At 32.1% G+C, this 57,671-nt stretch carries 44 protein-coding genes and 5 tRNA genes (2 of these 49 cut by a window edge); 17 read left to right on the forward strand and 32 right to left on the reverse strand.

Features of this window, described 5'->3' with window-relative positions; translation table 11 throughout:
* Both aroC and Q0998_RS01175 read left to right on the forward strand, forming a co-directional pair.
* On the forward strand, positions 1-762 hold the 3' portion of the coding sequence (gene aroC / locus Q0998_RS01170) for a chorismate synthase (RefSeq protein WP_299665040.1). The gene continues 303 nt to the left of window position 1, outside the view; 762 of the gene's 1,065 nt are visible here — the last part of the coding sequence; the start codon falls outside the window, past its left edge; it ends in the stop codon at positions 760-762.
* A 160-nt stretch (positions 763-922) separates the two neighbouring features.
* Entirely contained in the window at positions 923-3,349 is a 2,427-nt protein-coding gene (locus Q0998_RS01175; protein ID WP_299665043.1) for an ATP-binding protein, read from the forward strand.
* Here Q0998_RS01175 and Q0998_RS01180 read toward each other — a convergent pair.
* The 29 genes from Q0998_RS01180 to Q0998_RS01320 all read right to left on the reverse strand — a co-directional run bounded on the left by Q0998_RS01180 (position 3,342) and on the right by Q0998_RS01320 (position 32,900).
* Positions 3,342-4,685 carry a sigma-54 dependent transcriptional regulator gene (locus Q0998_RS01180; RefSeq protein WP_299665045.1) on the reverse strand — a complete coding sequence of 448 codons (1,344 nt, stop codon included), beginning with the start codon at positions 4,683-4,685 and terminating at the stop codon, positions 3,342-3,344. The genes Q0998_RS01175 and Q0998_RS01180 overlap by 8 nt on opposite strands.
* A 137-nt stretch (positions 4,686-4,822) precedes the next feature.
* A complete protein-coding gene (locus Q0998_RS01185) occupies positions 4,823-5,146 on the reverse strand; it encodes a hypothetical protein (RefSeq protein ID WP_299665048.1) in 324 nt (107 codons plus the stop codon).
* Positions 5,147-5,437: 291 nt separating this feature from the next.
* Positions 5,438-6,949, reverse strand: a complete 1,512-nt coding sequence (locus tag Q0998_RS01190; RefSeq protein WP_299665051.1) for an NADP-dependent isocitrate dehydrogenase — start codon at positions 6,947-6,949, stop codon at positions 5,438-5,440.
* 158 nt (positions 6,950-7,107) lie between these two features.
* The gene (locus tag Q0998_RS01195) at positions 7,108-8,160 is read right to left on the reverse strand and encodes a phytase (RefSeq protein WP_299665054.1); all 1,053 of its coding nucleotides are present in this window, start codon (positions 8,158-8,160) and stop codon (positions 7,108-7,110) included.
* A complete protein-coding gene (locus tag Q0998_RS01200; protein WP_299665057.1) occupies positions 8,147-10,987 on the reverse strand; it encodes a TonB-dependent receptor in 2,841 nt (946 codons plus the stop codon). Before Q0998_RS01200 ends, Q0998_RS01195 begins: the two co-directional genes overlap by 14 nt.
* A gap of 253 nt (positions 10,988-11,240) precedes the next feature.
* Positions 11,241-11,552 carry a DUF3467 domain-containing protein gene (locus Q0998_RS01205; RefSeq protein WP_299665060.1) on the reverse strand — a complete coding sequence of 104 codons (312 nt, stop codon included), beginning with the start codon at positions 11,550-11,552 and terminating at the stop codon, positions 11,241-11,243.
* 113 nt (positions 11,553-11,665) lie between these two features.
* Positions 11,666-15,940, reverse strand: coding sequence for a DNA-directed RNA polymerase subunit beta' (gene rpoC, locus Q0998_RS01210; RefSeq protein WP_299665063.1), 4,275 nt, complete (start codon positions 15,938-15,940; stop codon positions 11,666-11,668).
* Between the two features lie 63 nt (positions 15,941-16,003).
* Positions 16,004-19,813: a DNA-directed RNA polymerase subunit beta gene (rpoB, locus tag Q0998_RS01215; RefSeq protein WP_299665066.1), complete on the reverse strand. Its 3,810-nt coding sequence runs from the start codon at positions 19,811-19,813 to the stop codon at positions 16,004-16,006.
* A gap of 146 nt (positions 19,814-19,959) precedes the next feature.
* Positions 19,960-20,334 carry a 50S ribosomal protein L7/L12 gene (gene rplL, locus Q0998_RS01220; RefSeq protein ID WP_299665069.1) on the reverse strand — a complete coding sequence of 125 codons (375 nt, stop codon included), beginning with the start codon at positions 20,332-20,334 and terminating at the stop codon, positions 19,960-19,962.
* 50 nt (positions 20,335-20,384) lie between these two features.
* Positions 20,385-20,903, reverse strand: a complete 519-nt coding sequence (gene rplJ / locus Q0998_RS01225) for a 50S ribosomal protein L10 (protein ID WP_299665072.1) — start codon at positions 20,901-20,903, stop codon at positions 20,385-20,387.
* A 19-nt stretch (positions 20,904-20,922) separates the two neighbouring features.
* A complete protein-coding gene (rplA, locus tag Q0998_RS01230; protein WP_299665075.1) occupies positions 20,923-21,612 on the reverse strand; it encodes a 50S ribosomal protein L1 in 690 nt (229 codons plus the stop codon).
* Positions 21,613-21,632: 20 nt separating this feature from the next.
* Entirely contained in the window at positions 21,633-22,070 is a 438-nt protein-coding gene (gene rplK / locus Q0998_RS01235) for a 50S ribosomal protein L11 (protein ID WP_065318950.1), read from the reverse strand.
* Positions 22,071-22,141: 71 nt separating this feature from the next.
* Positions 22,142-22,693 (reverse strand): transcription termination/antitermination protein NusG, encoded by a 552-nt coding sequence (gene nusG / locus Q0998_RS01240; RefSeq protein WP_299665086.1) that lies wholly within the window; start codon positions 22,691-22,693, stop codon positions 22,142-22,144.
* 2 nt (positions 22,694-22,695) lie between these two features.
* On the reverse strand, positions 22,696-22,893 hold the full coding sequence (gene secE, locus Q0998_RS01245) for a preprotein translocase subunit SecE (protein WP_299665089.1): 198 nt from the start codon (positions 22,891-22,893) through the stop codon (positions 22,696-22,698).
* Positions 22,894-22,970: 77 nt separating this feature from the next.
* Positions 22,971-23,042 (reverse strand) — tRNA-Trp (locus tag Q0998_RS01250).
* 77 nt (positions 23,043-23,119) lie between these two features.
* Positions 23,120-24,307, reverse strand: a complete 1,188-nt coding sequence (gene tuf / locus Q0998_RS01255) for an elongation factor Tu (RefSeq protein ID WP_299665091.1) — start codon at positions 24,305-24,307, stop codon at positions 23,120-23,122.
* Between the two features lie 61 nt (positions 24,308-24,368).
* Positions 24,369-24,441, reverse strand: a tRNA-Thr gene (locus Q0998_RS01260).
* A gap of 20 nt (positions 24,442-24,461) precedes the next feature.
* Positions 24,462-24,534: transfer RNA gene (locus Q0998_RS01265), tRNA-Gly, on the reverse strand.
* Positions 24,535-24,547: 13 nt separating this feature from the next.
* Positions 24,548-24,629: transfer RNA gene (locus Q0998_RS01270), tRNA-Tyr, on the reverse strand.
* A gap of 162 nt (positions 24,630-24,791) precedes the next feature.
* A tRNA-Thr gene (locus Q0998_RS01275) sits at positions 24,792-24,865 on the reverse strand.
* 106 nt (positions 24,866-24,971) lie between these two features.
* Positions 24,972-25,280 (reverse strand): ribosome-associated translation inhibitor RaiA, encoded by a 309-nt coding sequence (gene raiA / locus Q0998_RS01280; protein WP_299665093.1) that lies wholly within the window; start codon positions 25,278-25,280, stop codon positions 24,972-24,974.
* A gap of 3 nt (positions 25,281-25,283) precedes the next feature.
* Positions 25,284-26,174 (reverse strand): tyrosine-type recombinase/integrase, encoded by an 891-nt coding sequence (locus Q0998_RS01285; protein WP_299665095.1) that lies wholly within the window; start codon positions 26,172-26,174, stop codon positions 25,284-25,286.
* A 179-nt stretch (positions 26,175-26,353) separates the two neighbouring features.
* A complete protein-coding gene (rpsU, locus tag Q0998_RS01290) occupies positions 26,354-26,551 on the reverse strand; it encodes a 30S ribosomal protein S21 (protein WP_026777225.1) in 198 nt (65 codons plus the stop codon).
* 371 nt (positions 26,552-26,922) lie between these two features.
* Positions 26,923-28,089 carry an acyl-CoA dehydrogenase family protein gene (locus Q0998_RS01295; protein ID WP_299665099.1) on the reverse strand — a complete coding sequence of 389 codons (1,167 nt, stop codon included), beginning with the start codon at positions 28,087-28,089 and terminating at the stop codon, positions 26,923-26,925.
* Positions 28,090-28,112: 23 nt separating this feature from the next.
* Positions 28,113-29,006, reverse strand: a complete 894-nt coding sequence (locus Q0998_RS01300) for a helix-hairpin-helix domain-containing protein (RefSeq protein ID WP_299665102.1) — start codon at positions 29,004-29,006, stop codon at positions 28,113-28,115.
* A gap of 9 nt (positions 29,007-29,015) precedes the next feature.
* On the reverse strand, positions 29,016-30,617 hold the full coding sequence (locus tag Q0998_RS01305; protein ID WP_299665105.1) for a sodium:alanine symporter family protein: 1,602 nt from the start codon (positions 30,615-30,617) through the stop codon (positions 29,016-29,018).
* 87 nt (positions 30,618-30,704) lie between these two features.
* Entirely contained in the window at positions 30,705-31,604 is a 900-nt protein-coding gene (locus Q0998_RS01310; protein WP_299665107.1) for an SDR family oxidoreductase, read from the reverse strand.
* Between the two features lie 72 nt (positions 31,605-31,676).
* Complete coding sequence (locus Q0998_RS01315) at positions 31,677-32,675, reverse strand: TrkA family potassium uptake protein (RefSeq protein WP_299665110.1); 999 nt, start codon at positions 32,673-32,675, stop codon at positions 31,677-31,679.
* 3 nt (positions 32,676-32,678) lie between these two features.
* On the reverse strand, positions 32,679-32,900 hold the full coding sequence (locus tag Q0998_RS01320) for a PspC domain-containing protein (RefSeq protein ID WP_299665113.1): 222 nt from the start codon (positions 32,898-32,900) through the stop codon (positions 32,679-32,681).
* A 170-nt stretch (positions 32,901-33,070) separates the two neighbouring features.
* Between Q0998_RS01320 and uvrA the strand changes: the two genes are divergently transcribed.
* The 5 genes from uvrA to Q0998_RS01345 all read left to right on the forward strand — a co-directional run bounded on the left by uvrA (position 33,071) and on the right by Q0998_RS01345 (position 45,065).
* Entirely contained in the window at positions 33,071-35,893 is a 2,823-nt protein-coding gene (gene uvrA, locus Q0998_RS01325; RefSeq protein WP_299665116.1) for an excinuclease ABC subunit UvrA, read from the forward strand.
* A gap of 46 nt (positions 35,894-35,939) precedes the next feature.
* Positions 35,940-36,647, forward strand: a complete 708-nt coding sequence (locus tag Q0998_RS01330) for a TIGR00730 family Rossman fold protein (protein ID WP_299665119.1) — start codon at positions 35,940-35,942, stop codon at positions 36,645-36,647.
* 69 nt (positions 36,648-36,716) lie between these two features.
* Positions 36,717-39,527: an aminopeptidase gene (locus tag Q0998_RS01335; RefSeq protein ID WP_299665121.1), complete on the forward strand. Its 2,811-nt coding sequence runs from the start codon at positions 36,717-36,719 to the stop codon at positions 39,525-39,527.
* Between the two features lie 513 nt (positions 39,528-40,040).
* Entirely contained in the window at positions 40,041-42,497 is a 2,457-nt protein-coding gene (locus Q0998_RS01340) for a thiamine pyrophosphate-dependent enzyme (protein ID WP_299665124.1), read from the forward strand.
* A gap of 132 nt (positions 42,498-42,629) precedes the next feature.
* Positions 42,630-45,065 carry a zinc-dependent metalloprotease gene (locus Q0998_RS01345; RefSeq protein WP_299665127.1) on the forward strand — a complete coding sequence of 812 codons (2,436 nt, stop codon included), beginning with the start codon at positions 42,630-42,632 and terminating at the stop codon, positions 45,063-45,065.
* 412 nt (positions 45,066-45,477) lie between these two features.
* Here Q0998_RS01345 and Q0998_RS01350 read toward each other — a convergent pair whose 3' ends face one another.
* Complete coding sequence (locus Q0998_RS01350; protein WP_299665129.1) at positions 45,478-46,752, reverse strand: DUF2851 family protein; 1,275 nt, start codon at positions 46,750-46,752, stop codon at positions 45,478-45,480.
* 110 nt (positions 46,753-46,862) lie between these two features.
* Here Q0998_RS01350 and Q0998_RS01355 point away from each other — a divergent pair, with 110 nt between their 5' ends.
* The 10 genes from Q0998_RS01355 to Q0998_RS01400 all read left to right on the forward strand — a co-directional run bounded on the left by Q0998_RS01355 (position 46,863) and on the right by Q0998_RS01400 (position 55,896).
* Complete coding sequence (locus Q0998_RS01355) at positions 46,863-47,495, forward strand: NAD(P)H-dependent oxidoreductase (protein ID WP_299665132.1); 633 nt, start codon at positions 46,863-46,865, stop codon at positions 47,493-47,495.
* Positions 47,496-47,823: 328 nt separating this feature from the next.
* A complete protein-coding gene (locus Q0998_RS01360; protein WP_299665135.1) occupies positions 47,824-49,284 on the forward strand; it encodes an aminoacyl-histidine dipeptidase in 1,461 nt (486 codons plus the stop codon).
* Positions 49,285-49,478: 194 nt separating this feature from the next.
* Entirely contained in the window at positions 49,479-50,243 is a 765-nt protein-coding gene (locus tag Q0998_RS01365; RefSeq protein ID WP_299665138.1) for an AAA family ATPase, read from the forward strand.
* Between the two features lies 1 nt (position 50,244).
* Entirely contained in the window at positions 50,245-51,129 is an 885-nt protein-coding gene (locus tag Q0998_RS01370) for a ParB/RepB/Spo0J family partition protein (RefSeq protein WP_299665141.1), read from the forward strand.
* A gap of 36 nt (positions 51,130-51,165) precedes the next feature.
* Positions 51,166-51,720, forward strand: a complete 555-nt coding sequence (locus tag Q0998_RS01375) for a DUF5683 domain-containing protein (protein WP_299665144.1) — start codon at positions 51,166-51,168, stop codon at positions 51,718-51,720.
* 1 nt (position 51,721) lies between these two features.
* Complete coding sequence (gene dapB / locus Q0998_RS01380; RefSeq protein ID WP_299665147.1) at positions 51,722-52,423, forward strand: 4-hydroxy-tetrahydrodipicolinate reductase; 702 nt, start codon at positions 51,722-51,724, stop codon at positions 52,421-52,423.
* 134 nt (positions 52,424-52,557) lie between these two features.
* Positions 52,558-54,261 carry a signal peptidase I gene (gene lepB, locus Q0998_RS01385; protein WP_299665150.1) on the forward strand — a complete coding sequence of 568 codons (1,704 nt, stop codon included), beginning with the start codon at positions 52,558-52,560 and terminating at the stop codon, positions 54,259-54,261.
* A gap of 3 nt (positions 54,262-54,264) precedes the next feature.
* Complete coding sequence (locus Q0998_RS01390; RefSeq protein ID WP_299665153.1) at positions 54,265-54,861, forward strand: WbqC family protein; 597 nt, start codon at positions 54,265-54,267, stop codon at positions 54,859-54,861.
* 140 nt (positions 54,862-55,001) lie between these two features.
* Positions 55,002-55,583, forward strand: a complete 582-nt coding sequence (locus tag Q0998_RS01395) for a Crp/Fnr family transcriptional regulator (protein WP_299665155.1) — start codon at positions 55,002-55,004, stop codon at positions 55,581-55,583.
* Between the two features lies 1 nt (position 55,584).
* Positions 55,585-55,896, forward strand: a complete 312-nt coding sequence (locus tag Q0998_RS01400) for a DUF6122 family protein (RefSeq protein WP_299665158.1) — start codon at positions 55,585-55,587, stop codon at positions 55,894-55,896.
* Here Q0998_RS01400 and Q0998_RS01405 read toward each other — a convergent pair.
* Positions 55,887-57,377: an oligosaccharide flippase family protein gene (locus Q0998_RS01405; protein ID WP_299665160.1), complete on the reverse strand. Its 1,491-nt coding sequence runs from the start codon at positions 57,375-57,377 to the stop codon at positions 55,887-55,889. The two genes, Q0998_RS01400 and Q0998_RS01405, sit on opposite strands and share 10 nt — an antisense overlap.
* A gap of 6 nt (positions 57,378-57,383) precedes the next feature.
* Positions 57,384-57,671 carry the 3' end of a glycosyltransferase family 4 protein gene (locus Q0998_RS01410; RefSeq protein ID WP_299665162.1) on the reverse strand. It continues 969 nt past the right edge of the window, so 288 of the gene's 1,257 nt are visible here — the last part of the coding sequence; the start codon falls outside the window, past its right edge — the gene reads right to left on this strand; its stop codon occupies positions 57,384-57,386.

Raw genomic sequence — 57,671 nt, forward strand, 5'->3', positions numbered from 1 at the left:
TACAGGCCTTCTCATGCAGATTACACCTATGATCAAAAATATGGCTTAAGAGATTATAGAGGTGGTGGTAGAAGTTCTGCTAGAGAAACTGCAAATTGGGTAGTTGCTGGTGCATTGGCGAAGCAATTAATTGCCAAAATTAGTATCCATGCTTTTACGTCTTCTGTGGGTAATATTTTTATAGACAAACCCTATCAAGATTTAGATTTTTCTAAAACTGAAAATAATATTGTCCGGTGTCCAGATGAAGCTTCCGCAGAAAAAATGATTGATAAGATTAAAGAAATCAGAAAAGCTGGAGATACCATTGGTGGCACAATTACCTGTGTTGCGCAGAATGTTCCTGTTGGTTTAGGTGAACCTATTTTTAATAAATTACATGCCGAATTAGGAAAAGCAATGCTTTCTATTAATGCTGTAAAAGGTTTTGAATTTGGAAGTGGTTTTTGCGGATCTAAAATGAAAGGCTCTGAACACAATGATGTTTTTAATCAAGATGGTTCCACGCAATCAAACCTTTCTGGAGGGATTCAAGGTGGAATTAGCAACGGAATGGATATCTATTTTAGAGTGGCCTTTAAACCTGTTGCAACCATTATGAGCGCTCAACAAACCATAAACTCTGAAAATGAAATTACAGAAATTACAGGAAAAGGAAGGCACGACCCTTGTGTTGTACCAAGAGCTGTTCCTATTATAGAGGCAATGACTGCTTTGGTTTTAGCCGATTTTTATCTCCTAAACAAAACTAGGAAAATCTAAAAATCAAATAGAAAAACTTAAATTACTACTGTACTTAGAGGATGTATAAATAATTACACTTCTTATGCTATCCATTTTAAACAACAAAACAGAAACTAAAACGTTTTCATAGGTATACAAAAGTATAAATATTTACTTATTATAAGTTCATTTATCTTTTATGAAATTCTTTAAACATAGAGTTACTTTTAAAATTTTAATCGGTTATATCATACTTGGTATTTCGGCTAGTATTTTTGGTGCTTTAGTGCTGTCTGAAATCAAAACTTTTACACAATTACAAAGCCAAGAAATTACAGATCAAAACAAAATCTTACAAATTGGAAGTTTAATTGCTGATATTTATGAAAATGAAAGTTTGGCTAGAGCTGCTATTCAATTAAATTCTTCAAAAAAATTTAATACGTACGTTCAAGAAAACAAACAACTATTAGTAAAAATTGATTCGTTGAAATTTTTCACAAACAACGGATCTCAAGAATTCATTTTCGATAGTATAAAAGTTGTCATTACCAAAAAACTCAAGAATATAACCGATCTAAAAAAAGTAAAACGCAGCTATAATTCAGATGAATCTATAAGTACAGTAATTCATAAATTAAGTGCTATCGATTCTCTTTTAAGCAAAGCTTCTATTGATGATTTGATGAAAAGCACTGAATTTTTAGACTTTCAAACACGCATAAAATTTGAGAAATACACCAAAATACTTAACGATTATAATCCTCAAGACTCTATAAATACTATTAATCAAAAACAAATTGATTCGCTAATATCTGTCTCTAAAGAACTATTACAAGAAGCTCAAAAGGAAACTATCAAACAGCGAATATCTTTATTGAGAAAAGAACGAGAACTGATCGCAAATGATTTGATAATCTCTAGGAAATTGCAAGAGCTATTAAGTACTTTAGAAAAAGGAGTAATTGTATATACCAATAATATTAATAAACAAAGAGAGAAAACACTTCATCGAAGTAAAAATATTATTCTGTTTGCAGCAGGAATTAGCCTGCTTATCATTATTATTTTTTCGATTATCTTTTTAAATGACTTCTGGAAAAGTCAACGTTACCGTAAACAATTAGAAAAAGCAAACAAAACTACCTCTTCTCTTCTAAAAAGTAGAGAACAAATAATTTCTATGGTAAGTCATGATTTAAGAACCCCTTTAAGTACAATTACTGGTTACAGTGAGTTACTCCAAAAATCAACATCTAATATCAAAGAAGAAAACTATGTAGAACATATTCGGAATGCTTCAACATATATGAGCCAATTAGTAGACGATCTTTTGGAATTTTCAAAACTTGAAAGCGGTGAAATATCTTGTCAATCGATACCTTTTGACTTAGAAAAACATATCGATGCAATTGTATTAAATGTTAAAAATACTTTTCAGAACAAGTCTATAAACTTTATCGTTCATCATGACAAAAGAATTCGGTATTCTATTATAAGCGACCCATTTAGAATGCAACAAATTCTATCTAATTTAATAACAAATGCCTATAAATTTACTAATGAAGGAACTATAACCGTTACATCTATTTTAAAACTTGATACGAACAAACATATTTTAGAAATTGCAATAAAAGATACAGGAATAGGCATCCGTAAAAAACAACAAAAAGCTATTTTTAAGGCTTTTGCTCAAGGAGATAATCATAAGGCAAACAAAAAAGATGGTTTCGGTTTAGGATTGGCGATTACAAAAAAAGTAGTTGAGCTGCTAAAGGGTACTTTAACTTTAAAAAGCGAAGTCGATATAGGTAGTACATTTATTGTAAAAATTCCAGTAAACCTCTCTGATATTCCCTTAAACAGGTCAAAACCTACTGAAATTATTCCGATATTAAAACTAAAAGCAATCGTTGTTGAAGACGACGCTGCAATGAGAGAACTTCTAAACGACCTTCTGAAACAATACAATATTCAAAGTTATAGCTTTTACAATGCGCAAGCAGCCTTAAAAGCGATCGATAAAATCTCTTACGATTTAGTTTTAACTGACATTCAACTTCCAAAAATGAATGGTATTCATTTTATGAAAATCCTTAAAAATCACAAGTCGTATAAAAACCAACCCATATTGGCCATGACGGGAAGATTAAATTTATCTGAAAAAGATTATATGAATAGTGGTTTTTCAGGCGTATTGATCAAACCTTTTTTGGTTCAAGAACTAGAAAATCTTCTACAAAAGTTTTTTGGTGCTACTCTAAACGAAATTAGCAGCAAATCTGTTGATCAAGAAAATAAAAAAATAAAAGAATTTAGTGTAACTTCATTAAACAAAATTTTAAATAATGATGCTGCCGCGATAGAAAAAACATTACATATTTTTTTAGAAAACACAAAAAAAAATAGCTTACTATTAAAACAAGCAAAAGAAATTAACGATATACCTGCTTTTAATAGCGTTAGTCATACAATGCTTAGTATGTTTAGACAGTTAAACGTAAAAACGATTGTTCCTTTTTTAGAAAAATTTGAAACAACGAAAGTTATTGATCCTACTTTTTTTATTCTTTTTGAAAATACTCTTAGAAAATTTGTAGCATCACTAGAAAAGTACCTTAGTTAAGATTGTATTCTTTCATTTTGTTATAAAGTGTTTTTCTAGTAATATTAAGTAATTTGGCTGCATGTGTTTTATTGTTGCCAACTTCTTTTAAAGCACTTATAATAAGTTCTTTTTCGTTTTCTTTGGTAGAAAATTTATGAAATATGCTATTAGTTCTTTGTGAGTGTACCAATTCTTCGGGTAAAACACTTTTGTCTATAATCTCAGTTTGCGATAGTAAAGTTGCTCTTTTAATAAAATTTGATAATTCCCTTAAATTACCAGGCCAATGATAACTTTGAAAAAAAGCTATTACCTCTTTTGAAAAACCAACGATTGATTTATTTAGTTCTTTGTTGGCTTTATGCAAAAAGAAATCGGCATAAAGAATCAAATCATCATTCCTATCTTTTAAACTAGGAACTTTAATAGAAAACTCATTTAAACGGTGGTATAAATCTTCACGAAAATCGCCTTTTTCAACAGCTTTTAATAAATCTTCATTGGTTGCTGTAATCAAACGGATATCAACTAAAATTTCATGGCTACTTCCTATAGGTTTTACCTTTCTTTCTTGCAATGCACGTAATAATTGAACTTGATTTTCATAAGATAAATTACCCACTTCATCTAAAAAAAGAGAACCGCCATTTGCTGATTCAAAATGTCCTATTTTATCATGAACCGCTCCTGTAAAGGCCCCTTTTTTATGACCAAAAAATTCACTTGAAGCAATCTCTTTTGGAATAGAACCACAGTCTACCGCAATAAATGGTTTATCACTTCGCAAACTTTGTAAATGAATATTTTTCGCAACCACTTCTTTTCCAGTTCCACTCTCTCCTGTTATTAAAACAGACAAGTTGGTGGGTGCTACAAGATCTATGTAATTGTGTAGAGCTTTCGATACTGTACTAATACCTTTCACAAATTCTGTAATTGATGTATTCTTATTGTGGGTTGCACCATCAACATTAGAAGCATTTTCTTTTGAAGGTCTCATTTCTAAGGCATTATTTATAACTTCTAAAACTTCATCAGGATTTAAAGGTTTAGAAATATAATCAAATGCACCCTGTTTCATGGCTTGAACAGCAGTAGATACTTCAGCATAACTAGTTAGTAAAACTACTGGAATAAGGGTATTACTATTTTTTATTTGTTTTAATAAGTCAATGCCATTCCCATCAGGAAGACGTAGATCTGTAAAAACCAAGTCGTATTTTTCTTTTTTAAGTTGAGAGGAAGCATTGCTCATATTAAAACTTACATCGACGCTGTATTGATGTCGTTCAAGAAAATGTTTTAACATTTCAGAAAATGCAATATCATCTTCTACTAATAGTATCTGTTTCATAAAGCTTAATTTCCAATAAAAGTTACCATAAAATATAACTTACAAATCAAATAAAAAGTATAAAAAAAAGGATGCTTTTAAATAAAAAGCATCCTTTTCCGATTAAGTTTAGGGAACCATCTCACTAACCTATCACTTTACTCCTTTTCTTTCTCAATTATGTCAGTGTCTTTTAACCAATAACCATCTTTATCAATGTAAACAGTACTAATGATTTCATCAATATTCAATTCTAATTTGTATTGTTCGCTACCATTTACATACGCCTTACTAATGGTAGCAGATGAGTAGTCTTTCTTTACTGCATCAGTAACAGCTTTAGGTAATTTGTCTATATCAATTTCTTTGAATTCTTCAATCAATGAAACATTGATAATCTCGATTGGTAAAACGTTGTCTGAAAAAGCAAAAGTTGAAAACCCACTTGCTAAAATTGCTACTGTTAAAATTAATTTTTTCATAACCTTCATGATTTAAATTATTATAAATATTATTATTTACAATCACAATAAAGAAATAAGTGTACCGTGAATAGTTAATAACTATTTTTTAATTATAAATAATTGATTATCAATTATTTATTTTTTAAACATTCCTGCCCTTTAAAATAGCTTCCGTGTAAAAAGTGTATCATCATTTATTCATTGTGTAAAATTTACACAGTTTAAACTAAGTTGAACAAATGATATAAACAAGAAAAGTGAAACTTTCGTTTCACTTTTCACATTTAATAATAAATACTCAAGGAGTAACTACTCTCCTTGTCCTAATGAGAATGCTCTTTTGCCATCAAATTCATAAAGGTTCTCTGTTTTAATAACTTCAAAACCTTCATTGTTTAATTTAGATAATAAAGCAATTACTTTTTCAAATTCTATTGGGTTGTATACTAGTTTCCCTTCAATTTTAGAATCTGTATCTACAAATCTACATCTCCAATGATCTGTACAATAGGTTTCTTTCATCCCTTCTGGATATACTTTTACACCTCTGTTTGTAATCATTTTTAATTTCATTTTAAAAGAGTCTATGCTAGATAAAGCTTCTCCAATAATTTCTGGATTATTGCCTTTCCAATTGACAAAAACATCGACTCCTACTAAAACTTGCTTTTCTTCTTTTCTGGTATATTCTGGAATAACGATTGCTCCTTTTCCTGATGCTAAATTACTCGCCGGTAATAAATTTGGGTTCTTCCCAAGATTTCCGATTACTAAATGAGCAAACTCACTTGTAGACACTACCTCTTTTGTAATTGCTTCTTGGTACACATCTGCTGTGTGATATCCTTGTTCTAAAGTAACCAACCATGCATTTTTTATAGTATCTGCTATCTTTGTTTTACCAACATGACAGAGCATCATAATGGCAGCGTTTAACAATCCTGAAGGGTTTGCTATTTTTTGTCCTGAAATATCTGGTGCGGAACCGTGTATCGCTTCAAACATAGCTATATTGGTTCCTATATTTGCTGAACCTGCCATACCCACAGAACCCGCAATTTCTGCCGCGATATCAGAAATAATATCTCCGTATAAATTAGAAGTTACAATCACATCATATCTTTCAGGGTGTGCAGCCAATCTTGCCGAACCTATATCTATAATTTCTGAAGTACTTTGAATTTCTGGATACTCTGCAGCGATTTCTTTAAATACAGTATGAAACAAACCATCAGTCAATTTCATAATATTGTCTTTCACCATGCAGGTTACTTTCTTGCGTCCATAAACTTTTGCATATTCAAAAGCATACCGAACTATTTTCTCACAACCAGGTCTTGTAATTAACTTTAAACATTGTACTACATCTTGCGTTTGTTGATGTTCTATTCCCGCATATAAATCTTCTTCATTTTCTCTTACAATTACCACATCCATTCCTGCAAAATTAGTTTCTACATAGGGAGCATATGCATTTACTGGACGTACATTCGCAAATAAACCTAAAGATTTTCTAAGGGTAACATTTAAGCTTTTATATCCTTTTCCTTGAGGGGTAGTTACAGGTGCTTTTAAAATAATTTTGTTTCTGTTGATGGTTTCCCAAGCACTTTTTTCTATTCCTGATGAATTTCCAGACAAATAAACTTGCTCGCCTATTTCAATTTTTTCGGGAACAATATTTGCGCCTGCAGCATTTAAAATTTTTAAAGTTGCATCCATAATTTCGGGACCAATTCCGTCACCATAAGCTACCGCTACTTTGGTAATTGCATTCTGAACTGTCTTGTATTCTTTATGTTGTATTTGTAGGTTTTCCATCTGAATTGTTTTGATGTTACAAATATCAACAATAAAGTACATATATTTTTATTTATGTTTTTTATAGATTACATTAATAAAATTTATGATTATATACAAAAAGTGAAACTTTCGTTTCACTTTTTGTATTAACTCAATAAAGCATCCGTCCTCTTTTTTTATTCTAACAATTTTCTAAAATCATAAAAATAAAAATTTTTTTCATCATTCATAGCCACAAATAATCCGCTTTTAAATGTTTTATTTAAAGGAACTGTCACCACCTCACAGCCATCTGTTGCTGTGGTAGTTAAATTTATTGATTTTACAAATGCATTTGTTTTTCTATCAAACATGCTAAATTGTCCTTTTTGTTGATCTGATACGATAAGGTAACCGCTATTATTTTTCATTTTTGCTATCGCAATTCCTTCAATGTCTCGCTCAAATGTTTCGCCACCAAAACAACTAATTTCTTCATTTCCTTTCGAAGGTTCTGCATAATATTTTCGAATGCAATGCATTTCATCGGCATAATACACAAAACCTAATTCATTATCTATTGCGATTGCTTCTATTTCTTTTTTACCGCTAAATTTTCCAAATTTCCGTACCAATTCAATCCTTATAGTATCATTTTCTGAAATTAATTTATATTGATATAAATATCCTTCTTTAGGTCCTGTTTTTCGGCCAACAACAACATAAAATGCATCATTTAAAATTGATTTATAAAAAGAAATTCCCATAGGAAGTCTATTTTTAAGCTCTTTTTCATCTTTAAAAACAGGAAAACCTCCGTTGTCTAAAGGTTTTATTTCTGGAATAGAAAAAAGTCTAATTTGTTGTTTTTCTCTTTCTGTAAATACTAAAATATCAGTTTTAGTAGTATCATTTATTTTAAAACCATAGGCTACATCTACATTATTTGGTCTTTCTATATTTCTAATCGTCTTTTCTTTAATTATTTTTCCATCTAAATCAAACGCATATATTGCACCGTTGGTTTCTTTATCAGTGCCAAAAACAATACTTTTTGAAGAATCTGTTGGATGCACCCAAATTGCAGGATCGTCTGTATCATTTAACGTACTTTCTGTAATTACATTTGGTGCAATTGGTGTTAATTTACTTCCTTTAGAACATGATAAAAGTAAAAAAAAACCGATTAATGAAGTACTTATATTTTTAATATAGAAATTCACAGTACTATTATTTTTAAAATATGTCATATTTCAATCCTAAAGTTATTCTTCTTCCATAATACTCTATTTGCATTGTTCGCTCTCTTATTCCTTGGAAGTATCGCAAAGGTTGATTGGTAATATTGTTTACATCCGCATAAATTGATAGATTCTTATTAATTGTAAACGTAGTATTAAAATCTAAGAAAAATTGTCTGCCATAATAGCGATCTTCAAAACTATTCCCTCCTATTTCATCTATGTAAGAATCTGAAAAATTCGCAGAAATTCTTGCACTAAATTTTTTATCTGCATATCCTAACGAACCATTAAACATATTTGGTGTTGTATTTGGTAAATCTAAATCGTTTCTTTCTTCTCCATCTTCATTCCGAATTCCGCTCGCATCAGAAGTCAAATATGTATAATTTAAATAAATGCTAATATTTTTCAAGAATCCTGGTAAAAAATCTAATTTTCTTTGCAATGCTAATTCTATTCCAAATATAGAAGCAGTATCGCCATTTAAAGGTTGGTAAACTTCAAAACCTGTTGTATTTGGCCCGAATTCACCTGTTGTATTTACCGATTGAAAGGTATACACAAAGTCATTAATTTTTTTATAAAATAAACCTCCAGAAAGCAACCCAACATTATCAAAATAAGTTTCAGCCATAAAATCGAAATTCATAGAAGTTGTAGGTTCTAAATCTGGGTTTCCAAGGTATATTTCTTCGTCTCCCGTAACAATATCTAAAGTTGGTGTAATATCTACATAATTAGGTCTTGCTAAAGTATTTGTCCACGCAAATCTAAATACGGTATTTTTTGATATGTCATATTTAAAATGGATTCCTGGCATTAGATTAGAATATGAATTTTCTCTAGTAATTGTTCCGTCTAATTCATCTTCGTTTAAAATATTATTTCCTGTTGCTGTTAAGTTTGTTTGCTCAAAACGCACACCAACCAAAACACTTAATTTGTCTGATAATTGTTGATTTGTCATCACATAAGCCGCCCAAACATTTTCTTCAACTTTGTAATTTGCTCTTAGAAACTCATCTGAGACAGTACTTCCATCTACTAAATTTAAACCTCCTAACCATTTTTCGTCAGCAAAAATACCTTGTTGATATTGGCTTCCCGCTTGATAATCTGAATCGGAATATACTGTAGTTGGAATGGCGCCCAAATTAGGAGCTATTGGTGCTAAATCATATTCAAAAAAATCATTCTCTCTTACTTTATTTTTAAAACGACCTCTTGCTCCAAATTTTATAAAACCATCTCCTTTTCCAAAGAAATCTGAAGGCAATTCAAAATTGATAAACGTGTTAAAATCTTCTTCTTCTGTATATTGATTTTCTTCTGTAATTTCACCGAACCCAAAATTTGAAACATCATTAAAATCTGATGCATTTGCGGCGGTAAATAGTGGAAATCTTGGATTCGAAATATCGTTATCAATTATATATTCAGATTCAAACTCTGCATATCGTTCATTTAGTCTTTCTTCGGATGCTTTTGCAAAAGAAGTCATCCAGTCGATTTTTAATTTTCCTGAAACGTGATTTCCTCCAAAGCTATAATTTTGCATTCTTTGGTCTTCCAAACGTCTGTTTTTGTTTCTATTATTATCTATACCTCCTTTAGATTGTCTTTTTATTGCTACAGGAAACCTCGTTGGCGTATTATTAGTCAATGTAAAATCGCCCATATTAATATCTTCTGCATCTAAAATTTCTTGTTCTAATCGAAAACGATTTTCACGATCGTCTCTCCAATTGTACATCGTTTTTAAGTACATATTATTATTATCATTAATTTGATAATCGAAATTTGCAGAAAAACTTCTACGGATTCTTTGCACTAAATATTTTCTTTGTTCAAATACATCTGTATAAGGGTTTACATCAATTTCAACTTCGTCTGTACCGTCAAAATAACCGAATTCATCTGTCCACTCTGCCTCAACATTATCAGAACCAAAATCATTGTCGTTTACAGTTGCAGAAATCATCCACCCAAATTTTTTATCTTTTGTTCGATCTCCTACTAAAAACGAACCGTTTAAGATTCTTTTGTTTGTAATTGTATTTAGACCCGAACCAGCTGTAGTAGACAATCGAAAATTTTGTGGAGCTGTTCTTGTAATTAAATTTACAGAACCACCCAATGCATCTGCATCCATATCTGGAGTTACTGCTTTATTTACTTGAATAGATTGTATCATGTCAGACGGAATTAAATCCATCTGAATATTTCTATTATCTCCTTCTGCGGAAGGTATTCTACTTCCGTTTAAAGTCACAGAATTTAATTGAGGTGACAGCCCTCTAATAATAATATTTCTTGCTTCTCCTTGATCTACTTGCATTGTAATTCCTGGAATTCTTTTTACAGCGTCTCCAATGTTTGCATCTGGAAATTTACCAATTTGATCCATAGAAACCACATTGGTAATATTTAAATTATTCTTTTGTGTATTCAACGCTTTAGATTGCCCTCCTAATCTGTAAGATTTAATTTGAATAACACCTAATTCGATACTTCCTGATTTTAATTGAAACTCAACATTTACAGTTTCATTTTCTCTAACGACAACTTCTTTCGTTATATCGTTATATCCTAAATAGGTAACTTTAATAGTATGTTTTCCTACAGGAACAGCTATGATGGTAAACTTTCCGTTAAAATCTGAAATGTCACCTTTATTTAAGGATACTACAGCAATATTTGCTCCTGGAACATAAATTCCATTCTCGTCGGTAATAAAACCTTTAATGTTTCCTGTTTGTGCTACTGATTTAAAAGAAAAAAACGATAAACATATCGTTAGAAAGAATAGTTGAAAGATGTTTTTTTGTTTCATTTTTTTTGTGATTTATCCATCACAAAATTATGTATATGATTGGTTTTTAATGATTAACTAAATGAAAAGAAAAAGCTAAATTTTAAACTAAAAAGAGTTTGTTTAACTTTTAGTTAAACAAAAATTTACGCTAAATTAAAATGATACAAATTGCGTAAATTAAGTGCTACAAATAGAAAATAATAAACAAAAGAAATAGATGAAAAAGCTCTTTAAACGAAAAGACTGCCTTTTCAGACAGTCTTTACTAATTTTATGCTTGTCCTGTAGGCCCAAAATTCATGGGAATTGGAGGTTGTTCATAATCTTTAATCTCACCATTGGCTTGTTCAAATTTTCGAACATTGTCTGCTAGTGCTTTTGATAGCCTTTTAGCATGTTGTGGTGTTAAAATAATTCTAGATTTTACTTTTGCCTTGGGTACTCCTGGCATAATATTTATAAAATCTACAATAAATTCTGATACTGAATGATTTATAATTGCCAAATTAGAATAGGTTCCTTCTGCAATTTCTTGGTCTAATTCTATATTTAATTGACCGTCTTTGTTTTGATTTTCTTCCATTTTAATACACTTTGTCTGGCCGAGCGCAGTCGAGACCTAAATTATAAACCTCTCGACTGCGCTCGAGGAGACATAAAAAAAGCCTCTAAAATTTAGAGGCTTTTCATTTTATATTAGAAACTTTGTTCTATTTCATCTTTTGGTCCAACCAAAATTTTATCATAAGCTCTCATTCCTGTTCCTGCTGGAATTTTCTTACCAACAATTACATTTTCTTTTAAGCCTTCTAAAGTATCTATTTTACCACTTACAGCAGCTTCATTTAATACTTTTGTAGTCTCTTGGAAAGAAGCTGCAGAAATAAACGATTTGGTTTGTAGTGATGCTCTTGTAATACCTTGTAAAACTTGTTCAGCTGTTGCTGGTTTTGCATCTCTAGCTTCCACTAAATTCTTATCGTTTCTTCTTAGTAAAGAATTTTCATCTCTTAATTGACGAGCAGATACAATCTGTCCTTCTTTTAAGTTTTCTGAATCTCCTGCATTTTCAACAACTTTCATTCCGTAAATTGCGTCATTGTCTTTGATAAAGTCAATTTTATGAATTAATTGATTCTCTAAAAATAAAGTATCTCCAGAATCTATAATCTTCACTTTACGCATCATTTGACGTACCACAACTTCGAAATGCTTATCATTAATTTTCACACCCTGTAAACGATATACTTCTTGTATTTCATTTACTAAGTATTCTTGAACTGCAGACGGTCCTTTAATTCTTAAAATATCTGAAGGAGTTGTTGCTCCGTCTGATAATGGCATGCCTGCTTTGATAAAGTCATTTTCTTGAACTAAAATCTGGTTCGAAAGTTTTACTAAATACTTGCTAATGTCTCCAGTCTTAGATTCAACAATAATTTCTCTATTACCACGCTTAATTTTACCAAAAGATACAACACCATCAATTTCTGAAACAACAGATGGGTTAGAAGGGTTACGTGCTTCGAATAACTCTGTTACACGCGGTAAACCTCCAGTAATATCTCCTGCTTTACCAGATTTTCTTGGTATTTTAACTAAAGTATGTCCTTGCTCAACAGCGTCTCCATCACTTACCATTAAGTGTGCTCCAACAGGTAAACTATAAGAACGTAATGCATTACCATCTTTATCTTCAATAATTAATGAAGCAATGATTTTTTTGTTCTTAGAATCGGTCATTACTTTCTCTTGGAAACCAGTTTGCTCATCAACTTCAACAGAGTAGTTCATACCTTGTTCTAAGTTGTCAAACTTCACTTTTCCAGCAAATTCAGAAACAATCACACCGTTAAATGGATCCCATTGTACAATTACATCTCCTTTTTTGATCGATTTTCTTTCTTTATCAAAAATAACAGAACCGTAAGGTATAATGTTTGTACTCTGCGTAATTCCTGTCTTCTTATCTATAATTTTAATTTCTGCTGTTCTAGAAATAACAATGTCAGTATCCTTACCATCATTATCTTTCCCAACTACAGTTCTTAAATCTTCTATCTTAACAGTTCCATCAAACTTAGCTATTAACTTATTGTCTTCAGAAATGTTCCCTGCAACCCCACCAACGTGGAATGTACGAAGTGTTAACTGTGTACCAGGCTCTCCAATAGATTGTGCTGCAATGACACCCACTGCTTCACCAATTTGTACTTTATTAAGAGTCGATAAACTTTGGCCATAACATTTTGCACAAATACCTTTTGAAGATTCACATGTTAATGCAGATCTTACTTGTACTCCATCAATACCAGAAGCTTGAACCGCTTGTGCTAATTGATGTGTAATTGGTTGATTTGCTGCTATAATTAGTTCGTCTGTTAAAGGATGATAAACATCTTGTAAACAAACACGTCCTTCAATTCTATCTGCTAAAGATTCTACAATCTCATCATTTTTCTTTAAGGCAGCAACCTCTAACCCTCTTAACGTACCACAATCTTCTTCATTAATGATCACATCTTGAGAAACATCAACCAATCTACGTGTTAAGTACCCTGCATCTGCCGTTTTTAAAGCGGTATCTGCCAATCCTTTACGCGCACCGTGTGTAGAGATAAAGTATTCAAGAATAGATAAACCTTCCTTAAAGTTAGAAAGAATAGGATTCTCAATAATTTCACCACCTCCAGCAGTAGACTTTTTAGGTTTTGCCATCAATCCACGCATACCAGTTAACTGACGAATCTGTTCTTTAGAACCCCTTGCACCAGAATCAAGCATCATATATACTGAGTTGAAACCTTGTTGGTCTTCACGTAAATTTTTCATAGATAATTCAGTTAATCTGTTATTGGTAGATCCCCAAACATCAATTACCTGATTGTAACGCTCTTTTTGCGTTAACATACCCATGTTATAATTTCCTACAATGATGTCCACTTCTTTATTAGCTTTATCAATCATAGATTGTTTTTCAACTGGAATAATAATATCCCCTAATGAAAATGATAAACCACCTTGGAAGGCAAATTTATATCCCATGTTTTTTATCTCATCTAAAAATTCACCTGTTGTAGGAATGTCTGTAGCTTTTAAAATACCACCAATAATTCCACGTAAGTTCTTTTTAGTCAATACTTCATTAATATAACCAGCCGCAGGAGGTACAACTTCATTAAATAAAACTCTACCAACTGTAGTTTTTATAATTTTAGTTACTTGCGCTCCGTTCTCGTCAATATCTTGAGTTCTTACTTTAATACCAGCATTTAAGTCTACCATTTCTTCGTTAAAAGCAATGGTTACTTCTTCAGGTGAATAGAAAGTTAATCCTTCTCCTTTAATTGGTACTGTTGGAGTAGAAATTCTTTCTTTTGTCATATAGTATAAACCCAATACCATATCCTGAGAAGGAACTGTTACTGGTGCACCATTTGCAGGATTTAAGATATTATGAGAAGCCAACATTAATATTTGTGCTTCTAAAATAGCTTCTGGCCCTAATGGTAAGTGAACCGCCATTTGATCTCCATCAAAATCGGCATTAAATGCAGAACAAGAAAGTGGATGTAATTGAATTGCTTTTCCTTCAATTAATTTTGGCTGAAATGCCTGTATACCTAGTCTGTGTAAAGTAGGTGCTCTGTTTAATAAAACAGGGTGTCCTTTAATTACATTTTCTAAAATATCCCAAACAACGGGTTCTTTTCTATCTATTATTTTCTTAGCAGATTTTACTGTTTTTACAATGCCTCTTTCAATTAATTTTCTAATTACAAAAGGCTTGTACAATTCAGCTGCCATATCTTTTGGGATACCACATTCTGATAGTTTTAATTCTGGCCCCACAACAATTACAGAACGTGCTGAATAATCTACACGTTTTCCTAATAAATTCTGACGGAAACGTCCTTGTTTCCCTTTTAAAGAATCTGATAAAGATTTTAAAGGTCTGTTAGACTCTGTTTTTACTGCAGATGATTTACGTGTGTTGTCAAACAATGAATCTACAGATTCTTGTAACATACGTTTTTCATTACGTAAAATAACTTCTGGAGCTTTAATCTCAACTAACCTTTTTAAACGGTTATTTCTGATAATTACTCTTCTGTACAAATCATTTAAATCTGAAGTCGCAAAACGACCTCCATCTAAAGGAACTAAAGGACGTAATTCTGGCGGAATTACAGGCACAGCCTTCATGATCATCCACTCAGGATTGTTCTCTCTGTTCTTTTGAGAATCTCTAAATGCTTCCACAACATTTAAACGCTTTAATGCTTCCGTTTTACGTTGTTTAGACGTTTCTGTATTTGCTTTGTGTCTTAATTCAAAAGACAATGCTTCTAAATCGATACGTGCTAACAAATCAATTAGACATTCAGCTCCCATTTTAGCGATAAACTTATTTGGGTCTGTATCGTCTAAATACTGATTTTCAGCTGGAATTTCATCAACGATATCTAAATATTCTTCTTCCGTTAAGAAATCCATTTTTTGTAATGGTTCTCCTTCTGGACCTTTAGCAATACCAGGCTGAATTACTACGTATCTTTCGTAGTAAATAATCATATCTAACTTTTTAGATGGTAAACCTAAAAGGTATCCCATTTTGTTAGGCAATGATCTAAAGTACCAAATATGAGCAACAGGAACTACCAAGTTGATATGTCCTACTCTATCTCTACGTACTTTTTTTTCCGTTACTTCTACTCCACATCGATCACAAACAATTCCTTTGTAACGAATTCTTTTGTACTTTCCACAAGCACATTCATAATCCTTTACAGGACCAAAAATACGCTCACAAAACAAACCATCTCTTTCTGGTTTATGGGTACGGTAATTTATTGTTTCTGGTTTTAAAACTTCACCTTTAGAAATTTCTAGAATCGCTTCTGGTGATGATAAACCAATTGAGATTTTGTTAAACTTTTTTACAGTGTACTTCTCTTGTTTTCTTGCCATTATATTTCAAGTATTTACTTTACACAAGGGGTTTAAACCCCTTGCAAAGCCCTGTGTAAATTATTATTCTTCTAATCTAACGTCTAAACCTAAACCTTTCAGTTCATGCATTAATACGTTAAATGATTCTGGTAAACCTGGTTCTGGCATCGCTTCACCTTTTACAATACTTTCGTATGTTTTAGCTCTACCCATCACATCATCAGATTTTACAGTTAAGATTTCTCTTAAGATACTAGAAGCACCATAGGCTTCTAATGCCCAAACTTCCATCTCTCCAAAACGCTGTCCACCAAATTGTGCTTTACCACCTAATGGCTGTTGTGTAATTAATGAATATGGTCCTATAGAACGTGCATGCATTTTATCTTCAATCATATGTCCTAACTTAATCATATAAATGATACCAACCGTTGCTGGCTGATCGAAACGTTTTCCTGTTCCACCATCATATAAATAGGTATGTCCAAATCTTGGTACACCAGCTTCATCTGTAATTCCGTTGATCTGGTCTAAAGATGCTCCATCAAAAATTGGTGTTGCATACTTTGTTCCTAATTTCTGACCTGCCCAACCCAAAACAGTTTCATAAATCTGACCAATGTTCATACGAGATGGTACACCTAACGGATTTAAAACAATGTCTACTGGAGTTCCGTCTTCTAAGAAAGGCATGTCTTCTGCTCTTACAATACGCGCAACAATACCTTTGTTTCCATGACGACCTGCCATTTTATCACCTACTTTTAACTTCCGTTTTTTAGCGATGTAAACTTTAGCTAGTTTTAAAATTCCTGCTGGTAATTCATCACCTACAGAGATTGTGAATTTTTGACGACGTAAAGAACCTTGTAAATCGTTTACTTTGATTTTATAATTGTGAACTAATTCACCTACCAAATCATTCAACTCTTTATCTGTTGTCCAAGAACCTGTTAAATGCACATAGTCATCAACAGAATTTAACATTTTAAGTGTGTACTTTTTACCTTTTGGTAAAACTTCTTCACCTAAATCATTATAAACGCCTTGAGATGTTTTTCCACTAATTAACGTAAATAACTTCTCAATTAAATCATCTTTTAAACTTTCAAACTTTCCAATAAAAGAAGCTTCTAAAGTAGCCACTGCTTCTTTATCTCTTAATCTCTTGTTCTTATCTTTTACAGCTCTTCTAAATAATTTTTTATCAATTACTACACCTCTTAATGAAGGTGACGCTTTTAAGGATGCATCTTTTACATCACCGGCTTTGTCACCAAAAATTGCACGTAATAATTTTTCTTCTGGAGTTGGATCAGATTCTCCTTTTGGTGTAATTTTACCAATTAAGATATCACCAGGATTTACTTCTGCTCCAATACGAATCATTCCATTTTCATCTAAATCTTTTGTAGCTTCTTCAGAAACGTTAGGAATATCATTCGTTAACTCTTCAGTTCCTAATTTGGTATCTCTAACATCTAAAGAATACTCATCAATATGAATAGATGTAAATATATCTTCACGAACTACTTTTTCTGAAATTACAATCGCATCCTCAAAGTTATACCCTTTCCAAGGCATAAAGGCTACTTTCATATTTCTTCCTAAGGCTAATTCACCTTTTTGTGTCGCATACCCTTCGCACAGCACTTGTCCTTCAGAAACTCTATCACCTCTTTCTACAATCGGCTTTAAGTTAATAGACGTTCCTTGATTGGTTTTTCTAAATTTAATTAAGTTGTAAGAAACTTCATCAGATTCAAAACTTACTAGTTTTTCTTCGTCAGTTCTATCGTACTTAATGGTAATTTTATTTGCATCTACATATTCTACAACACCAGCTCCTTCTGCATTTATTAAAATACGAGAATCTTTTGCAACTCTACGTTCTAATCCTGTTCCAACAATTGGAGATTCTGGACGTAGTAATGGCACTGCTTGACGCATCATGTTAGATCCCATCAATGCACGGTTGGCATCATCATGTTCTAAGAAAGGAATCAAAGATGCTGAAATTGATGCAATCTGATTTGGAGCAACATCCATATATTGCACTTCTTGCGGAGTTACCACAGGAAAATCACCACCTTCTCTAGAAATTATCTTTTCTGCCGTAAAAGTTCCTTTTTCATCAACTGCAACGTTAGATTGCGCAAAACGCATACCTTCTTCTTCTTCTGCACTTAAATAAGTTGGTTCTTCATTTGCTACAACACCTTCATTCACTTTTCTATATGGCGTTTCAATAAACCCTAAGTTATTCACTTTTGCAAATACTGCTAAAGATGAAATTAAACCAATGTTTGGTCCCTCTGGTGTTTCAATTGGACATAAACGACCGTAGTGTGTATAATGTACATCACGTACCTCAAAACCTGCTCTTTCTCTTGATAAACCACCTGGTCCAAGTGCAGATAATCTTCGCTTGTGCGTAATTTCTGCTAGTGGATTGGTTTGATCCATAAACTGAGATAATTGATTCGTTCCGAAGAATGAATTAATTACAGATGATAATGTTTTTGCATTAATTAAATCGATGGGTGTAAACACTTCATTGTCACGTACATTCATACGCTCACGAATTGTTCTAGCCATACGCGCTAAACCTACACCAAATTGACCTGCTAATTGCTCACCAACAGTTCTTACACGTCTGTTCGATAAATGGTCAATATCATCAACTTCTGCTTTAGAGTTGATCAACTCAATTAGATATTTAATAATGGTAATGATATCTAACTTTGTTAAAACTTTTTGATCTATTGGTTCATTTAACTGAAGCTTCGTGTTCATTCTAAAACGCCCCACTTCACCTAAATTATAACGTTGTTCAGAAAAGAATAACTTATCTATAATTCCTCTTGCAGTCTCCTCATCTGGCGGTTCTGCATTACGTAATTGTCTATAGATATGCTCTACTGCTTCTTTTTCTGAATTTGTAGGATCTTTTTGTAATGTATTATGAATAATCGCATAATCTGCCATGTCGTTATCTACTTTGTGAAGTAAAATCGTCTTAGCACCTGCTTCTATTATTTCATCTATATGTTCTTTGTCTAAAATAGTATCACGATCGAAAATAATTTCATTTCTCTCAATAGATACAACTTCACCAGTATCTTCATCTACAAAATCTTCATGCCAAGTTTTTAAAACTCTAGCAGCCAATTTGCGACCTAATACTTTCTTTAATCCAGCTTTAGAAACTTTAATTTCTTCTGCAAGATCAAAAATTTCTAAAATATCTTTATCTCTTTCAAAACCAATGGCTCTGAATAATGTTGTTACTGGTAATTTTTTCTTTCTATCAATATAAGCATACATTACTTGATTGATATCGGTAGCAAATTCTATCCAAGATCCTTTAAAAGGAATTACTCTTGCAGAATATAACTTTGTACCGTTTGCATGGAAAGATTGCCCAAAAAATACACCAGGAGACCTGTGTAATTGAGAAACTACCACACGCTCTGCACCATTAATTACAAAGGTACCAGAGTTTGTCATATAAGGTATTGTACCAAGATACACATCTTGAACAATTGTTTCGAAATCTTCATGTTCCGGATCTGTACAATATAATTTTAGACGCGCTTTTAAAGGCACACTGTGTGTAAGACCTCTTTCGATACATTCTTGAATAGAATATCTTGGTGGGTCTACAAAGTAGTCTAAAAATTCTAATACAAATTGATTTCTTGTATCAGTAATTGGAAAGTTATCCATGAAGGTTTTGTACAAACCTTCTTCACCTCTTTCTTCTGCTTTTGTTTGAAGTTGGAAAAAATCTTGAAAAGATTTTACCTGAATATCCAAAAAGTCTGGATATTCCTTAATCATTTTAGAAGTAGCGAAGTTGATTCTTTCAGTAGTGTTTTTCGTTGCCAAAAGAGAATATTTTTTTGATTAAAATCTTAATTAAAATAAAGAACGAATATATACACAAAATGGTTTAGGACTAAAAACGAATGTTCTTAGTGCCTAAACCTAAATTTGTTTTCCCGTTTTGATGATTCAAACTCGGGAGTAAAAGCTTACTTAAGCTCTACCTCAGCTCCAGCTTCTTCTAAAGATGCTTTAAGACCTTCAGCCTCATCTTTAGTTACACCTTCTTTTACTGCTGCTGGTACGCTATCTACAATACCTTTAGCTTCTTTCAATCCTAAACCAGTTAATTCTTTAACTAATTTTACAACTGCTAATTTAGAACCACCTGCTGCTGTTAAGATAACATCAAATTCAGTTTGCTCATCTGCTGCGTCATCACCTCCTGCTGCTGGTCCCGCTACTGCTACTGCTGCTGCTGCTGGCTCAATACCGTATTCATCTTTTAAGATAGTTGCTAATTCATTAACTTCTTTTACTGTTAAGTTAACTAATTGTTCTGCGAAATCTTTTAAATCTGCCATTTTACTTGTTTTTAAAAATTTTGTTTATTATAGTTTATTTGTGCGCGTGCTTATTTTTCAGATAATGTCTTAATAATACCTGAAAGTGTTTGTCCACCTGATTGTAATGCCGAAATAACATTTTTAGCAGGAGACTGTAATAATCCAATGATTTCACCAATAAGTTCTTCTCTAGATTTAATATCTACTAAAGCATCTAATTGATCATCACCAATATAAATAGACTCTTCTGCAAAAGCCCCTTTTAATAAAGGTCTATCTTTAGATTTTCTTCTGAACTCTTTGATTAATTTTGCAGGAGCATTTGCTGCTTCTGAAATCATCATCGAAGTATTTCCTTTTAATACTGTTGGTAAGTCTCCAAAATCTTTATCTGAAGCTTCCATTGCTTTTGCAAGTAATGTATTCTTTACAACTGATAACTGAACACCTGCTTTAAAACAAGCTCTACGTAAGATTGATGTAGTTCCTGCATCTAATCCAGATATATCTGCTAAATATAATGTATTAGTATCTGCTAATGTTGCTGTTAAATCTTGTATTACTTGTGATTTCTCTTCTCTAGTCATAATTATAAGTTTTAACGTATTAAACAGATTTAAACTCAACGGCTACACTAGGACTCATCGTACTAGACATAAAAACACTCTTTACATAAGTACCTTTAGCAGTTGTTGGTTTCAATTTCATTATTGTTTGTAATAATTCGTTTGCATTTTCCTCAATCTTCTTCGCATCAAAAGATACTTTTCCAACTGCAGCATGAATAATACCAGTCTTATCAACTTTAAAGTCAATTTTACCAGCTTTCACATCTTGAACGGCTTTTGCAACATCCATTGTTACCGTACCCGTCTTTGGGTTTGGCATTAAACCTCTAGGACCTAAAACTCTTCCTAAAGGACCTAATTTTCCCATTACACTAGGCATGGTAATAATTACATCTACATCTGTCCAACCTCCTTTAATTTTCTGAAGGTATTCATCTAATCCAACATAATCTGCACCTGCTGCTGTAGCTTCTGCTTCTTTATCTGGAGTTACTAATGCTAAAACTTTTACGTCTTTACCAGTTCCATGAGGTAATGTTACTACACCTCTCACCATTTGATTCGCTTTACGTGGATCTACTCCTAAACGTATTGCCATATCTACAGATGCATCGAACTTTACATTAGTAATGTCTTTGACTAGCGCTGAAGCAGCTGCTAAATCATAAGATTTAGAGCTATCTAACTTTGCGTGTGCTTCTTTTTGCTTTTTTGTTAATTTTGCCATTTTACTACTTTTTATAAAGTTTATGCTGGTGCATTACCTTTTACTGTTAAACCCATAGAACGTGCTGTACCTGCAATCATACGCATTGCTGAAGAAATTTCAAAGGCATTTAAATCTACCATCTTATCTTCTGCAATTACTTTAATCTGATCCCAAGTAACGGATGCTACTTTTTTCCTGTTAGGTTCTCCTGAACCTTTTTTAATTTTGGCCGCTTCTAGTAACTGGACTGCTGCAGGAGGAGTTTTTACGACGAAATCGAATGATTTGTCTTTGAAAACAGTAATAACAACAGGTAAAACTTTACCTTGTTTGTCTTGCGTTCTTGCATTAAACTGTTTACAGAACTCCATAATGTTAACACCAGCAGCACCTAAAGCGGGTCCAACCGGCGGCGATGGATTCGCTGCGCCTCCCCTTACTTGTAACTTAACTACTTTACTAACTTCTTTTGCCATTTTAAAAATGTTTAATGATTTGTTTTAATTTTGGAAGCATCAAAACAGATCGGTATATATTTGTGTAACAATTATATCTTTTCTACTTGCATATAACTTAACTCTAATGGTGTTTTTCTTCCGAATATTTTCACCATTACTTCAAGTTTACGCTTTTCTTCGTTTACTTTTTCTATTGTTCCGTCAAATCCATTAAAAGGACCGTCTACAACTTTTACAGTTTCACCAATGTTAAATGGTATGGCAACGTTTTCATCTTGAATAGACAATTCATCTACCTTACCTAACATTCTGTTTACTTCAGCTTTTCTCATAGGAACGGGTTCACCACCTTTTGTTTCTCCTAAAAAACCAATAACACCTGTAATGGCTTTTATTACGTGAGGTACTTCTCCTGAAAGATTTGCCTCTACCATAATATAACCAGGAAAATAAACTTTTTCTCTGTTTACTTTCTTTCCGTTTCTAATCTGAATAACTTTCTCAGTTGGAACGATTACCTGACTTACATAATCAGATAAACCTACTCTAGAAATTTCTGTTTCTATATAAGCTTTCACTTTATTTTCTTGTCCTCCAATGGCTCTAACAACATACCATTTCATTACTGAATCAGCTGCCATTATTAATTAGATTTAAACATTTCGAAAAAGTTATCTAATCCAGTTTGAAAAACATAGTCTATACCAGCAACTGCCAATGCAAACAAAATTGTAAATACCGCTACAGTTACAGTTGTTTTTTGAGCATCTTCCTTCGAGATCCACGTCATGTGGTTACTTAACTCATCAAAAGAATCTTTGATATATTGTATAAAGTTCATCTTACTTTTATTTTTATGTAGCTTAAAATTATCTTCAACTTTTGCATCAGATAAAAAAACTCACATTTTATTTTTTGCACGGGCGGAGAGATTCGAACTCCCGACAGCTGGTTTTGGAGACCAGTGCTCTACCGCTGAACTACGCCCGTTTCTTATTCATTGATAAAGGCATCACGCTATAAGCGTGATACCTTTTATATGTATCAATTAAAAAACTAATTTAATGTTAGTCTAATAATTCAGTTACCTGACCTGCACCTACTGTTCTACCACCTTCACGGATAGCGAAACGTAAACCTACATTTAATGCAATTGCTTGAATTAAGTCTACAGTAATTGTTAAGTTATCTCCTGGCATTACCATCTCAACACCTGAAGGCAAATTGATAGTACCTGTTACATCTGTAGTTCTCACATAGAACTGTGGACGATAGTTGTTATGAAATGGAGTGTGACGACCACCTTCTTCTTTCTTCAAAACATAAACCTCTGCTTTGAATTTAGCATGTGGAGTTACAGAACCTGGTTTACAGATTACCATTCCTCTTTTGATATCTTCTTTTGCAATACCTCTTAATAAGATACCTGCATTATCTCCAGCTTCACCTCTATCTAAAATTTGACGGAACATTTCGATACCCGTAATAGTAGATGTCATTTTCTCTGCACCCATACCAATAATATCAACAACATCTCCTGTATTAGCAATTCCAGTTTCGATTCGTCCAGTTGCTACTGTACCACGACCTGTAATTGAAAACACATCTTCAACAGGCATTAAGAAATCTTTATCAATTTCTCTTAATGGCTCTTCGATCCATACATCAACAGCTTCCATTAATTCTAAAACAGAATCAACCCATTTCTGTTCACCATTTAATGCTCCTAAAGCAGAACCAGCAATTACGGGACCATTATCTCCATCATATTCATAGAAAGAAAGTAATTCTCTTACTTCCATGTCTACCAATTCGATTAATTCTTCATCATCAACCATATCCACTTTGTTCATGAAAACAACCATACGAGGAATACCAACTTGGCGTCCTAAAAGGATGTGCTCACGAGTTTGTGGCATTGGTCCATCTGTAGCAGCAACAACTAAAATTGCACCGTCCATTTGAGCAGCACCTGTTACCATGTTCTTTACGTAATCCGCGTGACCTGGACAGTCAACGTGAGCGTAATGACGGTTTGCAGTTGCATATTCTACGTGAGAAGTATTAATTGTAATACCTCTTTCTTTTTCTTCTGGAGCGTTATCAATCTGATCGAAAGATTTTGCTTCTGAAAAACCAGCATCGGCTAATACTTTAGTAATAGCCGCAGTTAAAGTAGTCTTACCGTGATCTACGTGTCCGATAGTACCAATGTTTAAGTGTGGTTTCGAACGGTCAAAAGTTCCTTTTGCCATAATTATTAATTTTAATTCTTAGTTTAAATATATTTAGTGTCTAATAATACGTATTTAATTGAGCCAGCGATGGGATTTGAACCCACGACCTCATCCCTACCAAGGATGCGCTCTACCAACTGAGCTACACCGGCTTAATTGGACTTTTTTTTTGAGCGAAAGACCGGGTTCGAACCGGCGACATTCAGCTTGGAAGGCTGACGCTCTACCAACTGAGCTACTTTCGCAAAATGTAAATTGTGGGGAGAGCAGGATTCGAACCTGCGAAGACGTAGTCAACGGAGTTACAGTCCGTCCTCGTTGGCCGCTTGAGTATCTCCCCTTTAATTTACTATTTTAATGAACTTATTCTGTTTTTTAGAGCCGATGGAGGGACTCCTTTCGACTTCGCTCAAGATAAACCTGTCTGCCGACAGGCAGGCTTCTCGTCCCAATTGATTATTTATTATATCAATCAATTCTTGATGCGATTTTTACTTTTTTGAGCCGATGGAGGGACTCGAACCCACGACCTGCTGATTACAAATCAGCTGCTCTAGCCAGCTGAGCTACATCGGCTGTTTTATAAAAAAACAATCCGCTATTTCTAACGGATTGCAAATGTATAAAGTTTTTTTATATTCTAAAACTTTTTTATAATATTATTTCTCTTTTTTTTCTCTTTTTATGAAATCAAAGAATCTCTATGCTTTTCTTTAGATCTTTTTAGTTGTCTTTTTAGATTATCTACCGCAGCATTAATGCCTTCTTCAAAGGTTTTTGTTTCTCTTTTTACAATTAATTCACTACCAGGAATGTTAATTTTTATTTCTGTTATTTTATTTTCTTTGTCGCTAGTATTCTGAACTTTTAAGAATACTTCTGCATCTACTATTTTATCGTGGAACTTTGTTAGCGTTGAAACCTTCGTTTCTGTAAATTTCATTAATTGACTATCTGCATTAAAATTTACTGATTGTGTAAATACTTTCATGAATTATTCTTTTTTATTGCTTCTAGGGTGAGCTTGGTTATACACTTTTTTAATTGCATCAAGGCTATTGTGCGTATAGACTTGTGTAGAAGCTAAAGAAGAGTGCCCTAGCAGTTCTTTAACCGAATTTAAATCTGCCCCCTCATTTAAAAGATGTGTTGCAAAAGAATGTCTTAATATATGAGGACTCTTTTTTACTTTTGAAGAGACTTGACTAAAGTAAGAATTTATAATTCTGTAGACAAGTGTTTCATATAGTTTATTTCCTTTTGAAGTAATTAAAAGAAATTCTGAAGTAATTTTTTTTTCTATTTTTAAGTTTAAATATGCTGTTAAAGTCTCTAGAACCGAAGTAAGTATAGGTACAAGTCGCTCTTTATTTCTTTTTCCTAAAACTTTAATGGTTCTATCGGAAAGATCTACATCACTATTTTTAATATGAATTAATTCAGCTCTTCTAATTCCTGTTGAATACAATAATTCTACTAATAATTTATTTCTTATGGAATCAAAATCTTTCTGCTGGTCTATATTTTTAATTACAGAATTAATTTCTTTTGCTGTAAAAGGAACTTGCACCCTCTTAGCTACTTTAAGTGCTCTATGTTTTGCAAGTGGATTGCTCTCTATTTGCGCTGTCTTCTGAAGAAATTTATAAAATGACTTTAGCGAACTTACTTTTCTATTGATACTATTATTGGAGATATTTGAATTTACCAAACAAACCATCCAACTTCTTACTTGGGCATAATTTATTTCTGTTAAGTCTTGTGCATCATATTCTGTTTCACAAAAATCTTTAAATGCAATTAGATCCGTTTTATAGGCAGTAATGGTATGCTTAGAATATTGTTTTTCTAAAGAGAGGTATTCTAAAAAGGAATTTATGAGCATTTTTTATACTTTCTTAATTCAAATTTAGTGAATTTAGCGCATAAAAAAACTCGCAACATCTAAATGTTACGAGTTTTATGATTTGAAAGGTATCTATTGACGAGATTCCGCTTTTCAGCGGAATTAATTCAACTTACCATTTTTACTGCGTCTTTCAGACTTGTAAAAATTGAGTTTCATTAACCTACTTCTTCCTGTGTTCTTAATCTTTGAACGTAAGACGCTTTAATTCTTTGAGCTCTTTTCGCTACAGAAGGCTTTGTAAAGTTTTTTCTGTTACGCAAGTTTTTCATAGTCTTTGTACGATCAAACTTTCGCTTGTAACGTTTTAAAGCTCTATCGATATTCTCTCCTTCTTTGATAGGTATAATTAACATAAGTTGGCACCTCCCTTCATAGTATCTTTATATTTTGAATAGCTCTATAAACTATTGGTTTATTTTTTGGACTGCAAATGTAATTACAAATTATGAAATAACAATTGCGAAATTAATTTATTTTGTAATTAGTGGTTTGTGGTTTGTTAGCCAAAATGAAAATTCTCTGAATTTCAAACTTGAACTTTGAAACTAAAAACTATGTGGCGGGTTTATATTCCTTACCGTCTATGATCATTTTTGCAATAATTGGAAATGATTTTTGCAAAAATAACAATCAAAAAACTATGTGGCGGGTTTATATTCCTTACCGTCTATGATCATTTTTGCAATAATCGGAAATGATTTTTGCAAAAATAACAATCAAAAAACTATGTGGCGGGTTTATATTCCTTACCGTCTATGATCATTTTTGCAATAATCTCTTTTAAGATTTCAGAAGTTCCACCTCCAATAGGTCCCAATCTACTATCTCTTAGTAAACGTGCCATCGGATATTCTTCCATATAACCATAGCCTCCTAATAATTGAAGTGCGTCATAAATAACTTCGTCTGCCATTTTTGTAGATAATAATTTAGACATACTTGCTTCTTTTACAACGTAATCTCCTTGGTCTAATCTTTTGGTAATTGAATAGTTATATTCTTTACACATGTCTACTTTACTAGCCATTTCTGCCACTTTATGTCTTAGTGCTTGAAATTTGTCTAAAGATTTACCAAACGCAACTCTTTCTTGCATGTAGTCGATTGCATAGTCTACTGCAAATTCTGCTCTTGCATGGGCATTCACACCCATAATTAGACGTTCTAAAGCAAAATGTTGCATAATGTAAGGGAAACCTTTTCCTTCTTCTCCCATTAAATTTTCTGCTGGAATTTCTACATTATCAAACGCAATTTCTCCTGTGTCTGAAGCTCGCCAACCTAGTTTATCTAACTTGGTTGCTGAAATTCCTGGAGTATCTCTATCGACAATAAGAATACTAATTCCCTTGTATTTATCTGAAGGGTCTGTTTTTGCGGCAACGATTAAATAATCTGAATAGATTCCGTTTGTAATAAAAGTTTTAGAGCCATTTAAAATGTATTTGTCTCCTTTTTTTATAGCAGTAGATCGCATGCCTGCAACATCACTTCCACCAAAAGGTTCTGTAATACACAAACAACCAATTTTATCTCCTTCTACACTTGGTACTAGGTATTTTTGTTTGGTCGCTTCGCTTGCTTCTTTGTTTAAATGCGTCATCGCCAAAAATTCATGTGCCCACATAGCTGCTGCGAATCCGCCAGAATTTATTTTTTGCATTTCTTCTAAGAAAATAACCGTATAAAAAAGATCTAAATCTAAACCACCGTATGCTTCTGGTGTGCAAAGACCAAAATATCCCATTTCACCAAACTTCTTCCAAATAAAGCGTTCAATGGTTCCTGTTTTTTCCCATTTATCTATATAAGGAACTACTTCTTTCTGTAAAAAATCTTTAAAACTTGCACGAAAAGATTCATGCTCTTCAGTAAAATACATACTGTTCATATCTGGGTTCGAATTTGAGTTGTTTATTCAGCCACCAAATATAAGACTATTCTATCATACTTGTCTAAAGGAAAACTCTTGATATTTTTTAATTCTGATATATTTTGAAGTTCTGCAACTTCATCTCTATATTCAAAAATTTTCTTACATAATTCATAATCTATATATGGATTTTTCAAGAGTTCTTTGAAGGTTATGGTATTGATATTGTCTTTTTTAATTATTGGTTTTTCTAAAATTTTAAAGGTCGCTATTACTTTTTTTGCGGTTTCTTTTTCTAAACCCCAAACTTCAAAAATTTGATTTTCAAATGAAAAACCCTGTAATTTAGAACGATACTTGATAATTCTTTCCGAAAGTTTTTCTCCTATTCCGTAAATAGCTTTTAAATCTTCTGTTGTAGCTTTATTAATATCTGTTGTAGATATTGTATGTTTTGGTTTACTTTTATAGAACTTCTCGATTCTGGTCGAAGAGACATATTTATTATCATGCTGTTTTACAATCCAATCTGGAAATTTAAAATAAGGAGAAATCTTATCTAGTAAGCTATCTGAAATTTTTGTCACTTGTTGAAATTCGTCTTTAGAATTGACAAACTTTCCTGTTTTTCTAAAGGTGAATAACCTGTCTATTTCATTTAAAGACATTCCTAATTGTGCTCCTTTGTAGTCTGTAATGTAATTAGGATTGAAAGGAAATATTTTTGGTCTTCTATTCGCTATCTCAATTTTTTTTAAACTATCGATCTGTTTATAAAAAGCGATGGTTTCGGCTGAATTTGCTGCGACCTTTTCCTTTGGAGAGAAATCAACAAAGACAATAATAACCTGTAAAATGAAGATGAGTATGGCCAATAGAAAAACCCCATTTCTTTGGCTTTTATGGTACCAGAAATGGGATTTAAATATGTTCATAATAAAGATTTACGCCTTTGAAGCCTTTGCTGCTTTTATGGCATTCTTGTATTTTACCAATTCTTCTTTCACTTTAGGTGCTAATAGCACTAGACCCACCATGTTTGGTACCATCATTGCAAAAACCATGGCATCTGAGAAACCAATCACAGAACCTAAACTAGCTGCTGCACCGATTACTACGAAAATACAGAAAATAATTTTATAGGTATATTCCATTTTTTTAGATCTCCCAAATAAATAAGCCCATCCTTGAAAACCGTAATAAGACCAAGAAATCATAGAACTAAAAGCAAATAATACAACTGCAATAGTTAATACATATGGAAACCATGAGATTGCTGATTCGAATGCGCCTGAAGTTAATAAAATTGCTTGTGCATCATTTAAAGATGCGTTTTCAGCTGCTACATTTCCAGTAATAATTAATACCAAAGCCGTCATTGTACAAACCACAACCGTATCAATAAAAGGCTCTAATAAAGCAACCATTCCTTCACTTGCTGCATATTTTGTTTTTACTGCTGAATGCGCTATAGATGCAGAACCAATACCTGCTTCGTTTGAGAAAGCAGCTCTTCTAAACCCTTGTACTAAAACACCCACGGCACCACCTGCAATTCCTTCTGGGCTAAATGCGCCATTAAAGATTTGTGCAAATGCATCGCCAATCATAGCGTAGTTTGCAAAAATTACAAACAATGAAGCCGCCACATAAATTGCGACCATAAAAGGAACAATCTTATCTGTTACTTTTGCTATTTTTTTAATTCCTCCAATAATTACAATTCCAACAAGAACCGCCATTATTAAACCAAATAACCATCCTTTGCCATGTAAAAAAGAAACGCCACCCATTGGAGTTGTAATATTTTCTACCAATTGAAAAGCTTGATTTACTTGAAACATATTTCCTCCACCAAAAGAACCTCCAATAACAAAAATTGCAAATAATACTGCTAAAACTTTTCCTAAGGGTTTTGATTTTAATCCTTTTGTTAAATAATACATTGGACCTCCATACACAGTTCCGTCAGCTTCAATATCTCTATATTTAACACCCAACGTACATTCTACAAACTTAGATGCCATTCCTAAGAAACCAGCAACGATCATCCAAAATGTAGCTCCTGCACCACCAATAGAAACCGCAATTGCAACACCTGCAATGTTTCCTAAACCTACGGTTGCAGATAAAGCCGCTGTTAATGCTTGAAAGTGTGATACTTCTCCTTCATGCCCTTCTACTCTAATGGTATCTGGGTTATCCTCTTCATCTGTAAATTTTGATTTTTCTATTTCTACCTTATGATCTTCTCTACCTTCTAATTCATCATATTTACCTCTTACAATATTTATAGATGTAAAAAAACCTCTAAAATTGATAAAGTTAAAATAAAATGTAAAGTACAATGCTCCTAAAATAAGTGGAAACAACACCCAATAAATACTAACGGTATCTGAAAAAGGAATTTGATAAAAAATTATATCAACAAACCAACCTGTTGCATTTCCAAAAGCTTCATCTATCTGTTCATCTAATCCTTTCTCTTGCGCAAATGTCAAAAATGGTATTGCTAAAAATAGCAACGAAAGCAGTTTTTTATTCATAATATAATTGATTATTTTTTTAATTAGTAGGTCGCAATATCATAAAAAAATGCTCCTTTAACAAGTTTTGTTTGATAAAACTATGTTTTAGGATAGGGTTTCTTTAAATATCTGCAAATCTTCTTGAAATGATTTTGGATAAAACTGCAGTTCTTTATTTGTCTTTGTCAAATCAAAACCAGTTTTAGCAGGTCTTGGAGCCGTCTGGTTTAAGGTTGCTGTTGAAATTGGTTTTATGAAACTTTTGTCTAAACTAAAAGCAACTGCAATTTGCTGCGCAATTTCATAAACGCTTAACAATTCTTTTGAAGATATATTAAAAATTCCAGTCGCTTTTTTATCCATAGAAATTTTACAAGCCATGGCTAAATCTTCTACATAGGTTGGCGCTCTAAATTGATCATCCACTATGGTAATTTCTTTTTGATCTTCCAACATTTTCTTTACCCAAAGTACAATATTACTTCTGCTCATATCAAACACTTGTCCGTAGACTAAAATGGTTCTTAAAATGGTAAAATCAATCTTTGAATTTATGAGAACTTCTTCCGATTTTAATTTAGAGACACCATAATGGCTCAATGGATTTGGAGCGTCTGTTTCTTTGTAGTTTCCTTTTTTACCATCAAAAATAAAATCGGTAGAAATATGAATCACGTGCGCATCAATGTATTTGGAAACTTCTGCTAGCCATTTTACAACTTCAATATTTAAAGTATCACAGGCAACTTTGTTATTTTCACAGGCATCGACGTTTGTCATTGCAGCTGTGTTTATAATAAAGTCTGGTTGAATTTCCTTAATTTGATTCTTCAATAAAACTTCGTCAGTAATGTCAATAGAAATGTATTTAAAATCTTTTCTTCCACTTCTGTTTTCTCCTTTAGAAAAACCAAAAACTTGGTATTTCGTATGTTCTTTTAACAATAACTTCAATAAAGATTGACCTAACAATCCGTTACTTCCTGTCACTACAACTTTTACCATTTGCATATTTAATTTGAGATTCCTGCCTGAGTTTATCTTGAGCGATAGCCGAAAGGCAGGAATGACAGTGTTCTAAAATAATTCTCTTAACATTATAATTTGTTCTGGTCTTCCTAACACAATTAGATGTGAACCTTCAATGAGTTTAATATCTGCTTCAGGATTTATAATGTATTCTTTTTTGGGGTTTCGATAGCCAATAACGGTACAGCCTGTTTGTCTTCTTAAATCTAAATCTAAAATTGTTTTGTTTAAATATTTTTTTGGCAAACCGTCTACTGCAATTTCCTCTAAATTGGCCGTTGTTTCTCCTTCTATAGTTAATCGATCTACAAACTCTATTACGTCTGGTGTAGTTACTAAAGCCGCCATGTGGTTTCCACCCAATTTGTCTGGCATAATTACATTGTCTGCACCCGCAATTTTTAATTTGCTATAGGAAGATTCATTTGATGCCCTACTTATAATCCTACAATTTGGATTCAGTTGACTTGCAGTTAATACAACAAATAAATTATCTGCGTCTGAAGGTAAGGCTGTAATTAAATTATCTGCTTCTATAATACCTGCATTTAATAATGTTTCATCTAAGGTTGCATCTCCTTGGATATTTAAAAATCCTTCAGCGTCTATAACCTCAATCATTTCTTTATCCTTTTCAACAACTACAAATTTCACATTATAATTCACTAATTTTAAAATCGCCTGTTTTCCATTTCTACCAAAGCCACAAACAATAGTATGTCCTTTTAAATGTCCTATTTGTTTTTTCACTTTTCTTAGTTTAAAATGTTCAAATAATTTACCGCTTACCAAATACTCTGAAAATGCTGAAATTGCATATCCAAAAATAGTAATACTCGTTAAAATTAAAAATATTGTAAAAATCTTCTCTTCTGGAGAAAAAGGCCGAAGTTCACCAAACCCGACAGTTGTAACCGTAATTACTGTCATATACAAAGCATCTACAAAATTGTAGTTAGAAAGCCCCATATACCCAATAGTTCCAGTCGCTATGATTGAAACCACCAATAGTGCAATTTTTTTTATTTTAGATGCTATAATTATCATACACTACAAATCAAAAACCGAACTTCTTTTAGTGTACACCATATCTTTTAATTTTAATACAAAAGCCATTGTTAAATACAAACCAAATGACAAACCAGCAGTAAAAAAAGTCACATAAATAAAAAACAAACGCACATTTAAAGCTCTCATACCTAGTCTGTCTGCCAACCTAGAGAAAACTCCAAAACCATTTCTTTCAAAAAAATGTCTAATACTGTCTATCATTCTTATTAAAATATATGGCAAGATACTATTTTATGCTGTTTTTTCAATAAGAATTTACTGCTCGTTTTAGAGAGAATACAGTTAAAAAAACATTGTGAAACGTTACTATAAACCTCCTTAAATTAAATTAGTATTGATTAACTTTGCATTTTTTGATAAAATAAACACCTTTGAAAGACCAAGAATTTATAGAAGTTTACGGAGCAAGAGTTCATAATTTAAAAAATATAGATGTTAAAATTCCCCGAGAAAAACTAGTAGTAATCACTGGTTTAAGCGGAAGCGGGAAGTCTTCTTTGGCTTTTGATACGATCTATGCAGAAGGACAAAGACGTTATATTGAAACCTTTTCTGCCTATGCTAGACAATTTCTTGGCGGCTTAGAAAGACCCGATGTTGATAAAATTGATGGGCTTTCGCCAGTAATTTCTATTGAACAAAAAACAACCAATAAAAGTCCGCGTTCTACCGTAGGTACCATTACAGAGATTTACGATTTTCTGCGTTTATTATTTGCAAGAGCAGCAGATGCCTATTCTTACAACACCAATCAAAAGATGGTGAGTTATTCAGATGAGCAAATAAAACAACTTATTTTAAAAGATTTTGACAATAAAAAAATAGCCGTTTTAGCACCTTTAATTAAATCTAGAAAAGGACATTATAGAGAACTTTTCGAGCAAATTTCTAAACAGGGCTTCTTACGCGTTCGTGTGGATGGAAAAATTCAAGAAATTGAAAAAGGCATGAAATTAGACCGCTACAAAATGCACGATATTGAGGTTGTTATAGATCGATTGGCCATAAATAACTCTGTAGAAAAACGTTTAGACGAAACCATAAAAACAGCTTTGTATTCTGGTAATAACATCATGATGGTGATTGATGTTGATGACAACAATCCTAGATATTTTAGTAGAGAATTGATGTGTCCAACCACAGGAATTGCCTATCCAAATCCTGAACCAAACACATTTTCTTTCAATTCACCTAAAGGCGCTTGTAATGCTTGCAACGGATTAGGTATCACCAATGAAATCAACCTTAAAAAAGTAATTCCAGACAATACTATTTCTATAAAAAGCGGTGGAATTGTTCCTTTAGGAGAACAAAAAAGCAGTTGGATTTTTAAACAAATTCAGAATATTGCTGAACGATATAAGTTTAAATTAACAGATGCCATCAAAGACATTCCAAAAGAAGCATTAGACATTATTTTAAATGGTGGTAATGAATCTTTTGAAATAGAATCTAAAGTTGTTGGAGTTCGAAGAAATTATAAAATTGACTTTGAAGGTATTGTTGCTTTTATCAACAATCAATACAACAATGCAGAAAGCACTTCTATAAAACGTTGGGCAAAAGGTTTTATGGATGAAGTTACGTGTGCTACTTGCAACGGGAAACGTTTAAAAAAAGAAGCACTTCATTTTAAAATTACTGATAAAAATATCAGTGATTTAGTGCAAATGGACATTACAGAATTGGCTTCTTGGTTTGCAACTATTGAAAAAGATTTGTCTGAAAAACAACTACTAATTGCATCAGAAATATTAAAAGAAATCAGCATTAGAATTCAGTTTTTACTAGATGTAGGTTTAGATTATTTAACCTTAGACAGAACTTCTAAATCACTTTCTGGTGGTGAAGCGCAAAGAATTCGTTTGGCCACACAAATTGGTTCACAATTAGTGGGTGTCTTATATATTCTAGATGAACCTAGTATTGGTTTGCATCAAAGAGATAACGAAAAACTAATCGATTCATTAATAAAATTAAGAGATATTGGAAACTCTGTTTTAGTGGTAGAACACGATCAAGATATGATTGAAAAAGCAGATTTTGTTTTTGATATTGGTCCTGGTGCCGGAAAACATGGTGGAGAAATAGTTTCCGCAGGAACTTTTGCTGAATTAAAAAAACAGCGCACACTAACTGCGGATTATATAACAGGAAAAAAGAAAATTGAAGTTCCAACCAAAAGAAGAGAAGGAAACGGAAAAACCATCAAATTGAAAGGAGCAAGTGGAAACAATTTAAAAAATGTTTCTGTAGCATTTCCTTTAGGAAAAATGATTTGTGTGACAGGTGTTTCTGGAAGTGGAAAATCAACTTTAATTAATGAAACGTTATATCCTATTTTAAATGCTCATATTTATAGAGGGGTTAAAAAACCAATGCCCTACAAAAAAATTGAAGGTTTAGAGCATGTAGATAAGGTAATTGATATCGATCAATCTCCTATTGGTAGAACACCACGTTCTAACCCAGCAACCTACACAAAAACCTTTGATGAAATTAGAAGCTTGTTTGCAAAAACTGCAGAAGCTGCCATTCGGGGTTATAAACCTGGTCGTTTTTCTTTTAATGTAAAAGGTGGGCGTTGTGAAACTTGTCAAGGTGGTGGCGTTCGTGTGATAGAAATGAACTTTTTACCAGACGTACAAGTAGAGTGCGAAACTTGCCAAGGAAAACGTTTTAATAGAGAAACCTTAGAGATTAGATACAAAGGAAAATCGATTTCTGATGTTCTAAACATGACCATTGAAGATGCCACAGACTTCTTTATTAAAATTCCTAAAATTCATAGGAAATTAAAAACCATTAAAGATGTTGGTTTAGGATACATTACGCTTGGCCAACAATCTACCACACTTTCTGGTGGTGAAGCGCAAAGAATAAAATTAGCTGCAGAATTGTCTAAAAGAGACACCGGAAATACTTTTTATATTTTAGACGAACCTACCACAGGACTTCATTTTGAAGATATTAGAGTACTCATGGAGGTTTTAAACGAATTGGCTAACAAAGGAAACACAGTACTTATTATAGAGCATAATTTAGATGTGGTAAAGCTAGCAGATTATGTGATTGATGTTGGTATGGAAGGTGGAAAAAAAGGAGGTACTATTTTATGTACGGGAACTCCAGAAGAAGTTGCCAAACATAAAAAAAGTTATACCGCGAAGTTTTTAAAGAAATTACTACTTTAGCAGGCTTTTTCTTTTTTAGAAAAAAATAAAACAAAATTTACTGATTATGACAAATGACGATAGAAAAATAAGAGAGAAACTTCAACAGAAAACCTGGAACGAAATAAAAACAAACGACTCTTGGGCCATCTTTAAAATTATGGCAGAATTTGTGGAAGGATATGAAAAATTAAGTAAAATAGGCCCTTCTGTATCCATTTTTGGTTCTGCAAGAACAAAACCAGATCATCCTTATTATAAGTTGGCAGAAGAAGTTGCTTTTAAATTAACACAAAACGGTTATGGTGTAATTACGGGTGGTGGACCTGGAATTATGGAAGCTGGTAACAAAGGTGCAAACAGAGGAAAAGGAATTTCTGTAGGTTTAAATATAGAATTACCCTTTGAGCAACATGACAATCCTTGGATAGATCCAGGAAAAAGTTTAGATTTCGATTACTTTTTTGTTAGAAAAGTAATGTTTGTAAAATATTCTCAAGGTTTTATTGTAATGCCTGGTGGTTTTGGAACCTTGGACGAGCTTTTTGAAGCCATTACATTAATTCAGACTAAAAAAATTGGACGTTTCCCAATTGTGTTGGTGGGCACTAAATTTTGGGGCGGATTGCTAGATTGGATTAAGCAAACCTTAATTACAGAAAACAATATAGGTCTAGAAGATTTAAAATTATTTAGAGTTGTTGACACGGCAGATGAAGCCATAGATCATTTGAATAAATTTTATGCCAAATACCAATTTAAACCAAACTTTTAAAATATCTTTCAAAATAATATTTAATTGAAAGTAAACAATTACAAAACTCTAAAATTTTAGAAAAATTAATTGAAAAATCGTTTTTACATATTTATACTATTACTATTATTTAGTGGCTTAAATTTCGCACAACAAAATGAGATACATATAAAGGCTACACTAAATTCTGAAGAAGATAAATTATTAATACAACAAGAAATTGTGTTTTATAATAATTCTAAGGACACCTTAAATCATATCTTTTTGCATGATTGGGCAAATAGTTTTAAAGATAGAAATACACCATTATCTAAAAGATTTATAAAAGATTTTAGAAAAGATTTATATTTTGCTGATGATGATGAAATTGGTTTTTCTAAAATTAAAAACATTTCAATAGACTTTAATAGTATCATCTATAAAGAACTAGAAAATCGGCAAGATATTGTTCAATTATTTCTTGAAACACCGCTAGAACCAAAAGATAAAATTACTATTAATGTTACTTACGCTGTTAAGATACCGAGTGCAAGATTCACGAATTATGGAAAAAATGAAAATGGATATAATTTAAGGTATTGGTATATGACGCCAGCAGTCTATGAAGAGGGTTGGCAGCTTATGAGTAATTTAAATTTGGATGATCTATTTGAAGACTACACTACTTTTAATATTGATTTTAAGATTCCTAAAGAACTTACTTTAATTAGTAGCTTAAAGCAAACTAAAAAAACCGATGAAAACTTTAATTACTACAACTTATACGGTACAAACGAAAAAGATGTAATTGTTAATATTCAAAAAGTTAATAAGTTCGAAATTTTTAATACAGATTCTTATATTGTACAGACAGACATTTTAGATGAAAAGTTAGATCCCCATTTAACCAAAGATATTTTAAACAGAGAATTGCTGTTTTTAAAAAATATTTTAGGTGATTTTCCTACAGATAAAATATTCGTTGATGAAGTTATGCGCAGAAAAGACCCGGTGTATGGGTTGAGCCAACTTCCCTCTTTTATACGGCCTTTTTCAGATGTTTTTAAATATGATTTGACATTATTTAAAGCACTTTCAAAGAAATACTTAAAACAAACGCTGCTAGTCAATGAAAGATCTGACTATTGGATCATAGATGGTTTGCAAAATTATTTAATGATTGAATATGTCAACAAATTTTATCCAGAAATTAAACTGATAGGAACCGCGTCTAACTCATGGTTTTTAAAACGATTTAATATTTCCAAATTAAAATTCAATCAAAAATATCAATTTGTTTATCAATTTACAGCACGTAAATTCTTAGACCAATCTTTAAAGACGTCGGCAGATTCTTTATCAAATTTCAATAGAAGAATTGTAAGTAAATACAAAGCAGGTTTAGGTTTTACCTATTTAAAAGGATATTTGGGCAAAGATGCTTTAAATAAAAGTATAAAACTATTTTACCAGAAACACAAACTTACTACTGCAAATAGCACTGATTTTAAAAATGCTCTACATAAAAATACAACGAGGGATATTGATTGGTTTTTTAGTGATTTTATAAAAACAAATAAAAAAATTGACTATACGATTCAATCTGTAAAAGAAGCAAAAGACAGCTTACTCGTAACGCTGAAAAATAAAAGAAATATTACCGCACCCATTGCATTTTATGGCATTAAAGATGATACAATTGCCTATAAAAAGTGGTTCCCAAATATTGATGATCAAAAAACAATTAGTGTACCTAAGGGAAAATTTGACCAACTCGTTTTAAATTATGAAAATATCTATCCAGAGTATAATACCTTAGATAATTACTATAATACAAATAGAGGATTCTTTAATAAGCCATTTAAATTCTCTTTAATAAAAGATGTAAAAGCACCGAATTATAATCAGTTATTTTACCAACCTAACTTTGGTTATAATTTTTATGATGGCTTAATCTTAGGGCTAAAAGTACATAATAAGCCTTTAATCAAGAGGAATCTTGAGTTTAGTCTGGCTCCAAGTTATGCGTTTAAAAGTCAAATGATTAATGGCTCTTTTTCTGTGCTATTTAATCAGTTTTTCGAAGAAACTAGTATTTATAAAATTTCATACGGTATTGCTGGAAACACCTTGCAATATGCACCAGAATTGTCTTACAGTTCTTTAATTCCTTATGTAGATGTTGTTTTTAAAAGAAAATCTTTAAGAGATGCCAGCAATGAATTTATAAGAGCCAAAGTAGTGCATATAGACAAAGAAGTTTCGCCTTTAGTAACAAAAACAGCACAAGACAATTACAGTATTTTTAGTGTAAGCTATAATTATATTTCACCAGATATTATTAAAGAACTTCGTTATAATTTTAATTCAGAAATTTCTAAAAGCTTCTCTAAAATTTCTGCAGATTTAAGGTATAGAAAATTAACATCTACAGATACTCAATTAGATTTTAGAGTATTTGCTGGTGCCTTCTTGCACAACAACTCTAAAGGAGACTATTTTAGCTTTGGTTTAGACAGAGCCAATGATTATCTGTTTGAACTCAATTACTACGGACGTTCAGAAGATTCTGGTATTTTTAGTCAACAATACATTATTACAGAAGGTGGTTTTAAATCTGTTTTACCAACAAGATTTGCCAATCAGTATATGGTCTCTTTAAATTCTAGCATTGGTCTATGGCGTTGGGTAGAATTATATAATGATGTTGCTTTTTTAAAGAATAGAAATGAAGGCCTTTTCTTTGGATATGAAAACGGCATTAGATTGAACTTCATACACAATATTTTCGAAATCTACTTTCCTTTATATTCCAACAATGGCTGGGAAGTTGCGCAACCATCTTATCCTCAGAAAATTCGATTTACATTTACAGGAGATCTCAATAGAGTTTATAATTTTTTCAGAAGAGGCTTATTCTAAAAAAATTAAATACCAATACAACATTCTATTTTTTTTACATTATTCTCAATTAAAATCTATTTTAAGAGCGTTATCTTACGAAATATTTAACGAATATTTAAATTTTTAATTATCAAGTAAAAAAACTATCTTTGCAAAAGCCTAAATATACCCGTTGTGCATTTTGAGTTAAATGTATTCCAAAATGTCAGTTCGAGACCCGAGAAAAATTTTTATCAAGCGATTGGAATGACGTAATGTCTCCTCGAGCGCAGTCGAGAGGTTAAAGAAGGTCTCGACTGCGCTCGACCAGACATATATTAATAATTTGTAAAACAGTAACTTACAAGCTACGTCAATGGTAGTGATTTTTTGATAAAAAAATCGTATCGAGAACTAGTTTAGAAACGAAAATTCTTACCTACCTGACCGACGGTAGGCAGGTTCTCGATACAAATTTCACTTATTTCAATCGTGAAATTCACTCGAATTGACAGAATTTATCAAAATGCACAACAGGTTAAATATATAAAAATGTTGCAAAAAACGCTTACTCAAAAAAACAAGAAAGAACTTTCATTTGAAGATTTTAAAGCAGAAGTTTTAAACGACTATAAAATTGCTAAAATCAGTAGAGAATGTAGTTTGCTTGGAAGAAGAGAGGTTTTAACAGGAAAAGCAAAGTTTGGTATTTTTGGCGATGGTAAAGAAGTACCTCAATTAGCCATGGCAAAAGCCTTTAAAAAGGGCGATTTTAGATCTGGCTACTACAGAGATCAAACCTTTATGATGGCGATTGGTGAATTAACGGCACAACAATTTTTTGCTGGGTTATACGCACATACAGATATAGAAGTTGAACCCATGTCTGCTGGAAGACAAATGGGAGGCCATTTTGCCACTCACAGTTTAAATGAAGACGGAAGCTGGAAAAATCTTACACAACAATACAATTCTAGTGCAGACATCTCTCCTACTGCTGGTCAAATGCCACGTTTGCTAGGTTTAGCACAAGCCTCTAAAATCTATAGAAACGAAAAAAGTGTACAACACAAAAGTAATTTTTCTATCAAAGGAAATGAAGTTGCTTGGGGAACCATTGGAAATGCAAGTACTAGTGAAGGATTGTTTTTTGAAACTATCAACGCTGCGGGTGTTTTACAAGTACCTATGATTATGAGTGTTTGGGATGATGAATATGGAATTTCGGTACATGCAAAACATCAAACTACAAAAGAAAGTATCTCAGAAATTTTAAAAGGATTTCAAAGAGATGAAAAAAATAAAGGTTACGAAATTTTTGTTGTAAATGGTTGGGATTACGTACAATTGGTTGATATTTATAACAAAGCAGCCAAAATTTCTAGAGAAGAACACGTTCCTGTTTTAATTCATGTAAAAGAGTTGACACAACCTCAAGGACATTCTACTTCGGGATCTCATGAAAGATATAAAGGGAAAGACAGACTTCTTTGGGAACAAGACCATGATTGTATTGCCAAAATGCGAAAATGGATTTTAGATTTTGAATTAGAAACAGATGCAGGTGAAACTTTGCGTTTCGTAGATTCTGAAGAAGAAATCATCATCTTAGAAAAAGAAGCAAAAAAAATAGTGACCACCGCGAAAAGAAATGCATGGAATGCATTTAATAATGATGTAAAAGATGAAGTGGTAGTTGCCGTTAAATTGTTAGAAAGAGTAGCTTCTAAAAGTAAAAATGGGGTTTTTATAACCAAATATAAAAACGATTTAGAAAAAATAGACGAACCTATTCGGAAAGAAATTTTAATCGCTACCAGAAAATCGCTCCGTTATTTAAAAGAGGAAGATTTTTCTGAGAAAAGAGAACTTCAAAATTTTATTAAAGACGCCATTAAAAGTGCTGCACAAAAATATTCTTCTTTTTTATTAAGTGAAAGCAATCACAGTGCCTTAAAAGTAGCTGCAAACAAACCAACTTACGCTCAGCATCAGAACTTAGTAGATGCAAGAATTATCATGAGAGATAATTTTGATGCGATCTTAAAAAAGCATCCAGAGGTAATTATTTTTGGTGAAGATGCCGGTTTTATTGGTGATGTAAACCAAGGTTTAGAAGGACTTCAAGAAAAATACGGTGATATTCGAATTTCTGATACAGGCATTAGAGAGGCCACCATTATTGGTCAAGGAATTGGTTTGGCAATGCGTGGGTTAAGACCCATTGCAGAAATACAGTATTTAGATTATTTGTTATATGCACTTCAAATTATGAGTGACGATTTAGCAACACTTCATTATAGAAGTTTTGGGAAACAAAAAGCACCTCTAATTATAAGAACTCGTGGGCACAGATTAGAAGGCATTTGGCATGCAGGATCTCCAATGGGAGGAATTATTAACAACGTTCGTGGAATGCACGTTTTAGTTCCTAGAAACATGACCAAAGCGGCTGGTTTTTACAACACCTTATTAGAAGGTGATGAACCTGCTTTGGTCATAGAATGTTTAAATGGGTATCGCTTAAAAGAAGAATTACCCACCAATTTAGCAGAATTTAAAACACCCATCGGTTTTGTTGAAACTGTAAAAGAAGGAACTGATATCACCATCGTTTCTTATGGTTCTACGCTGCGAATTGTTGAAGAAACAGCAAACGAATTACAACAAGTTGGCATACATATCGAAATTATCGATGCGCAAAGTTTATTACCCTTCGATTTGAATAGCGATTGTGTAAAAAGTTTGGCAAAAACAAACAAATTATTGGTGATAGATGAAGACGTTCCTGGTGGAGCTTCTGCCTATATACTTCAGGAAATACTAGAAAAACAAGACGGATATCAATATTTAGATAGCAAACCAAGTACGTTAACGTCTAAAGCACACAGACCTGCTTATGGTACAGATGGAGATTATTTTTCGAAACCATCTGCAGAAGATATCTTTGAAAAAGTATATGAGATGATGCACGAATCGAACCCTACAAAATTTAAGAGTTTATATTAAGTATACGCTCTTATTAACTGTTTAAAAGCTCGAAAATTATAGATTTTCGAGCTTTTCTTTTAACAAAACTATAAGAATTCACTTCAATGTATTTTGATAATTTAGTAGATGAAATTTTCGACACACCAACTTATGAAAAAACTACTACTATCTTTAGTAATAATTGCTCTTATTACTCCATTAAAGTTCAATGCACAAACCAGAAGGATTAAAAAAAAGAAGCAAAATAAAACCTCAGCACAAACGGTTCCCCAACCCAAAAAAAGTAAAATTCCAAAGTACTCAGATTTTGTAAAAAAAGATACAAAAACAGATGAAGGTTTGTTTAAAGTGCATGAAAACAAAGATCAGTTTATCTATGAAATTCCAAAATCTTATTTAGGAAAAGAAATGCTATTGGTTACCAGAATTAAAGATATTCCTGCAGATTTAGGGGGTGGCTATGTAAACGCGGGTTCTAAAATAAATACACAAGTAATTGTTTGGGAACATTATAAGAACAAGGTTCTTTTAAAAGTAAAATCATACAATGCCATTGCAAACGACTCCTTACCTATTTATAAATCTGTAAGAGCAAACAACTTAGAACCCATTATTTATGCTTTTGATGTAAAATCTCAAAATGCAGACTCTACTGCTGTGTTAATAGATGTTACAAAATTCTTTTCCACAGATATCAAAGCAATTACGGGTTTGCCTGCGTATTTTAGAAAAACGTATAAAGTAAAAAGACTAGATCCTTCTAGAAGTTTTATCAATACGATAAAAAGTTACCCAAAAAACATAGAAGTTGTGCAAGACTTTACATTTGATGCAGATGAGCCACCAAGTAATAGAAGTACAAATACCATTACCATGCGCATCAATCAATCTATGATCTTATTGCCAGAAAACCCGATGATGCCAAGAATGTATGACAAAAGAGTCGGTTATTTTTCTATAGGAAACGTAGATTATAATTCTGAAGCTTTAAAAGCAGATAGCAAAAGATATATTAGACGATGGCGACTAGAACCAAAAGATGAAGCTGCGTATAACCGTGGTGAACTAGTGGAGCCTAAAAAACCAATTATTTATTATTTAGATCCTGCAACTCCAGAGAAGTTGAGAAAATACATCAAACAAGGGGTAGATGATTGGCAAAAAGTTTTTGAAACGGCTGGTTTTAAAAACGCAATTATGGCAAAAATGCCACCAACTGTAGCAGAAGATCCAGAATTTAGCATGGAAGATGTTCGGTATTCTTCCATTAGATATGTAGCGAGTACCACGAGAAATGCAACAGGACCCAGTGTTTCTGATCCAAGATCTGGAGAGATTTTAGAAAGCGATATTATTTGGTATCACAACCATTTACGTTCTTATAGAAACCGATATTTATTAGAAACGGGTGCTGCAAATCCATCAGCAAGAACATTAGACAAACCCGATGAAGAAATTGGAGACATGATGCGAATGGTGATTGCTCATGAAGTTGGTCATGCCTTAGGTTTGCCTCATAACATGGCTGCTAGTTTTGCATATCCAACAGATTCTTTACGTTCAGGTAGTTTTACCCAGAAAAACGGAATTGCAGCAACCATCATGGATTATGCTCGTTATAATTATGTGGCACAACCAGGTGATAAAAACATTCGTTTTATTAGACAATTAGGCCCTTATGATCATTATGCTATTCATTGGGGGTATCGGAAAATTCCAAATGCAAATACCCCAGAAAGTGAAGTTTTAACTTTAAATAAATGGATTTTAGACAAAGCAGACAATCCTATTTATAGGTTTGGCGGACAACGTTTTGACCCTTCTGCACAAACAGAAGGTATTGGAAACGACCAAGTAAAATCGAGTACGTACGGAATTAAAAACTTAAAAATTGTTGCTAGAAATTTACCAAACTGGACTTCAAACCAAACCAATAATTACGAGGATTTAAGTGAATTATATGGAGAATTATTAAGTGTTTGGAGCAGGTATGTGGGCCATGTTGCTGGCAATATTGGGGGTGTTTATGAATACAATAAAAAACCAGAACAAGCTGGTAATATTTACATGCCTGTATCAAAAGCAAAACAAAAAGCATCTTTAAATTGGTTGCAAAAGAATGTTTTTGAAACGCAGAAATGGTTGTTAGATAAAAACATTCTGGCAAACATTAATGAAGCCGGGTATACTGAAATGATGGGCAATTATCAAAACAGATTTTTAAGGACAATTTTAAATGCCAACACCTTAAAAAGAATGATTGACATGGAAGTAATTCAAGACAATAATTATGCTTTGGTTGATCTAATGGGCGATTTAAGAAAAGGCATTTTTTCAGAAACCAGTACCACCAAAAATGTAGACATTTATAGAAGAAATCTACAAAAATCTTTTATCAGTAGAATGGAAACTTTAATGAAAGATCCCGCTGTAAAAAACACAGATATTTCTTCTGTTGTAAGAGGTGAATTAACAACCTTAAAATACCAATTAAATACCGCTAGTAAAAGAGCTGTAAATAAAATCACAAAGTACCATTACAAAGATGCCGTTGTGATGATTGATGAGATTTTAGATCCGAAATAATTTAGTTACTAAAGTTTATTCGCTCGAGACTTAAGATAAAAAATTCAAGTAGTTTTAATAACGTAAAACAATGCTTATAATTATGTCCGTTCGAGACCCGAGAAAAAATTTTATCAAACGATTGGAATGACGTAATGTCTCCTCGAGCATTACTGAAATGAAAAGTCATTTTCATTGAGAGTACCTAGCGAAGCTATCGAGAACTATTAATCTACTTGAAATCAGATAATTATATAAACACGTCAATGGTAGCATTGCCGAGAAGCAAAAGGCATTTTGTGCCGAAGATACATAGCAAAACTAGCGAGAACTATATTCCTAGTGAGTTCTCGATTTGCTTCGCAAGCTACCTTCAATCAAAATACATTTTGATTTTGGCAATGCTCGAACGAACATTTTAAATTTTAAAATATTAATTTTTATTCAAAACCTTAACTCCTATTGCGCACTCTAAGCAACGTTTAGGTGCGCAATAATTATTTTTAAGTTCTAACAAAGCCTGTGTGTCAAAAGCATTTTCTGAAAGCACACCAATTTTTGTAAATTTAGAAATAATATTGTTTTTTTCTGGTTTCATCTTTTTCAAAATCCCTAAAAAAGAAGCTTCATCTACTGCTCCTCTACTTTTTTGATATAAAAATTGCAACGGAATAATTGTATTGATAATTAATAAGTCTACCAATGATTTGGTGAGTTTTTTAGGTGATGATTTTGAGATGGACTCAAAATTATAATGTGTTTTCCAATAGGGATGTATTTCAATAGAAAACAATTCATAAAAATCTTTTAAATGATGTATTGCTATAACTTTAGAAAATAAATTCTGATGTTGATAAAACAAAGAAACCAACTGTGCAATTCTAATGGTTGGAAAATTATGAGGTCGCATTCTAAAAAATGAAAACTGCCCATTGGCAACGGACTGCAAATTATATTTATGCTTTAAATAAGTGTATGCTATTTTTAATTGTTGATAATATTCATCTTCAATTTCTTCCTCTAGAAAACCTGCTTGTCCAAATAACAAAGCCGCAAATTGATTTTCATCAAAGCGTATTTTTTTAATTGTAGCATAATCCACCGAATGTGCCAATTGTAAAAAAGCATCTCCGTTTACCTTCAAGCCAAAATTCTTCACTAACAATTGAAACAAAACAGCTTCAAAATTATTATTTTCTTTTGCTAACATTGCCGTAATTTCTTTCGATTTTCTTTCCAATCGCTCAAAAAACAAGCGTTCTTTCCAATTTTCAACAGTAAAATCATCTATGGTTGCGATGGAATTCTGACAAGGAATCCAACTTGTAGATGTAAAAAATAAACTTCTATAATTTTTTAACACACTGTTATCAACTATTTCTTTTAGCACCAAAGTTGGCAATGATTTGTTATTTTTCATAAAAATTGTAGCATCATGCTCCCAAACAACATGTAAAATAACAGCGTCGTAATTTGCATCAACTTCATGATTGTGCAAATACCAATCTGAAGCTTTTATATGAATTTCAACATTGCCTACCCAAGTTTGATCTTCAATTTTCAACTGTGCATTTAAAAAGTCTGGCCCCGCATTTTTATTATGCAAACCCGCTTTTAAAACCGTTAAATTTTCACTATCGGTGGTTTTTAGAGCTGTCTTAGAAAATAATTTATATTTCCATACATAATGTAGAAAATCTTCACGCATACTTTTTGTTTTAAAATTACAAAAAAATTGATACTTCTATCAATTTATCTAATTAACATCAACTAAAAGTTCAATAATTTTGGGGTATTTTTGCACTTCAAAATATAAAAATGAACATCATAGATAATTTAAAATGGCGTTATGCTGTTAAAAAATTCGATTCAAATAAAGAACTTTCAGCAAATCAATTAACACTGTTAAAAGAAGCCTTTAATTTAACCGCTACTTCTTACGGCTTACAACCCTTAAAATTAGTGGTTGTTAAAAATAAAAAAATTCAAGAACAATTGGTTCCTTTTTCTTGGAATCAACCACAAGTTTTACAAGTTTCTCATCTTTTGGTCATTTGTGTACAAGAAAAATTTACGACTGAGGAAGTTCAGAATTACTTCAATTTAGTCCAAAAAATTAGAAATACCCCAAATGAAGTTCTCAATCCTTTTAAAGAATTTTTAACTGCAGAAATTGAAAAGAAAACACAAGAAGAATTGTTTGTTTGGAATACAAATCAAGCCTATATCGCCATGGGAAATCTACTTACTGTTTGTGCAAATTTAGAAATAGACTCTTGCCCAATGGAAGGTTTTAATCCAGAAAAATATGATGAGATTTTGAATTTAAAAGCGCACAATCTAAAATCGGTTTTGGTTTTACCTGTTGGTTTTAGAGCTAAAGATGATTATATGAAAGACTTGGCAAAGGTTAGAAAAGAAGTAGCAGAAACTGTTATTGAAATTTCGTAAAGATTTTTGCACTTCGACAAGCTCTTCCGAAATTTCGGAAAGGAAATTTTGAATTTTAACTGTATTTTTTAATCTTTTAATAGATAAACTAAAATTTCATTTACAAAATTAGTTTTTAGTTTAACAAAAACCCGTGAGTTCTACAGATGTCTGTCCCGAATGATCGGGAGAGCTTGTCGAAGACTTTTTAATTATTTAATTTTCGCCAATTAAACACTAGTATAAACTCCTTTAAAACTGACGGTAAATCGTCTTTTTTAGCGGAGTTTTAATTTTTAGAAACCACAATAAAGCAGTATTTTTGATTTTCGAAAAATAAATATAAAAAATGAGTACAGCAGTAAGAAATTTAGCACCAAAAGAAGTATGGAATCTATTTGCAGATTTAAATGCTGTGCCGCGTCCTTCAAAAAAAGAAGAGCGTGTAATTCAATTTATGGTTAATTTTGGAAAACAACTACATTTAGAAACTTTTGTAGATAAGGTTGGGAATGTCATCATAAAAAAACCGGCTACAAAAGGTTTAGAAGATCGAAAATCGGTGGTTTTGCAAAGTCATTTAGACATGGTACATCAAAAAAATGGGGACACTAATTTCGATTTCGATACAGAAGGCATAAAAATGTTGGTGGATGGAGACTGGGTAACTGCAGAGGGTACTACTTTAGGCGCAGATAATGGTTTGGGTGTTGCTTCCATAATGGCAGTGTTAGCTTCTACAGAAATTGAACACCCTAATTTAGAAGCTCTTTTTACTATTGATGAAGAAACGGGCATGACGGGTGCCATGGGTTTAGAAGGCGGTATTTTAAAAGGTGCTATTTTACTAAACTTAGATACAGAAGAAGATGATGAAATTGGCATGGGGTGTGCTGGTGGCGTTGATGTAACTGCCACAAGAAGTTATAAAGAAGAAAATTCTCCAGAAAATACAACGGGGTATACTATTTCTGTAAAAGGATTGAATGGTGGGCATTCTGGAATGGACATCATTAAAGGTCTAGGAAATGCCAATAAAATCATGAATCGTTTATTGTTTGACGGGTTTACCAACTTTGGTTTAAGAATTTCTGAAATAAATGGTGGTAGTTTGCGCAACGCAATTCCAAGAGAAAGTATTGCTTTGGTTACTGTTGACACTATTTCTAAAGAAGCTTTTTTGTTTGAAACCAAGCTATTGATCAACACTATTAAAGAAGAGTTTGCAACATTAGAAAGTAATTTAACCATTGAGATTCAAGAAACTACTCTTCCAGAAAAGGTTCTAGATTTAGGCGTTCAAGAAGGACTTTTAAAATCTATATACGCTGCATTGAATGGTGTTTATAGAATGAGTCCAGATATTACAGGTTTGGTAGAAACATCTAACAATATTGCTCGAGTTATAGTAAAAGATGGTGCTATTAAAATTGGTTGTTTAACACGTTCCTCTTCTGAAACAAATAAAATAGATTTAGCAAACTCATTAAAATCTGCTTTTGAATTGGCTGGTTTTGATGTAGCCTTTTCTGGCGAATATCCTGGTTGGCAACCCAATATAAACTCAGAAATTTTAGCTGTTGTTGCTAACTTATACGAAGATTTACATGGCGAAAAAGCAAAGGTTGCAGCTTGTCATGCGGGTTTAGAATGCGGAATTTTAGGTCAGAATTATCCTGAAATGGATATGGTTTCTTTTGGACCAACTATTCGAGGTGCACATGCTCCTGATGAACGTGCAAGCATTTCATCAACCCAAAAATTCTGGAAATTTCTAATTGAAATTTTAAAGAATATTCCAAAAAAGTAATCGAAAACTATAAGCTGAAAACCGAAGAAAATCTTCGGTTTTTCAATGAGCTGCTTTGTGAAAAAAGAATCAAAATATATGTCTAAAAACCTAATAATAAGTGTTTTAAAACTTTATTCTTTTGTTAACATCTTTCATTTCTAAAAGTCAGAAAAATATGTAATTTTACATTTACAAAACATAGGATTATTTTAATGGGCAAAATCATTGCAATAGCAAATCAAAAAGGTGGAGTTGGTAAAACTACAACTAGTATTAATTTAGCAGCTTCTCTAGGTGTTTTAGAAAAGAAAGTGTTGTTGATTGATGCAGATCCACAAGCAAATGCTTCTTCTGGTTTAGGAATTGATGTAGATGCTGTAGAACTTGGTACGTATCAAGTTTTAGAACATAGTATTTCTGCAAGAGAAGCTATTGTTAAAACAGATTCGCCAAACTTAGATATCATTCCTGCACACATAGATTTAGTGGCTATTGAAATTGAATTGGTAGACAAGCAGGAAAGAGAATATATGTTGAAAAAATCGTTAGTAGAAATTAAAGACGATTATGATTATATTTTAATAGACTGCGCACCTTCATTAGGTTTAATCACCTTAAATTCTTTAGTTGCAGCAGATTCTGTAATCATTCCTATTCAATGTGAATATTTTGCTTTAGAAGGCTTAGGGAAATTATTAAATACTATTAAGAGCATTCAAAATATACATAATGCAGAATTAGATATAGAAGGGCTTTTATTAACCATGTTCGATTCTCGTCTGCGTCTTTCCAATCAAGTTGTAGATGAAGTTAGAAAACACTTTTCTAGTATGGTTTTTGATACAATTATTAGAAGAAATACCCGTTTAGGTGAAGCACCAAGTTATGGTGAAAGCATTATTGCTTATGACGCAACTAGTAAAGGCGCAGTAAATTACTTAAATTTAGCCCAAGAATTATTAAAAAAGAATTCGTAAAATGGCAAAAGCAACCAAAAAACAAGCTTTAGGAAGAGGATTGTCTGCTCTTTTAAAAGAATCTCCAAATATTACCTCTGTTTCAGATAAGAACGCAGACAAGTTGGTAGGCAGTATCATAGAATTAGATTTAGATGCCATTGATGTGAACCCGTATCAACCCAGAACTTATTTTGATGAAGAAGCTTTAAGAGAACTAGCAAGTTCTATTAGAGAATTGGGTGTAATACAGCCAATTACAGTTCGAAAATTGGAAGGCAATAAATTTCAATTGGTTTCTGGAGAAAGACGTTTTAGAGCTTCAAAATTAATTGGAAACAAAACAGTACCCGCCTATATAAGAATTGCAAACGATCAAGAAATGCTAGAAATGGCATTGGTTGAAAATATTCAGCGTAAAAATTTAGATCCTATAGAAGTAGCACTTTCTTACCAACGTTTAATTGATGAAATTCAACTAACACAAGAAGAATTGAGTACAAGAGTTGGTAAAAAACGTTCTACAGTAACCAATTATTTACGTCTGCTAAAATTAGACCCTATTTTACAAACAGGAATGAGAGACGGTTTTATTTCTATGGGACATGGACGTGCCATGATTAATGTAGACAATACAGAAGACCAACTTGCGATTTACGAGAAAATTTTACGTGAAAAATTGTCTGTTAGGCAAACCGAAGATTTAGTAAAAAGTCTAAAAACAGGGGCAATCGCTAAACCCAAGAAAAAAGCAATACCCCCATTTGTAAAGGATAGTTTAAAAGATATGAGCGAATATTTTGGGCATAAAATAGACGTGACTGTAAGTACTAATGGTAAAGGTAAAATATCTATTCCTTTTCATTCAGAAGAAGATTTTAATCGAATAAAAAATTTATTAAAATAAGTGTTTTTAAAAAAGAACATAGTATTCTTTTCAATCTTGTTTTTCTCTTTTCATCTTTTTAGTCAAAAAGATTCTACAAATGTAAAAGGTTTAAAGGTTGAAGGAGATGTATTTGTGCAAGAAGGAGTTTACAAACCTTTGGCACCAGCAAGAGCCGCTTTTTATTCAGCAATTTTTCCAGGAATGGGACAAGTTTACAACAAAAAATACTGGAAAGCACCGATTGTTTGGGGAGCATTGGCAATACCCACTTACTTTTATTTAGAAAATAATAGTGAATATAAACGTTTTAGAACTGCCTATAAACTTCGTAAAACGGGTTTTCAGGATGAATTTACAGATGATCTTGGCACCGTTTCGGTTTCTTTAGAAACTTTGGAAAGAGCCCAAAAGCAATTGAGGGAAAATAGAGATTTGTCTTTATTAAGTGGTGTTATCCTATATGTTTTACAAATAGTAGAAGCAAGTGTAAATGCACATTTATTGCAGTTTAATACAGATGATAATTTAACTTTTAGACCTACTTTTGTGCAAGATCCAATATTATTTGACGCACCAAAAGTTGGCTTCACACTAAAATACACATTCTAGAATGAAAATTGCATTGTTAGGTTACGGAAGAATGGGAAAAGAAATTGAAAAAATTGCAATTTCAAGAGGTCATGAAATTGTTATTAAAAAAGAGGTTGATGACATTATTGATATTAATGTAGCCGAGGTAGCCATAGACTTTAGTGTTCCTAATGCTGCTTTTGATAATATTTCTAACTGTTTAAAGCATAGAATTCCTGTAATTTCTGGAACCACGGGTTGGTTAGATAAGTATGATGATGCCGTGGCACTTTGTAAGGAAGAAAAAGGGGCTTTTATTTATGCTTCAAATTTTAGTTTGGGTGTAAATATCTTTTTTGAACTGAATAAGCAATTGGCTAAAATGATGCGTAATTTAGAAGATTACAACATTTCTATGGAAGAAATTCATCATACCAAAAAACTTGATGCACCAAGTGGAACAGCCATTACGTTGGCGGAAGGAATTATAGCAAATTCTGCAAAAGAAAAATGGGAATTATCCAAAACATCTTCCGAAGAAAACATACCCATTGTTGTAAAAAGAATTCCTGAAGTTCCTGGTACGCATACGGTTTGGTATGCGTCTGAAGTTGATACTATAGAAATTAAACACACGGCTCATAATAGAAAAGGTTTTGCTTTAGGTGCTGTGGTTGCGGCAGAATGGATTGTTGGAAAAACAGGCGTTTTCAATATGAAAGATGTGTTAAACCTCCGTTAAAAACTGTAACATACTAATAATAAAAACTACTAACTAAATTATAATTTACATCCTCGAGTGCAGTCGAGAGGTTTCGTTACAATAACAAAATACAAGGTCTCGACTGCGCTCGACCAGACATCAAAATAAAAATTATGACTTTTACTGAATGGTTTATCTTTTTTCTTATAATTCAAGTAATTCATTTCTTAGGCACTTGGAAATTATATGTAAAAGCTGGCAGGAAAGCTTGGGAAGCTGCAGTGCCTATTTATAACGGCGTTATTTTAATGCAGATAATTAACAGACCAAAATGGTGGATTATTTTATTATTTATTCCGATTGTAAACTTGTTAATGTTTCCAGTAATTTGGATTGAAACCATTCGAACTTTTGGTTTTTATAAAAAACTAAATTCACTTTTAGTAGTTGTAACTTTAGGATTGTATATCTTCTACATCAACTATGCAACAGATGCTACCTACAATCCTGAAAGAAGTTTAAAACCTCGTTCTGAATTAGGGGAATGGGTGAGTTCAATCACATTTGCAATTATTGCTGCAACATTGGTGCACACCTATTTTATGCAACCTTTTACCATACCAACTTCTTCTTTAGAGAAGTCTTTATTGGTAGGAGATTATTTATTTGTAAGTAAGTTTCATTATGGTGCTAGAGTGCCGTCTACGGTAATCGCTTTACCGATGGTGCATGATTCTATTCCTTTTACCAAATTGCCTTCTTATTTAAAAAAACCACAACTGCCTTACACAAGATTGCCTGGTTTACAAGAAATAAAAAATAACGACATTGTTTGTTTCAACTGGCCAACAGATTCTTTGGCAACCATGTGGGGAGATAATTCTGGTAAATTCACCTATAAACCTGTTGATAAAAAAACAAATTACGTAAAACGTAGTGTAGGAATTGCAGGAGATTCTTTAGAAATAAAAAATGGTTATGTGTATATTAATGGGAAGAAAAATGAACTTCCTTACAGAGCAAAAATACAATTTTACTATACATACGAAGCAAAAACAGCCATCGACAGAAGTTCGTTTCCTAAGTTTTTAATAGATAAAGAAAGAACTGGTGTTTATAAAATTTTATCTGAATATTGGAACAATTCTAAAGTACAAGATGCGATAAAAAAGAACGGTAATTTGTCTAAAATAACTTCAGATTCTTTGTATACAGAAGTTGCTGGTGGCGTTAATCCTGATTTTGCCAGACGATTAAAGATGGAATCTGTAGCAAATAAAATAAATATCAATTTAACAGAAGAAGAAGCGAATCGTTTAAGAAAGCAACCTCAAACTGTTTCACTAAAGAAATTGAATTTTAGTGCAGATAATGCTATTTTTCCGCATATAGAAAGCAATCAATGGAGTCAAGATAACTTTGGACCAATTTACATTCCCAAAGCAGGAGCTACTGTAAAATTAGACGCAGAATCTTTACCTTACTATCAGCAAATTATCAAAAATTACGAAAATAACGATTTAACTATTGTTGGTGATGCTATTTTTATCAATGGTGAAAAAGCAGATTCTTATACTTTTAAGCAAGATTATTATTGGTTAATGGGAGATAATAGGCACAATTCTTTAGATGCGCGTTATTGGGGTTATGTTCCTTTCGATCATGTATTAGGAAAACCTGTAATGATCTGGTTTAGTTGGGATGCTGACGCACCTTCCTTTGGTGCTAAATTAAAATCGATAAGATGGGATCGAATGTTTACCACGGTTGGTGGAGACGGAGAACCTGTTTCATATAGATATTTTGTATTTGGTTTAATTGCTTTATATATTGGTTACAGCGTTTTTAAAGGGAAGAAAAAAACGTCAAAAAAATAAGCAATGGCGTTGTTTATTCCTACTTACTTCTCTCCTATTTCACAATATGCAGCGATTGTAAATGCTGATGAAATTGTTTTTGAAATGGATGATAATTTTCAAAAGCAAAGCTATAGAAATAGGTGTTATATTTATAATTCGAGTGGTAAGCAATTATTAAACATTCCTGTAAAGCACACTCTAAAAGAAGGTAGAAAAAAAACGAAAGATACTTTGATTGAAAATGTAGTTCCTTGGCAAGACCAACATTTTAAATCTTTAAAGATTGCCTATCGAAACTCTCCTTTCTTCGAGTTTTATGTAGATGATATTGCTCCTATATTTGAAAAAAAATACAAGTATTTACAAGATTTAAATATAGATACCTTTCTATTTATTGAAGATGCTTTACAATTGAATGCTACTTTTAAAAAAACTATAGCATATACAGACACTAATAAAGAACAAGATTTTAGACATTTAGCTGCTATAAAAACACAGCCTGAAATATTGGTAGCTTCTTATGTACAAATGTTCGATGATACACATGGCTTTATTCCGAACCTATCTATTTTAGACCTACTTTTTATGGAGGGCACAAATACGATTAGCTTCTTATAAAAATGGTTTAAAATTAAATATGCTACTGCCTAATTAGCTTTCTTTTATAGATTTTATAGAATTCTTTTATAGATATAATTAAAATACTACAGTTAATTTACATACCTTTCGTTCAAATACTTTTTTACTGCTTCTAGAAAATGGAAATTCTTCAAAAATTTATTGACACACTTACTGATTTAGATCAGGAGTCTGCAGATAAATTAATTGATTTGGTTACTATTAAAAACTTTAATAAAAATGATTTCCTTGCGAAAAAAAATAAAAAACAAGTTGATTTTTTTATTTTAAAATCTGGGATTGTAAGGTCTTACTATTCTGATGAAGATGGCAAAGTTCATATTAGAAATTTTTTTACAACCCTAAAAACGAGTGGAGATATTGGAGCTCTTATAACCAATAAACCTTCAAAATTATATTATGATTGCTTGACAGATTGTGAAGTGTATGCTATTAATTTTAAAGATTTTATAAATTTAGTCAATAGTAATCATAACTTTTCGAAACTTTACAATACCATGTTAACCAACATTGTGTTGGTGCTTCAATCTAAAGTGTATGATTTATCTGTTTTAAACGGAACAGAAAGGTATTTGAAGTTAAGAAAAGAAATCCCAGAATTAGAAAACCTTATTCCGCAATATCACATCGCTTCTTACTTAAACATTACTCCTGTGCAACTAAGTAGAATTCGAAGAGACTTATCTAAGAATACGAATTAGTATGTTTACTAGTCAATTTATTATACATTATAGTTTACATTTTGTAGTTCCACTTTTTATTGCTTTTTTCTTTTTTAAAAGCAAGTGGAAAATAGTGTACGGAATTTTCTTACTGTCTATGTTTGTTGATTTAGATCATCTAATAGCCGACCCTATTTTTGATAAAAATAGGTGCAGTATTAACTTTCACTTTTTACATTCTTACTGGGCAATAGCAGGATATACTATAGGTCTGTTTTTCAAAAAAACAAGAATACTCTGTATGGCTTTGCTTTTCCATATGCTTACAGATTATATTGATTGTTATTTGTAAAATCTTTTTAAAAGACTATCAAATTCATTTGATATTTTAAGTTTCATCACTAAATATATATACAAAATTGTAATGATGATACTTTTTAAAAGTATATTAATTATTGGTGAGATTGAAAATTCTAAAATTTGAATTTCAGGAATAGAAAAATTCCAAAAGTAAAAAGTAAAGAATAAAACGAGTAGTATTAAAAACATTTTCCATGTTTTTGGAGTAAAAGGTGTAATCGAGAATTTACGATTTACAAACCATAATTTAAAGGAATTAAACACTAAAAGTGTTATTAACGTAGCTAAGGCTAATCCATCGGTTCCAAATTCTAAATTGAAATAGAACAATTTGTTTAATAAATATACAGAAATAGACATTCCTAATGCAATTGGTAACGTGACTCTATAAAATTTCGAGTTGTTAATGATAGCTCCATTACTTCCTAAAAACATGGTATATAGTTTTGCTAAAGAAATCATTAAAACCACCAATTCTCCACCAGCATATCCTTTTTCTGGCATTAATTTAAATAATTCTCTCACACCACAATTCACTAGTAAAAAAAATAACCCACCAACTAAAAGTAAGTTTATTGAACTTTTTTTGTATAAATTTTCAACCTCTTTTGTGTCAAATTCGTTTAGAGATTTAGAAGTTAAAGGTTGTAAAATCTGAGTCATTGCTCTACTTGGCGCTTCAATAAAAGAACCTATAAAAACAGCTACAGAGTAATATGCAGCTTTTTCCATAGTGTCATTACCTGGTATCATAACTTTATCTATATCTAATAAAATAGCACCAGCAGAACCTGCTAAAATTATGTAAAGAGAATATCGAAAAACTTCGGTTGCATTTTGTGGTAATTTAAAATAGAACTTTGGTAAATACATATGAAATGCATAAAACATCATTACAAATGCTCTAATAATATAGGCAATTGTTAGATACAGTATAAACTCTGACTTTGTAATAAAATCAAAAAAAACAGCAATTAATAAGATAAAAACAACAATTCTATTCCATAATTCTTTTAAAACATTCCCAAAAACCGTTTGTAATTGCACTTTCGTCCAAGAATAGAAAAGCTCAAAATATGCACAAGCTACTGCCACTAAATAGATATAAAACGTGTAATCTTCTACAATTCTATTTTCTTCTGTTACCTTACTCATAATCCATTCGTGCATATAATCCCAGAAAAATCCTAAAGGAAATGCAATCAGAAGTGGTAAGAATATTACTGAAGATAGAAACTTATCTTTTTCTTCTTTAGTTTCATAAGAAGAATAAAACTTTACAATGGTATATTGAATGCCAAAAGCGGTTAAAGGCATGATTAAGTTAGAAGCTGATAATAGAAAAGCAACCATCCCATAAAATTCTGATCCTAAAAACCTTGGGTAAAATACAATTGTATTTAAGCCTCCGACTAAAAATGCGGAATAAATTATTATTGTATTTCTAAAAGATTGTTTTAAAACAATTCCCATCTAATATTATAATTTTTTAATAAGTTCAGCTAATTGCTTTGTCAATTCTTTTCTATGATATTTCTGAATATTTCTAGAATTTACAACCAAGTTTCCTTGTTTAAATTTAGAGTATAATTCTCTAACTTCTGATGCTAATATCTCTATATTCTTATAATTTGAAATCGTACCAGCGTTTGTATCTTGTAATATTGTAGCTAAGTCACCTTCTTCTGGTCCGATTGCTAAGATAGGTCGTTTTGCGGTTAAATACTCGAATAATTTGCCTGTTAAAATTCCTTTATTATTTGCTAC

Origin of the sequence: uncultured Polaribacter sp., from assembly GCF_947501385.1 — a bacterium.
GTDB lineage: Bacteria > Bacteroidota > Bacteroidia > Flavobacteriales > Flavobacteriaceae > Polaribacter.

Excerpts from the sequence above, each read along its gene's own strand:
- Q0998_RS01175 (WP_299665043.1), top strand. The coding sequence starts at position 923 with ATGAAATTCTTTAAACATAGAGTTACTTTTAAAATTTTAATCGGTTAT.
- Q0998_RS01180 (WP_299665045.1), bottom strand. The coding sequence starts at position 4,685 with ATGAAACAGATACTATTAGTAGAAGATGATATTGCATTTTCTGAAATG.
- Q0998_RS01185 (WP_299665048.1), bottom strand. The coding sequence starts at position 5,146 with ATGAAAAAATTAATTTTAACAGTAGCAATTTTAGCAAGTGGGTTTTCA.
- Q0998_RS01190 (WP_299665051.1), bottom strand. The coding sequence starts at position 6,949 with ATGGAAAACCTACAAATACAACATAAAGAATACAAGACAGTTCAGAAT.
- Q0998_RS01195 (WP_299665054.1), bottom strand. The coding sequence starts at position 8,160 with ATGACATATTTTAAAAATAATAGTACTGTGAATTTCTATATTAAAAAT.
- Q0998_RS01200 (WP_299665057.1), bottom strand. The coding sequence starts at position 10,987 with ATGAAACAAAAAAACATCTTTCAACTATTCTTTCTAACGATATGTTTA.
- Q0998_RS01205 (WP_299665060.1), bottom strand. The coding sequence starts at position 11,552 with ATGGAAGAAAATCAAAACAAAGACGGTCAATTAAATATAGAATTAGAC.
- rpoC (WP_299665063.1), bottom strand. The coding sequence starts at position 15,940 with ATGGCAAGAAAACAAGAGAAGTACACTGTAAAAAAGTTTAACAAAATC.
- rplL (WP_299665069.1), bottom strand. The coding sequence starts at position 20,334 with ATGGCAGATTTAAAAGATTTCGCAGAACAATTAGTTAACTTAACAGTA.
- rplJ (WP_299665072.1), bottom strand. The coding sequence starts at position 20,903 with ATGACTAGAGAAGAGAAATCACAAGTAATACAAGATTTAACAGCAACA.
- rplA (WP_299665075.1), bottom strand. The coding sequence starts at position 21,612 with ATGGCAAAATTAACAAAAAAGCAAAAAGAAGCACACGCAAAGTTAGAT.
- rplK (WP_065318950.1), bottom strand. The coding sequence starts at position 22,070 with ATGGCAAAAGAAGTTAGTAAAGTAGTTAAGTTACAAGTAAGGGGAGGC.
- nusG (WP_299665086.1), bottom strand. The coding sequence starts at position 22,693 with ATGGCAGCTGATTCAGTAATGAAATGGTATGTTGTTAGAGCCATTGGA.
- secE (WP_299665089.1), bottom strand. The coding sequence starts at position 22,893 with ATGAACTTTATACAATATATCAAAGATTCTTTTGATGAGTTAAGTAAC.
- tuf (WP_299665091.1), bottom strand. The coding sequence starts at position 24,307 with ATGGCAAAAGGAACTTTTGACCGTTCGAAACCACACTTAAACATTGGT.
- raiA (WP_299665093.1), bottom strand. The coding sequence starts at position 25,280 with ATGAAAGTATTTACACAATCAGTAAATTTTAATGCAGATAGTCAATTA.
- Q0998_RS01285 (WP_299665095.1), bottom strand. The coding sequence starts at position 26,174 with ATGCTCATAAATTCCTTTTTAGAATACCTCTCTTTAGAAAAACAATAT.
- rpsU (WP_026777225.1), bottom strand. The coding sequence starts at position 26,551 with ATGTTAATTATACCTATCAAAGAAGGAGAGAATATCGATAGAGCTTTA.
- Q0998_RS01295 (WP_299665099.1), bottom strand. The coding sequence starts at position 28,089 with ATGAACAGTATGTATTTTACTGAAGAGCATGAATCTTTTCGTGCAAGT.
- Q0998_RS01300 (WP_299665102.1), bottom strand. The coding sequence starts at position 29,006 with ATGAACATATTTAAATCCCATTTCTGGTACCATAAAAGCCAAAGAAAT.
- Q0998_RS01305 (WP_299665105.1), bottom strand. The coding sequence starts at position 30,617 with ATGAATAAAAAACTGCTTTCGTTGCTATTTTTAGCAATACCATTTTTG.
- Q0998_RS01310 (WP_299665107.1), bottom strand. The coding sequence starts at position 31,604 with ATGGTAAAAGTTGTAGTGACAGGAAGTAACGGATTGTTAGGTCAATCT.
- Q0998_RS01315 (WP_299665110.1), bottom strand. The coding sequence starts at position 32,675 with ATGATAATTATAGCATCTAAAATAAAAAAAATTGCACTATTGGTGGTT.
- Q0998_RS01320 (WP_299665113.1), bottom strand. The coding sequence starts at position 32,900 with ATGATAGACAGTATTAGACATTTTTTTGAAAGAAATGGTTTTGGAGTT.
- Q0998_RS01330 (WP_299665119.1), top strand. The coding sequence starts at position 35,940 with ATGACAAATGACGATAGAAAAATAAGAGAGAAACTTCAACAGAAAACC.
- Q0998_RS01340 (WP_299665124.1), top strand. The coding sequence starts at position 40,041 with ATGTTGCAAAAAACGCTTACTCAAAAAAACAAGAAAGAACTTTCATTT.
- Q0998_RS01345 (WP_299665127.1), top strand. The coding sequence starts at position 42,630 with ATGAAAAAACTACTACTATCTTTAGTAATAATTGCTCTTATTACTCCA.
- Q0998_RS01350 (WP_299665129.1), bottom strand. The coding sequence starts at position 46,752 with ATGCGTGAAGATTTTCTACATTATGTATGGAAATATAAATTATTTTCT.
- Q0998_RS01355 (WP_299665132.1), top strand. The coding sequence starts at position 46,863 with ATGAACATCATAGATAATTTAAAATGGCGTTATGCTGTTAAAAAATTC.
- Q0998_RS01360 (WP_299665135.1), top strand. The coding sequence starts at position 47,824 with ATGAGTACAGCAGTAAGAAATTTAGCACCAAAAGAAGTATGGAATCTA.
- Q0998_RS01365 (WP_299665138.1), top strand. The coding sequence starts at position 49,479 with ATGGGCAAAATCATTGCAATAGCAAATCAAAAAGGTGGAGTTGGTAAA.
- Q0998_RS01370 (WP_299665141.1), top strand. The coding sequence starts at position 50,245 with ATGGCAAAAGCAACCAAAAAACAAGCTTTAGGAAGAGGATTGTCTGCT.
- dapB (WP_299665147.1), top strand. The coding sequence starts at position 51,722 with ATGAAAATTGCATTGTTAGGTTACGGAAGAATGGGAAAAGAAATTGAA.
- lepB (WP_299665150.1), top strand. The coding sequence starts at position 52,558 with ATGACTTTTACTGAATGGTTTATCTTTTTTCTTATAATTCAAGTAATT.
- Q0998_RS01390 (WP_299665153.1), top strand. The coding sequence starts at position 54,265 with ATGGCGTTGTTTATTCCTACTTACTTCTCTCCTATTTCACAATATGCA.
- Q0998_RS01395 (WP_299665155.1), top strand. The coding sequence starts at position 55,002 with ATGGAAATTCTTCAAAAATTTATTGACACACTTACTGATTTAGATCAG.
- Q0998_RS01400 (WP_299665158.1), top strand. The coding sequence starts at position 55,585 with ATGTTTACTAGTCAATTTATTATACATTATAGTTTACATTTTGTAGTT.
- Q0998_RS01405 (WP_299665160.1), bottom strand. The coding sequence starts at position 57,377 with ATGGGAATTGTTTTAAAACAATCTTTTAGAAATACAATAATAATTTAT.